The sequence below is a fragment of the Burkholderia stabilis genome, from assembly GCF_001742165.1.
GTDB lineage: Bacteria > Pseudomonadota > Gammaproteobacteria > Burkholderiales > Burkholderiaceae > Burkholderia > Burkholderia stabilis.
On record NZ_CP016444.1, the window covers coordinates 285,914 to 342,150 of the forward strand.

General features: G+C 66.7%; 54 protein-coding genes and 3 pseudogenes (2 of these 57 running past the window's edge). 14 read left to right on the forward strand and 43 right to left on the reverse strand.

Features of this window, described 5'->3' with window-relative positions:
• The 4 genes from BBJ41_RS33885 to BBJ41_RS33900 all read right to left on the reverse strand — a co-directional run.
• Positions 1-202: the 5' end (the start) of a sodium:solute symporter family protein gene (locus BBJ41_RS33885; RefSeq protein ID WP_069750704.1), read on the reverse strand. The gene continues 1,193 nt to the left of window position 1, outside the view; only the first 202 of its 1,395 coding nucleotides appear in the window; its start codon is at positions 200-202; the stop codon falls past the left edge of the window.
• A gap of 80 nt (positions 203-282) precedes the next feature.
• The gene (locus BBJ41_RS33890) at positions 283-480 is read right to left on the reverse strand and encodes a DUF3311 domain-containing protein (protein WP_069750705.1); all 198 of its coding nucleotides are present in this window, start codon (positions 478-480) and stop codon (positions 283-285) included.
• A 225-nt stretch (positions 481-705) separates the two neighbouring features.
• A complete protein-coding gene (locus BBJ41_RS33895) occupies positions 706-1,827 on the reverse strand; it encodes a Fic family protein (RefSeq protein WP_197680924.1) in 1,122 nt (373 codons plus the stop codon).
• Between the two features lie 94 nt (positions 1,828-1,921).
• Entirely contained in the window at positions 1,922-2,839 is a 918-nt protein-coding gene (locus tag BBJ41_RS33900) for a LysR family transcriptional regulator (RefSeq protein WP_069750706.1), read from the reverse strand.
• Between the two features lie 128 nt (positions 2,840-2,967).
• On the opposite strand from BBJ41_RS33900, the gene BBJ41_RS33905 reads away from it, so the two are divergent.
• Together BBJ41_RS33905 and wrbA are read left to right on the forward strand one after the other, a co-directional pair.
• Positions 2,968-3,693 (forward strand): pirin family protein, encoded by a 726-nt coding sequence (locus BBJ41_RS33905; protein ID WP_069750707.1) that lies wholly within the window; start codon positions 2,968-2,970, stop codon positions 3,691-3,693.
• A 60-nt stretch (positions 3,694-3,753) separates the two neighbouring features.
• On the forward strand, positions 3,754-4,356 hold the full coding sequence (wrbA, locus tag BBJ41_RS33910; RefSeq protein WP_069750708.1) for an NAD(P)H:quinone oxidoreductase: 603 nt from the start codon (positions 3,754-3,756) through the stop codon (positions 4,354-4,356).
• Positions 4,357-4,443: 87 nt separating this feature from the next.
• On the opposite strand, the gene BBJ41_RS33915 is transcribed toward wrbA, so the two are convergent.
• From BBJ41_RS33915 to BBJ41_RS34005, 19 genes and pseudogenes are all read right to left on the reverse strand, one after another.
• A complete protein-coding gene (locus BBJ41_RS33915; protein WP_060221499.1) occupies positions 4,444-4,749 on the reverse strand; it encodes a hypothetical protein in 306 nt (101 codons plus the stop codon).
• Positions 4,750-4,975: 226 nt separating this feature from the next.
• Complete coding sequence (locus BBJ41_RS33920) at positions 4,976-5,710, reverse strand: LrgB family protein (RefSeq protein WP_069750709.1); 735 nt, start codon at positions 5,708-5,710, stop codon at positions 4,976-4,978.
• Positions 5,707-6,074: pseudogene (locus BBJ41_RS33925) on the reverse strand (CidA/LrgA family protein). The gene BBJ41_RS33920 and the pseudogene BBJ41_RS33925 overlap by 4 nt, the downstream one beginning before the upstream one ends.
• 199 nt (positions 6,075-6,273) lie before the next feature.
• Positions 6,274-7,689 (reverse strand): amino acid permease, encoded by a 1,416-nt coding sequence (locus BBJ41_RS33930; RefSeq protein WP_069750710.1) that lies wholly within the window; start codon positions 7,687-7,689, stop codon positions 6,274-6,276.
• A 100-nt stretch (positions 7,690-7,789) separates the two neighbouring features.
• On the reverse strand, positions 7,790-9,019 hold the full coding sequence (gene kynU / locus BBJ41_RS33935; RefSeq protein ID WP_069750711.1) for a kynureninase: 1,230 nt from the start codon (positions 9,017-9,019) through the stop codon (positions 7,790-7,792).
• Positions 9,020-9,063: 44 nt separating this feature from the next.
• Positions 9,064-10,089 (reverse strand): amidohydrolase family protein, encoded by a 1,026-nt coding sequence (locus BBJ41_RS33940; protein ID WP_069751440.1) that lies wholly within the window; start codon positions 10,087-10,089, stop codon positions 9,064-9,066.
• 32 nt (positions 10,090-10,121) lie between these two features.
• A complete protein-coding gene (locus BBJ41_RS33945) occupies positions 10,122-10,646 on the reverse strand; it encodes a 3-hydroxyanthranilate 3,4-dioxygenase (RefSeq protein WP_069750712.1) in 525 nt (174 codons plus the stop codon).
• Between the two features lie 49 nt (positions 10,647-10,695).
• Complete coding sequence (locus tag BBJ41_RS33950; protein ID WP_069750713.1) at positions 10,696-11,127, reverse strand: RidA family protein; 432 nt, start codon at positions 11,125-11,127, stop codon at positions 10,696-10,698.
• Positions 11,124-11,897, reverse strand: a complete 774-nt coding sequence (locus BBJ41_RS33955) for a 2-keto-4-pentenoate hydratase (protein ID WP_069750714.1) — start codon at positions 11,895-11,897, stop codon at positions 11,124-11,126. Before BBJ41_RS33955 ends, BBJ41_RS33950 begins: the two co-directional genes overlap by 4 nt.
• A complete protein-coding gene (gene dmpG / locus BBJ41_RS33960; RefSeq protein WP_069750715.1) occupies positions 11,894-12,922 on the reverse strand; it encodes a 4-hydroxy-2-oxovalerate aldolase in 1,029 nt (342 codons plus the stop codon). Before dmpG (BBJ41_RS33960) ends, BBJ41_RS33955 begins: the two co-directional genes overlap by 4 nt.
• Before the next feature lie 13 nt (positions 12,923-12,935).
• Positions 12,936-13,879 (reverse strand): annotated as a pseudogene (locus tag BBJ41_RS33965) (acetaldehyde dehydrogenase (acetylating)).
• Complete coding sequence (locus tag BBJ41_RS33970; protein WP_069750716.1) at positions 13,876-14,694, reverse strand: 2-keto-4-pentenoate hydratase; 819 nt, start codon at positions 14,692-14,694, stop codon at positions 13,876-13,878. Before BBJ41_RS33970 ends, BBJ41_RS33965 begins: the two are co-directional and overlap by 4 nt.
• On the reverse strand, positions 14,691-16,181 hold the full coding sequence (locus BBJ41_RS33975) for a 2-hydroxymuconic semialdehyde dehydrogenase (protein WP_069750717.1): 1,491 nt from the start codon (positions 16,179-16,181) through the stop codon (positions 14,691-14,693). The genes BBJ41_RS33970 and BBJ41_RS33975 overlap by 4 nt, the downstream gene beginning before the upstream one ends.
• 138 nt (positions 16,182-16,319) lie before the next feature.
• Positions 16,320-17,285, reverse strand: a complete 966-nt coding sequence (locus BBJ41_RS33980) for a LysR substrate-binding domain-containing protein (RefSeq protein WP_069750718.1) — start codon at positions 17,283-17,285, stop codon at positions 16,320-16,322.
• Positions 17,286-17,393: 108 nt separating this feature from the next.
• Positions 17,394-18,248, reverse strand: a complete 855-nt coding sequence (locus BBJ41_RS33985) for an ABC transporter ATP-binding protein (protein ID WP_069750719.1) — start codon at positions 18,246-18,248, stop codon at positions 17,394-17,396.
• Positions 18,248-18,991 (reverse strand): ABC transporter permease, encoded by a 744-nt coding sequence (locus tag BBJ41_RS33990; protein ID WP_069750720.1) that lies wholly within the window; start codon positions 18,989-18,991, stop codon positions 18,248-18,250. Before BBJ41_RS33990 ends, BBJ41_RS33985 begins: the two co-directional genes overlap by 1 nt.
• On the reverse strand, positions 18,988-19,587 hold the full coding sequence (locus tag BBJ41_RS33995) for a VOC family protein (protein ID WP_069750721.1): 600 nt from the start codon (positions 19,585-19,587) through the stop codon (positions 18,988-18,990). The genes BBJ41_RS33990 and BBJ41_RS33995 overlap by 4 nt, the downstream gene beginning before the upstream one ends.
• An 85-nt stretch (positions 19,588-19,672) precedes the next feature.
• Positions 19,673-20,671 carry an ABC transporter substrate-binding protein gene (locus BBJ41_RS34000; RefSeq protein WP_069750722.1) on the reverse strand — a complete coding sequence of 333 codons (999 nt, stop codon included), beginning with the start codon at positions 20,669-20,671 and terminating at the stop codon, positions 19,673-19,675.
• 47 nt (positions 20,672-20,718) lie between these two features.
• The gene (locus tag BBJ41_RS34005) at positions 20,719-21,639 is read right to left on the reverse strand and encodes a fumarylacetoacetate hydrolase family protein (RefSeq protein WP_069750723.1); all 921 of its coding nucleotides are present in this window, start codon (positions 21,637-21,639) and stop codon (positions 20,719-20,721) included.
• Positions 21,640-21,917: 278 nt separating this feature from the next.
• On the opposite strand from BBJ41_RS34005, the gene BBJ41_RS34010 reads away from it, so the two are divergent.
• The gene (locus BBJ41_RS34010) at positions 21,918-22,577 is read left to right on the forward strand and encodes a GntR family transcriptional regulator (protein WP_069751441.1); all 660 of its coding nucleotides are present in this window, start codon (positions 21,918-21,920) and stop codon (positions 22,575-22,577) included.
• A 38-nt stretch (positions 22,578-22,615) separates the two neighbouring features.
• Here the strand turns inward: BBJ41_RS34010 and BBJ41_RS34015 are convergent, their stop codons facing one another.
• Both BBJ41_RS34015 and BBJ41_RS34020 read right to left on the reverse strand, forming a co-directional pair.
• Positions 22,616-23,539 carry a dihydrodipicolinate synthase family protein gene (locus BBJ41_RS34015; RefSeq protein ID WP_069750724.1) on the reverse strand — a complete coding sequence of 308 codons (924 nt, stop codon included), beginning with the start codon at positions 23,537-23,539 and terminating at the stop codon, positions 22,616-22,618.
• Positions 23,540-23,577: 38 nt separating this feature from the next.
• Positions 23,578-24,522, reverse strand: coding sequence for an alpha/beta hydrolase (locus BBJ41_RS34020; RefSeq protein WP_069750725.1), 945 nt, complete (start codon positions 24,520-24,522; stop codon positions 23,578-23,580).
• Positions 24,523-24,729: 207 nt separating this feature from the next.
• On the opposite strand from BBJ41_RS34020, the gene BBJ41_RS34025 reads away from it, so the two are divergent.
• The 6 genes from BBJ41_RS34025 (at position 24,730) to BBJ41_RS34050 (ending at position 30,802) form a co-directional block, all read left to right on the forward strand.
• Complete coding sequence (locus BBJ41_RS34025; protein ID WP_069750726.1) at positions 24,730-25,152, forward strand: VOC family protein; 423 nt, start codon at positions 24,730-24,732, stop codon at positions 25,150-25,152.
• Complete coding sequence (locus tag BBJ41_RS34030; RefSeq protein WP_083282097.1) at positions 25,149-26,087, forward strand: 2-hydroxyacid dehydrogenase; 939 nt, start codon at positions 25,149-25,151, stop codon at positions 26,085-26,087. The genes BBJ41_RS34025 and BBJ41_RS34030 overlap by 4 nt, the downstream gene beginning before the upstream one ends.
• 69 nt (positions 26,088-26,156) lie before the next feature.
• A complete protein-coding gene (locus tag BBJ41_RS34035) occupies positions 26,157-27,179 on the forward strand; it encodes a porin (protein WP_069750727.1) in 1,023 nt (340 codons plus the stop codon).
• Between the two features lie 195 nt (positions 27,180-27,374).
• On the forward strand, positions 27,375-28,415 hold the full coding sequence (locus BBJ41_RS34040) for a porin (protein WP_069750728.1): 1,041 nt from the start codon (positions 27,375-27,377) through the stop codon (positions 28,413-28,415).
• Positions 28,416-28,490: 75 nt separating this feature from the next.
• Positions 28,491-30,320, forward strand: a complete 1,830-nt coding sequence (locus tag BBJ41_RS34045; protein ID WP_069751443.1) for a hypothetical protein — start codon at positions 28,491-28,493, stop codon at positions 30,318-30,320.
• A 155-nt stretch (positions 30,321-30,475) separates the two neighbouring features.
• On the forward strand, positions 30,476-30,802 hold the full coding sequence (locus tag BBJ41_RS34050) for a c-type cytochrome (protein ID WP_069751444.1): 327 nt from the start codon (positions 30,476-30,478) through the stop codon (positions 30,800-30,802).
• Between the two features lie 146 nt (positions 30,803-30,948).
• Here BBJ41_RS34050 and BBJ41_RS34055 read toward each other — a convergent pair.
• The 9 genes and pseudogenes from BBJ41_RS34055 to BBJ41_RS34095 all read right to left on the reverse strand — a co-directional run.
• Positions 30,949-31,269: pseudogene (locus BBJ41_RS34055) on the reverse strand (alpha/beta hydrolase fold domain-containing protein); the annotation flags it as partial.
• 1 nt (position 31,270) lies between these two features.
• Positions 31,271-31,996, reverse strand: a complete 726-nt coding sequence (locus BBJ41_RS34060) for an OmpW/AlkL family protein (RefSeq protein ID WP_069750729.1) — start codon at positions 31,994-31,996, stop codon at positions 31,271-31,273.
• A gap of 183 nt (positions 31,997-32,179) precedes the next feature.
• On the reverse strand, positions 32,180-33,160 hold the full coding sequence (locus BBJ41_RS34065) for an amidohydrolase family protein (protein ID WP_197680919.1): 981 nt from the start codon (positions 33,158-33,160) through the stop codon (positions 32,180-32,182).
• Between the two features lie 92 nt (positions 33,161-33,252).
• Positions 33,253-34,296 carry a 4-hydroxy-2-oxovalerate aldolase gene (gene dmpG, locus BBJ41_RS34070; RefSeq protein WP_069750731.1) on the reverse strand — a complete coding sequence of 348 codons (1,044 nt, stop codon included), beginning with the start codon at positions 34,294-34,296 and terminating at the stop codon, positions 33,253-33,255.
• A gap of 11 nt (positions 34,297-34,307) precedes the next feature.
• Positions 34,308-35,255: an acetaldehyde dehydrogenase (acetylating) gene (locus BBJ41_RS34075; RefSeq protein WP_069750732.1), complete on the reverse strand. Its 948-nt coding sequence runs from the start codon at positions 35,253-35,255 to the stop codon at positions 34,308-34,310.
• 11 nt (positions 35,256-35,266) lie between these two features.
• On the reverse strand, positions 35,267-36,061 hold the full coding sequence (locus tag BBJ41_RS34080; RefSeq protein ID WP_069750733.1) for a 2-keto-4-pentenoate hydratase: 795 nt from the start codon (positions 36,059-36,061) through the stop codon (positions 35,267-35,269).
• Between the two features lie 22 nt (positions 36,062-36,083).
• On the reverse strand, positions 36,084-37,847 hold the full coding sequence (gene mhpA, locus BBJ41_RS34085; RefSeq protein ID WP_069750734.1) for a bifunctional 3-(3-hydroxy-phenyl)propionate/3-hydroxycinnamic acid hydroxylase MhpA: 1,764 nt from the start codon (positions 37,845-37,847) through the stop codon (positions 36,084-36,086).
• A complete protein-coding gene (locus tag BBJ41_RS34090; RefSeq protein ID WP_236872199.1) occupies positions 37,844-38,797 on the reverse strand; it encodes a VOC family protein in 954 nt (317 codons plus the stop codon). The genes mhpA and BBJ41_RS34090 overlap by 4 nt, the downstream gene beginning before the upstream one ends.
• A 71-nt stretch (positions 38,798-38,868) precedes the next feature.
• Positions 38,869-39,759, reverse strand: a complete 891-nt coding sequence (locus tag BBJ41_RS34095) for an alpha/beta fold hydrolase (protein WP_069750736.1) — start codon at positions 39,757-39,759, stop codon at positions 38,869-38,871.
• Positions 39,760-39,886: 127 nt separating this feature from the next.
• On the opposite strand from BBJ41_RS34095, the gene BBJ41_RS34100 reads away from it, so the two are divergent.
• Both BBJ41_RS34100 and BBJ41_RS34105 read left to right on the forward strand, forming a co-directional pair.
• Positions 39,887-40,591 (forward strand): TetR/AcrR family transcriptional regulator, encoded by a 705-nt coding sequence (locus BBJ41_RS34100; protein WP_069750737.1) that lies wholly within the window; start codon positions 39,887-39,889, stop codon positions 40,589-40,591.
• Between the two features lie 628 nt (positions 40,592-41,219).
• On the forward strand, positions 41,220-42,146 hold the full coding sequence (locus BBJ41_RS34105) for an amidohydrolase family protein (protein WP_069750738.1): 927 nt from the start codon (positions 41,220-41,222) through the stop codon (positions 42,144-42,146).
• Positions 42,147-42,243: 97 nt separating this feature from the next.
• Here the strand turns inward: BBJ41_RS34105 and BBJ41_RS34110 are convergent, their stop codons facing one another.
• From BBJ41_RS34110 to BBJ41_RS34145, 8 genes are all read right to left on the reverse strand, one after another.
• Positions 42,244-43,512 (reverse strand): MFS transporter, encoded by a 1,269-nt coding sequence (locus BBJ41_RS34110; RefSeq protein WP_069751445.1) that lies wholly within the window; start codon positions 43,510-43,512, stop codon positions 42,244-42,246.
• A gap of 359 nt (positions 43,513-43,871) precedes the next feature.
• Complete coding sequence (locus tag BBJ41_RS34115; RefSeq protein ID WP_069750739.1) at positions 43,872-44,738, reverse strand: alpha/beta fold hydrolase; 867 nt, start codon at positions 44,736-44,738, stop codon at positions 43,872-43,874.
• Positions 44,739-44,752: 14 nt separating this feature from the next.
• On the reverse strand, positions 44,753-46,009 hold the full coding sequence (gene mhpT, locus BBJ41_RS34120; protein ID WP_069750740.1) for a 3-(3-hydroxy-phenyl)propionate transporter MhpT: 1,257 nt from the start codon (positions 46,007-46,009) through the stop codon (positions 44,753-44,755).
• A gap of 54 nt (positions 46,010-46,063) precedes the next feature.
• Positions 46,064-47,086, reverse strand: a complete 1,023-nt coding sequence (dmpG, locus tag BBJ41_RS34125) for a 4-hydroxy-2-oxovalerate aldolase (RefSeq protein WP_335651226.1) — start codon at positions 47,084-47,086, stop codon at positions 46,064-46,066.
• A 15-nt stretch (positions 47,087-47,101) separates the two neighbouring features.
• On the reverse strand, positions 47,102-48,049 hold the full coding sequence (locus BBJ41_RS34130) for an acetaldehyde dehydrogenase (acetylating) (RefSeq protein WP_069750742.1): 948 nt from the start codon (positions 48,047-48,049) through the stop codon (positions 47,102-47,104).
• Between the two features lie 17 nt (positions 48,050-48,066).
• Positions 48,067-48,855, reverse strand: coding sequence for a 2-keto-4-pentenoate hydratase (mhpD, locus tag BBJ41_RS34135; protein WP_069750743.1), 789 nt, complete (start codon positions 48,853-48,855; stop codon positions 48,067-48,069).
• A gap of 4 nt (positions 48,856-48,859) precedes the next feature.
• On the reverse strand, positions 48,860-49,813 hold the full coding sequence (locus BBJ41_RS34140; protein ID WP_069750744.1) for a 3-carboxyethylcatechol 2,3-dioxygenase: 954 nt from the start codon (positions 49,811-49,813) through the stop codon (positions 48,860-48,862).
• Position 49,814: 1 nt separating this feature from the next.
• Positions 49,815-51,662 (reverse strand): bifunctional 3-(3-hydroxy-phenyl)propionate/3-hydroxycinnamic acid hydroxylase, encoded by a 1,848-nt coding sequence (locus tag BBJ41_RS34145; RefSeq protein WP_069750745.1) that lies wholly within the window; start codon positions 51,660-51,662, stop codon positions 49,815-49,817.
• 164 nt (positions 51,663-51,826) lie between these two features.
• On the opposite strand from BBJ41_RS34145, the gene BBJ41_RS34150 reads away from it, so the two are divergent.
• Positions 51,827-52,639 (forward strand): DNA-binding transcriptional regulator, encoded by an 813-nt coding sequence (locus BBJ41_RS34150; RefSeq protein ID WP_069750746.1) that lies wholly within the window; start codon positions 51,827-51,829, stop codon positions 52,637-52,639.
• 21 nt (positions 52,640-52,660) lie between these two features.
• On the opposite strand, the gene BBJ41_RS34155 is transcribed toward BBJ41_RS34150, so the two are convergent.
• Positions 52,661-53,257 (reverse strand): TetR/AcrR family transcriptional regulator, encoded by a 597-nt coding sequence (locus tag BBJ41_RS34155; protein ID WP_069750747.1) that lies wholly within the window; start codon positions 53,255-53,257, stop codon positions 52,661-52,663.
• Positions 53,258-53,409: 152 nt separating this feature from the next.
• Here BBJ41_RS34155 and BBJ41_RS34160 point away from each other — a divergent pair, with 152 nt between their 5' ends.
• Together BBJ41_RS34160 and BBJ41_RS34165 are read left to right on the forward strand one after the other, a co-directional pair.
• Positions 53,410-54,429, forward strand: a complete 1,020-nt coding sequence (locus BBJ41_RS34160) for an alpha/beta hydrolase family protein (protein ID WP_069750748.1) — start codon at positions 53,410-53,412, stop codon at positions 54,427-54,429.
• Positions 54,430-54,524: 95 nt separating this feature from the next.
• Positions 54,525-56,237, forward strand: partial view of an ABC transporter ATP-binding protein gene (locus tag BBJ41_RS34165; protein ID WP_069750749.1) — the 5' portion only. It continues 141 nt past the right edge of the window; 1,713 of the gene's 1,854 nt are visible here — the first part of the coding sequence; the start codon lies at positions 54,525-54,527; its stop codon lies beyond the right edge, outside the window.

Consider the following 56,237-nt stretch of genomic DNA (forward strand, 5'->3'; position numbering starts at 1 on the left):
TCGCGTAGATGCCGCCGGGAAAGCCGACCATCGTGCCGATGCTGTAGATCTCGCCCGCGGTCAGGAAGAACACGAGCGCCGTGCCGAACTGGCGCGACGCGACGAAGAAGTCATGCACGCTCTGCTGGCCGCGTCCGCGGCCGGACCGAATGGCGAGATAGAGCGACAGCGCGATCAGCGCGGCGAAGACGACCGTTGACATGCGCACCTCTGCGAAAGGACGAAAGCGAAGGGTTCGCCGGGCAAACGCGGGCGGCCGGCGGCCGCGGGCAAGCGAAGGCGCTACGCTGCGCCGCTCTCTCGGCGGTCGAACAGCATCCAGCACGCGAACAGGCAGCCGGACGTCAGCACGAACCACGCGAAGATCCACATGAAGATGAACGGCACGCCCAGCACGTACCGGTCCTGCGCGGCCACCCAGGGCAGCAGGCCCATCACGCCGAGATACGGAATACCGATGCCGATCAGATACCTGAGCATGCGCGTCTCCTCGAAAGCGGGGTTCGTGTGGATGCGGCAGGCGGCGCCTGCGCGACATCCAGCGTCGAATCCAGTATTCGAAGACAAAAAGGCGCGGGATAGTGCCAGACGCGGGCAATCGCTTGGGCCAGCAGCGGGCGCGCCCGGACGGAACGAGCGCGATCGAAGGAAAGCCGCGACGGGAATCCGTCGCGGTCGGCGCCAGCCGGTCATGTGCAGCGGGCGTCAGCCGCTGAACGGCACCAGTTCGTAACTCGTGCTCCGGCCGCCGGACGACGAGCGACGCAGTACACCGTGCTCGACCAGTTCCATGATGTCGCGCAGCGCCGTGTCTTGCGAGCACTTCGCGAGGGCCGCCCATTTGGTGGTCGTCAGCTTCCCTTCGAAGCCGTCGAGCAACCGATTCATGACCTTGACCTGACGTTCGTTCATGGCAAAGCCGGCACATCGCTGCCAGAAGCGCGCCTTGACAAGAACCGCATCGAGCGTCGTGTGTGCGTGGTCGATGGCCCTGCCCAGCGTATTCAGAAACCACGCGAGCCATTCCGTGACGTCGAGCGAGCCGCGCTGCGTACGCTCCAGCACGTCGTAATACGCGTTGCGCTCACGCTGGATTTGCGCCGACAGGCTGTAGAAGCGCTGCGGACTCTGATCGGCACGCGCCAGGACGAGATCCCCGAGCGCTCGCGCGATACGGCCGTTGCCGTCGTCGAACGGGTGGAGCGTGACAAACCAGAGGTGGGCCAGGCCCGCCCGGATCAGCAACGGTTCGACCGGCGCGGCATTGAACCATGCGAGAAAGCGCTCGATCTCGCGGGCCAGACGCGCAGCGGGCGGCGCTTCGAAATGCACGCGTTGCCGGCCGATCGGGCCGGATACGACCTGCATCGGCCCGCTCGCATCCGTACGCCATTCGCCGACCGTGATCCGCGACATCCCCGAGTAGCCGGTCGGAAAAAGGGCCGCATGCCACCCGAACAGACGGGCATCCGTCACCGGCGCCGCCGCGTTGGTCGTTGCATCCAGCACCATTTCGACCACACCCTCGACGTGACGATCGACCGGCGCCAGCGCGCCGATATCGACCCCGAGCCGGCGCGCAATCGACGATCGGACCGATGCGACATTCAGGCTTTCGCCCTCGATTGCGCTGGTCTTGACGACGTCCTCGGTCAACGCGGCCAGGCTGGCCTCATCGCGCAACGCGAGGCCGAGATCCGCCAATCGCCCGGCCAGCATGCCTTGCGCATGGCTGACGTCGGCGAGTGACGTGGCGAGTGCCGGGACGTCGAAGCGCCATGCGGGCCAGTCGGCCGACTCCCAGATGTAGGTGTAATCTCCGCTCATGATGCGGAGATTATCCCACCGATTCTCCGCACAGCCCATTATTCTCCGCAAATTCTGCGGAGAATAACGCCCCCATTCACCGCAAGCCGCCCGGCTACCGCCGCTTGCCCGCCCCGCCCTTCGCCGCCGGCGCCGCCTGCCCGAGCCGCTCCGCGAGAAACCCGATGAACGTGCGCAGCGTGACGAACCCTTCCCTATGCTGCGGAAACACCGCGTTGAGCGTGATCGGCGACGGCGCGTACGCGTCAAGCACCGGCACGAGCGCGCCGCTGTCGATCGCGTCGCCGACGATGAAATGCGGCAGCAGCGCAATGCCGAGCCCCGCGATCGCCGCGTCGCGCACCACTTCGCCATTGTTCGCGACGAGCGGCCCCTGCACGTCGAACGTGCGCGCCGCGCCGTCGACGCGGAATTCCCAGCCGACGCGCCGCTCGCGACCGTACAGCAGGCACGTGTGGCCGGCGAGATCGGCCGGCGTCGCCGGCGTGCCCTGCCGCTTCAGATAGGCGGGGCTCGCGCACGCGATCATCCGCCACGCGCCGAGCGGGCGCGCGATCAGCGTCGAATCCTCGAGCGAGCCGATCCGCAGCACGAGATCGAACCCCTCGCCGATCAGGTCGACGCGCCGGTCGGTCAGGTCGAGGTTCAGCCGCACGGCCGGATGCGCGGACAGGAATTCGGCGATCAGCGGCGACACGTGCGTGATCCCGAACGACAGCGGCGCGCTGATCTTCAGCGACCCGTGCAGCTCGGTGCTGCGCACCGACATCGCCTGCTCGGCGTCGGCGATCTCCGCGAGAATCCGCTGCGCCCGCACATAAAACTCCTGCCCCGATTCCGTCACCGCGAGACTGCGCGTGTTGCGGTGCAAAAGACGCACGCCGAGCGACGCCTCCAGCGCCATCGTGCGCCGGCTGACGAACTGCTTGGACAGCATCAGCTGGTCGGCCGCCGCCGTGAAGCTGCCCGCATCCACCGTCGCGACGAAGATCCTCAGATCGTTGAGTTCCATATTGTCCACTCCATAGCGACAGTCATTATCTCTACAGCCATTTATTTGTCAAATCGATTGACCTAAGATTCATCTCAACGAACGGCCGGTCCCACTTCCGAGGTCCGGCCACATCGAGGATAAAAATCATGTTCGACATCCGTGCAGCAAACCAGCGTGGCCGTGCGGAGCATGGCTGGCTCAGCTCCCGTCATACGTTTTCGTTCGCGAATTACTACGATCCGAAGCAAGTCGGCTTCTCCGACCTGCTCGTGATCAACGACGATCGCGTCGCACCGGCCCGCGGCTTCGGCACGCACCCGCACCGCGACATGGAGATCCTGTCGTACGTGCTCGACGGCGCGCTGGAACACAAGGATTCGATGGGCACCGGCTCGGTGATCGTGCCCGGCGACGTGCAGTTGATGAGCGCGGGCACGGGCGTGCGCCACAGCGAGTTCAACCACTCGCCGGACACGCCGGTGCACTTCCTGCAGATCTGGATCGGGCCGGCCGAAAAAGGCGCCGAGCCGCGTTATCAGCAGACGAATGTCGCGGCCGACGACAAGCGCGGCAAGCTCGCACTCGTCGTGTCGCCGAACGGCGATGCCGGTTCGCTGAAGATCCGGCAGGACACCCGGATTTACGCGGGCCTGTTCGACGGCGCTGAAAGCGCTACGCTGGAACTGCCGCCGAACCGCTTTGGCTACGTGCACGTTGCACGCGGCAGCGTGACGGTCAACGGCGTGACGCTCGGCGAAGGCGACGGCGTGCGCATCCGCGACGAGCAATCGCTGACGTTCACCGACGGGAAGGACGCCGAAGTGCTGGTGTTCGACCTGCGTCCGGTCGAAGTGACGGCCGAGTGGGCATGACGCCCGTTCGGGAAACCAGGCCCCGCTGAACGCGGGGCCTTTTATTCGGAGATTCGCAACATGGCCAAGGTACTCGTTCTTTACTACTCGTCCTACGGGCACGTCGAAACGATGGCGCAACACATCGCCGAGGGCGCGAAATCGGTGCCCGGCGTCGAGGTGACGCTCAAGCGCGTGCCGGAAACGATCCCCGTCGACCAGGCAAAAGCGATCGGCGTGAAGGTCGACCAGGCCGCACCGGTCGCCACGGTGGACGAACTCGCCGACTACGATGCGATCATCTTCGGCACGCCGACCCGCTTCGGCAACATGGCCGGCCAGATGCGCACGTTCCTCGACCAGACCGGCGGCCTGTGGATGAAGGGTTCACTCGTCGGCAAGATCGGCAGCGTATTCGCGTCGACGGGCACGCAGCACGGCGGCCAGGAAACGACGATCACGTCGTTCCACACGACGCTGCTGCACCACGGGATGGTGATCGTCGGCGTGCCGTACGCATGCAGCGGGCTCGTCAACATGAACGAAATCACCGGCGGCACGCCGTACGGCGCGACCACGCTCGCGGGCGCGGACGGCAGCCGCCAGCCGAGCGCGAACGAACTCGACATCGCCCGTTACCAGGGCAAGCACGTCGCGGAACTCGCGAACAAGCTCGCGTCGTAACGCCCGGGCAGGCCGCAAAGACCCGCGCACAGCGCAAACGGCGCCGGATCGACCGGCGCCGTTTGCGCTGTGCGCGGGTTCCGGCCGTTACTGCCCGGAAGCCGGCGCGGCAGGCGCCGCCTTCGTCGCGGGCGCCTTCTGCGCGGCGTTCTGCGGGTAGTTGCTCTGGTCGTTCGTCAACCGGTAACCGCTGCCGGTGCCGATCGCCTTCAGGTCCGACGCGTGACGCGCCCGGGCCGCCTTGCGGGCCGCCTTCTTCTGCGCCTTGTCGAGCTGCTTCTGCGTCGGCGCGGACGCCGGATCCTGCGCGTATGCCGCCGGCGCGGCGGTCAACAGCAGACCGAACGACGCCGTTACTGCCACTGCCACCGAAACCACGCGAGACTTCTTCATGGCCGGATCTCCTTGTCGATTGTTGGTTGTGGGTCGGACACCGGCGCGCATGCGACGGCCTGCGACAACGGCGCCGATGCAACGTTAGCCGATCGCCGGGCAAATGTCCGTGTGCGTTCCTGAATTCTCCCGATAACGGCAGCCATAGGTGCGCGCCGCGCGCACCGTGGCGCCGGCCCGTCGCCCGCGCCATCAGGGAAACCGATAGCCCCGGGCCGGCCGGCGTTCAGATCCAGCGCGACAGCACCGGCAGCAGGATCGGCACGACGAACGCGGTCAGCACGCCGTTCAGCCCCATCCCGAGCCCGGCGAACGCGCCGGCTTCCTCGCTGACCTGGAACGCGCGCGCGGTGCCGATCCCGTGCGACGCGACGCCGAGCGCGAAGCCGCGCACGGCCGGCTCCTCGACCCGCAGCAGGTTGAGAATCCCGCGCGCGCACACGGCGCCGAAGATCCCGGTCGAAATCACGAGCACGGCGGTGAGCGACGGGATGCCGCCGATCTCGTCGGCCACCGCCATCGCGATCGGCGTCGTCGCCGATTTCGGCGCGAGCGACGCGATCGTCTGGTGCGATGCGCCAAACAGCGCGGCGATGCCGACCGCCGACACGATCGCGGTCAGCGAGCCCGCGAGCAGGCCGGCCAGCAGCGGCAATGCGGTGCGCCGCAGCTTCGACCACTGGCGGTACAGCGGCAGCGCGAGCGCGACGGTCGCGGGGCCGAGCAGGAAATGGACGAATTGCGCGCCTTCGAAATACGTCGGGTACGGCGTATGCGTGATCGTCAGCACCACGACGATCAGCGCGACCGCGATCAGCACCGGGTTCGCGAGCGGGTTGAAGCGCGCCCGCGCATAAACGGCCTGCGCGAACAGATACGCGATCAACGTGATGGTCAGGCCCAGCAGCGGGCTCGCGGCGAGATAGACCCAGATCGCGCCGAGTTTCGGGAAGGCCGTCATTGCGCGCCCTCCGTGCCTTGCGCACGCCGCTGGCGGCGCAGCAGCGCGCGCGTGACGAGCGCCGTCACGGCGATCGCGAGCGTGGTGCTCACGGCCAGCGCGACGACGACCGCCACCGCGTCGCCGCGCACGCGGTCGGCCGACACCATGATGCCGACGCCGGCCGGCACGAACAGCAGCGACAGGTGGCGCAGCAGTTCGAGCGCGGTCGGCTCGATCGCATCGGCCACCTGCGGGCGCAGCATCACGAAGCCGAACAGCAGCAGCATGCCGATCACGGGGCCCGGCACCGGCAGGCCGAACAGATGGGACACGCCTTCCCGAGACACTGGAAGACCAGCAAGACCGCGAACGCCTGCAGCATGAGCCGCTTCTCCCGAACGTGGCCGCGGATGCCGTGCGGCCGCGCGGCCGGTTGGCCGGCGGCTTGCCGCGCGCCGGCGTGAACGATACGCGCGATCGTATCAACTTCGCGCGCAATCGGACATCGCCGCGTGCGGATGCGGCGGAGAGACGCCGCCGGATGTGCAGCGCACGGCCCCCCCGGCCGCGCGAGCGCACCGTCACTGCCCCGGCGCGTGAACGCCTTCGCGTTCGCCTGCCGGCGCTTCGCCACGGCCGCGATACCACACCGCATAGATCACCGACAGCACGATCATGAACGGCACGCCGCAGAACAGCGTCATCCGGAACTCGCGCGTGAAGTAGGTTGTGACCAGCGCCGCGAACATCAGCACCGCGCCGAGCAGCGACGTGACCGGAAAGCCCCACATCCGGAAGGTGAGCGTCTGGCCGCGATGCTGCCGGCGAAAGAACAGGTGCGTGACGAAGATCATCAGCCACGTGAACATCGCGCCGAACATCGACACCGACATCATCATCACGAACGACGTATCCGGATACAGCACGTTCAGCACCGTCGCGAGCGCGATCCCGATCGCGGACAAACCCAGCGCGGCCGCCGGCACGCCGTGGCCGGTCAGCCGGCCGAGCGCCTTCGGCGCATAACCGGCGCGCGACAGGCTGAACATCATCCGCGTCGTGATGTAGAGCTGGCTGTTCATCGCGGACAGCGCGGCCACCAGGATCACGAAGTTGATCACGCCGGCCGCGCCCGGCACGTGCGTCGCGGCCATCACCTTGACGAACGGGCTTTCGTCGGAGCCGGCGGCCGTCCACGGGACGATCGCGAGCATCAGCGCGAGCGTCAGCAGGTAGAAGAACACGAGGCGCAGCATCGTCGCGCGGAATGCGCGCGTGATCGCCTTGTGCGGGTCGCGCGCCTCGCCGGCCGCGACCGCGATCATCTCGATGCTCAGGTAGCTGAAGATCGACACGATCACCGCGACCCACATCCCCCACACGCCTTTCGGGAAGAACCCGCCGTGCGCCGTGTAGTTCGCGAAGCCGATGCCGGAACCGGCCGGCGCACCGAACACGACCACCGCGCCGAGCGCGATGAACGCGACGATCGCCGCGATCTTCAGCATCGAGAACACGTATTCGACCGCGCCGAACACCTTCACGCTGACCAGGTTGACGCCAATCAGCGCGGCCGAGAAGCCGATGATCCAGTACCAGCCCGGCACCGCCGGAAACCAGTACTTCATGTACACGGCGATCGCCGTCACCTCGGTGCCGACCGCGAACACGATCGACGCCCAGTACGCGTAGCGCACGAGGAAACCGGCCCACGGGCTCACGTAATGCTCGGCGTACGCGCCGAACGAGCCCGACGTCGGGTGCGCGACCGTCATCTCGGCGAGGCAGCCCATCAGCAGCAGCGCGATCAGCGCGCCGATCGCGTAGCTGACGAGCACGCTCGGCCCCGCGAAGCCGATCGCAAAGCCGCTGCCGAGGAACAGCCCCGTGCCGATCGCGCCGCCGATCGCAATCATCGACAACTGCGCGGTCGACAGCCCGCGGTGCAACCCCTTCTCACGTTCGACGATCGCGTCGAATCCCTGCCGCTGGTTCATGGTGTGTCTCCTTCGTCGAGCGCGGCCCGTGCGGGTGCGCGGGCCGTCATTCGATCTCGTTCTGTTTCGTCGTGTTGCGTACCGCGTGCCGCGCCGCGCGTCAGGTCACCGACTTGCGCGCGAGGAATGCGTCGGTGTTCCATGCGCCCGTCGCGACGACGTCCTTCAGCGCGGCGATCGTGTCCCACACGTCGACGTAGCGCACGTACAGCGGCGCGAAGCCGAAGCGCAGGATGTCCGGCGCGCGGAAGTCGCCGATCATGTTGCGCGCGATCAGCGCCTGCACGATCGCGTACCCTTGCGCGTGCGCGAGCGACACCTGGCTGCCGCGCTGCGCGGCATCGCGCGGCGACGCGAGCGTGAAGCCCAGACCGTCGAGCTCCTGGTCGACCAGCGCGATGAACAAATCGCCGAGCGCGACGCTCTTGTCGCGCAGCACGCCGAGATCGACGCCGTCGAACGCGTCGAGCGCGGCTTCGAGTGCGATCACGCCGAGCTGCGGCGCAGTGCCCGTCAGCATCCGGTCGATCGCCGGATGCGGCGCGTAGTCGTGCGTGAAGTCGAACGGTTTCGCATGGCCGTGCCAGCCCGTCAGCGGCTGCCGCACATCGGCGAGATGCCGCGACGCGACGAACACGTAGGCCGGCGCGCCGGGCCCGCCGTTCAGGTACTTGTAGCCGCAACCGACCGCGAAATCCGCATCGCATGCGTTCAGCCCGATCGGCATCGCGCCGGCGGAGTGACACAGATCCCATACGCTCAGCGCGCCGGCTTCGTGCGCCTGGCGCGTGACGGCCGCCATGTCGTAGCGCTTGCCGCTCTTGTAGTTCACGTGCGTGAGCGACACGACGGCCACGTCCTCATCGATCGCCGCGACGATCTCGTCGGGATCGACGCAACGCAGCTCGCAGCCGGTCAGCTCGGCGACGCTCGCCGCGATATACACGTCGGTCGGGAAATTGGTGCGCTCGGCCAGGATCACGCGGCGCCCCGGCCGCATCCGCGTGGCCGCGACGAGCACCTTGAACAGGTTCACCGACGTCGAATCGGCGACGATCACCTCGCCCTTGCCCGCGCCGATCAGCGCGGCGATCTTGTCGCCGGTGCGCTGCGGCGCCGGATACCAGTCGGCGTCGTTCCACGAGCGGATCAGCCCGTGCGCCCATTCGTGTTCGAGCGCGCGCTGCATGCGCGCGGGCACATTCGCGGGCATCGCGCCGAGCGAGTTGCCGTCGAGGTAAATCGTGTCCGCGGGCAGGTCGAAGCGCGCGCGGCAGTGAGCGAGCGGGTCGGCCGCATCGAGCGCGGCGCAGTGTTCGCGAGTGGTCATGAAATCAGGTTTCCTTCAGGAACGGTGTGCGTCGTAAAAAGGCGTCAGGCCGCGCGCGACGCCGCGGCCGGCGGCAGGTCGAAGAAGCGCAGTGCGTTGCCGCCGAGGATCTTGGCTTTGGCGATATCGGTGAGATCCGGATGCTGCTCGACGAGCGAGCCGATCCGCTGCTCGCCGAGCGGGAACGGATAGTCGGAGCCCAGCATCACGCGGTCCTCGCCCATCGTGTCGACCAGCAGGCGCAGCGCGCCGCGATCGAACACCGCGCTGTCCACGTGGAAGCGGTCGAGATAACTGACGGGCGGATGCGGGCAGTCCTCGCGCACGATGTCACGCTGCTCCCACGCGTTCTGCACGCGCCCGAGCAGGAATGCGAAGCTGCCGCCGCCATGCGCGAAGCACAGCTTCAGCGAGCGCGGAATCCGCTCGAATGCGCCGGACAAAATCAGCGACACCATGCTGAGTTGCGTCTCCGCCGGCATCGCAACGAGCCACGGCAGCATCCATTTCTTCATCCGCCCGTCGGTCATCATGTCCCACGGATGCACGAGCACCGGAATGCCGTCGTTCGCGCAATGCGCGAGGAACGTCACGAGGTGTTCGTCGTCGAGGTCGAGCGGCCCGAGATGGTTGCCGATCTGCACGCCGCGATGGCCGGCGCGATGCGCGCGCGTCGCTTCGCGGCACGCAAGCTCGACGTCCTGCAGCGGCACCTGCGCGAGCGCGAGCATCCGGTCGGGCGCATGCGCGCAAAGCTCGAGCGCGCGGTCGTTCATCCGCATCGCCCAGTCGTGCGCGTCGTGCGGCGCGTGGTCGTAGCCGAACATCACGGGCGTCGCGCACATCAGCTGGATGTCGATGCCGAGCGCATCCATTTCCGCGAGCCGCGCGGCCGGGTCCCACAGCGCGCGGTAAACCGGACGAAACGCGCGCTCGCCCGTCATGATCATCCCGTGTTCGCCGTCCGCGTCGATGCGCAGCCACGGCGCGCGCTGCGCGTCGAGGCGCGCGGCCTCTTCCCGCGAGATCGCCGGGAAAAAGTGCGAGTGCATGTCGATTCGAAGTGTCATCGTCGTTGTGTCGGTGTAGGGGCGCGGCAAGCTCAGGCCGCCTTGCCGGAATGCACGTGGCCGCAGTGCCCGCAGCGGCGCAGCGTGTCGGACGCGTAGAACGCGTCGAACAGCGGCGGGAGATCGGCGACGATGCTCTTGAGCTGCACCTCGACGCGATGGACGAGATGCCCGCACGCGTCGCAATACCACTCGAAGCCGTCGACGACGCCCGCCGGCCGCTGGCGCTCGATCACGAGGCACGCGCTGCCGGCTTCCGGGCGCTGCGGCGAGTGCCGCACATGCGGCGGCAGCAGGAACATGTCGCCTTCCTTCAGGTCGACCCGCTCGCGCTTGCCGTCGATCCACAGATGCAGGTACGCGTTGCCGCGCAACTGGTAAAAGAATTCCTCGAACGGATCGTCGTGATAGTCGGTGCGATGGTTCGGGCCGCCGACGACGGTCACGATGAAATCGCTGTCCTGCCACACCTGCTGGTTGCCGACCGGCGGCTTCAGCAGATGCGCATGCTCGTCGATCCAGCGCGAGAAATTGAACGGTGTGCCGTACTTCAACATGGTTGTCTCCTCCGGGCGGGGGGCGTGACACGCCAACCCGCCGCGCATGTCATTTCTTCGGGGCGTACGCGATCGCCTTCATCTCGATCAGCAGGTGCGGATGCGGCAGCTGATGCACCGCGACCGTCGTGCGCGTCGGGCCGGTTTCGTCGAAATACTCGCCGTACACGGCGTTGTAGCCGCCGAAGTCGTTCATGTTGACGAGGAACGACGAGATCTCGACGAGCGACGACAGATCGGCGCCTTCGCTGCGCAGGATGTCGCGGATGTTCTCGATCACCGTGCGCGTCTGCTCGCGGATATCGAGCTGAACGGTGCCGAGCGCGTCCGCCGAGGCGCCCGCGATCGTGTTGTCGGACCGCCGCGAGCTCGTGCCCGATACGAACAGGAAGTCGCCCGCGCGCGTGATGTGCGGAAAGCGGCCGCGCGGCGTGGCCTTGCCGGGCACGACGCGGCCCTGGATCGAAGTGTCTTGGTTCATGATGGTCGGTAGGTGGTGAATTCGGTGCTGCCGAGCCCGTGCACCGTGCAGTGCACGTGCGCATCGGCAGGCAGTGCTTCGGCGGCCGTCGCGGCGCCGGCCATGATCAGCGAGCCGGCCGGCAGCACCAGCCCGCTCGTCGCGATCAGCCGCGACGCCTGCACGACCGAGCGCAGCGGATCGCCGAGGATCGCGGCGGTCGAGCCGGTCTGGATCACGCGCCCGTTCAGCCGCATCACGACGCCCGCGTTGCGCAACCCGTCGAAGCGGGTGGTCCATGGGCCGATCGTGAGGCCGGCCGACGAGCAGTTGTCGGCCACCACATCTTCCAGCGTGAAGCGGAAGTCGCGATAGCGCGAATCGATGATCTCCATCGCGGGCGCCACCGCTTCCAGATAGCGTGCGGCTTCCAGCAGCGTGAGCGGGCGGTCGATGTCGCGGCGCGTGAGAAAGCACACTTCCGGCTCGACGCGCGGATGGATGAACCGGTCGAGCGCGACGCGTCCACCGTCCTCGTCGAGCATCGTGTCGGTGAGCCAGCCCCAGATCAGGCTGTCGACGCCCATCTGGACCATCTTCGCGCGGCTCGTGAAGCCGAGCTTCACGCCGACCATCGTCTCGCCGCGATGGATGCGCCGCTCGATCGACGCGCGCTGGATCACGTACGCCTCGTCGAGCGAGAACGCGGCGCCGGCCGTCAGTTGCGCGATCGCTTCCGCGTGGCGCGCGGCATCGTCGACGCGGGCGGCCAACGTATCGAGATTCGTCATGCGGCCTCCCGTGCCTTCAGCATGTCGAGCGCGACGTCGACGATCATGTCCTCCTGCCCGCCGACCATCCGCCGCCGGCCGAGCTCGACCATGATGTCGAACGCCGACAGCCCGTACTTCGCGGCGGCCGCTTCCGTGTGCCGCAGGAAGCTCGAATACACGCCCGCATACCCGAGCGCGAGCGTTTCGCGGTCGACGCGCACCGGGCGCTCCTGCAGCGGGCGCACGATGTCTTCGGCCGCGTCGATCAGTTGCTTCACGTCGCAGCCGTGGTGCAGCCCGAGGCGATCGACGGCCGCGACGAACACTTCGAGCGGCGCGTTGCCGGCACCCGCGCCCATGCCCGTCAGCGATGCATCGATGCGGTCGCAACCATGTTCGAGCGCGACGATCGAGTTCGCGACGCCGAGCGACAGGTTGTGGTGTGCGTGCATGCCCGTCTGCGTGGCCGGGTCGAGCACCGCCTTCAGCGCGTCGAAGCGCGCGGCGACGTCGCGCATGCCGAGCGCGCCGCCCGAATCGACCACGTACACGCACTGCGCGCCGTAGCTTTCCATCAGCTTCGCCTGGTGCGCGAGCGCATCGGGCGTCGTCATGTGCGACATCATCAGGAAACCGACGGTGTCCATCCCGAGTTCGCGCGCATACGCGATGTGCTGCTTCGAGATGTCGGCTTCCGTGCAGTGCGTCGCGATCCGCACGATGCGCGCGCCGGCGTCGTACGCGGCGCGCAGGTCGTGCACGGTGCCGATGCCCGGCAGCAGCAGCGTCGCGACACGTGCGCGCTTCACCGCGCCGGCCACCGCCTCGATCCACTGCAGGTCGGTGTGCGCGCCGAACCCGTAGTTGAAGCTCGAACCGGACAGGCCGTCGCCGTGCGCGACCTCGATGCTGTCGACGCCCGCGTCGTCGAGCGCGCGGGCGATCGCGACGGCCTGTTCGATCGAATACTGATGACGGATCGCATGCATGCCGTCACGCAGCGTCACATCGGACAGATAGATTTTTTTCGTCTGGTCGGTCATTGCCGCTCTCCCGTCACGCTGCAACGCGGCTGGCCGCGATCTGTTCCGCGGCCGCGAGCGCGGCCGACGTCATGATGTCCAGGTTCCCCGCATACGACGGCAGGTAATGCGCGGCGCCCTCCACTTCGAGGAACACGCTGACCTTCAGCCCCGCGCGGCGCTCGCCCGCGTCGAACGCGAGCGGCTGCGCAGCCGTGTAGCGGTCGAACTGGACGGCCTGCTTGAGGCGGTAGCCCGGCACGTAGCTCGCGACCGCATCGACCATCGTGCGGATCGAATGTTCGATCGCCTCGGTGTCGGCGCCCTCGTCGGTCAGGCAGTACACGGTGTCGCGCATCATCAGCGGCGGCTCGGCCGGATTCAGCACGATGATCGCCTTGCCACGCGCGGCGCCGCCGACCGTCTCGATCGCCTTCGACGTCGTTTCGGTGAACTCGTCGATGTTCGCGCGCGTGCCGGGCCGGCCGAGCGGCTCGAGATCGACGCGACGATCTCCGCGTAATGCACGGGCGCGACCCGCGACACCGCATGCACGACCGGAATCGTCGCCTGGCCGCCGCAGGTGACCATGTTCAGGTTCGGCGCGTCGAGATGTTCGAACAGGTTGACGACGGGCACGACGAACGGCCCGATCGCGGCCGGCGTCAGGTCGATCACCTGCACGCCGTGACGGCCGAGTACCTCGGCATGGCGCGCATGCGCGCCGGCCGACGTCGCGTCGAACGCGATCCGCACGTTCGCGAATTCCGGCATCGCGACGAGGCCGTCGATCCCGCCGGCGGTGGTCGCCACGCCGAGGCGCGCGGCGCGCGCGAGCCCGTCGGACGCCGGATCGATGCCGACCATCGCGGCCATCTCCAGATGCTTCGCATTGCGCAGCACCTTGATCATCAGATCGGTGCCGATGTTGCCGGAGCCGATGATGGCCACGGCGAGCTTGTCGAGGTCTTTCATCATTCACGCTCCGGTTGGGTGGAGAAATACGCGCTGACGCTACCGAGCCCTTCGATCCGCGCGGTGAACACGTCGCCGGGCTGCACGCCGACCATCGGGCCGAGCGCGCCGGTCAGCACGATGTCGCCCGCGCGCAGCGGCGCGCCGACGCGCGCCATCGTGTTCGCGAGCCACAGCGCCGCATGCAGCGGGTTGCCGAGGCACGCGGCGCCCGCGCCGACGCTCACCGGCTCGCCGCGCCGCTCCATCGTCATCCCGCACTGGATCGCGTCGAACGCGCCGAGCGTCACCGGGCGGTTGCCGAGCACGAACAGACCGCTCGACGCGTTGTCCGCGACCGTGTCGGTCAGCCGGATGTCCCAGTTCGCGATGCGGCTGCCGACGATCTCGATCGCGGGCAGCGCATACGCGGTCGCGCCAATCAGGTCGGCCATCGTGTGCCGTTCGTGCGGCAGGTCGCGTTCGAGCACGAGCGCGATCTCGGCCTCGACTTTCGGCTGCTGCGTGCGCGCCATCGCGATTTCCTCGCCGTCGGCGATCGACATGTCGTCGAACAGCATCCCGAAGTCGGGCTGGCCGACGCCGAGCTGCTGCTGCACGGCCGCCGAGGTCAGGCCGATCTTGCGGCCGACCAGCCGGCGGCCGGCCGCCCGCTTGCGCGCCGTGTTCGCGCGCTGCACCGCGTACGCGGCGTCGAGCGCGTCGCCGCCGAGCGCCGCGATCGCGTCGCGCACCGGCGCGCACGGCACGCCATCGCGCTCGGCCGCCCACAACGTGTCGGCGATGGCCTGCACGGCATTCCGGTCGAATTCGCTCATGCGACCCTCACGCAGACGTTGGTGGTTTCGGAGTAGAAGTCGAGCGAATGGCGGCCGCCCTCGCGGCCGATGCCCGACAGCTTGGTGCCGCCGAACGGCGTGCGCAGGTCGCGCACGAACCACGCGTTCAGCCACACGATGCCCGTCTCGATCCGCTTCGCGACGCGATGGCCGCGCGCGAGATGCGTCGTCCACACGCTCGCCGCGAGGCCGTAAGCACTGTCGTTCACGCGGCGGATCACTTCGTCCTCGCTGTCGAACGGTGCGACGTGGCACACGGGCCCGAAAATCTCCTCGGTCACGCAGCGCGCGGTGTCGGGCAGCCCGGTCCAGATGGTCGGCTGCACGAACGCGCCGTCGTCGCGCGCATCGCCGAACGCCGGCACGCCGCCGCCCGTCACGACCGTCGCGCCTTCTTCGACGGCGAGACGGAAATACGACAGCACCTTGTCGCGATGGCCGCGCGAGATCAGCGGCCCCATCGTCGTGGCCGGATCGTCGGGCGCGCCGACGCGCAGCGCCTCGGTGCGCGTCTTCAGCGCGGCGACGAAGCGCTCGAAGATCGGCCGCTCGACGTACACGCGCTCGCTGCACAGGCAGACCTGCCCGGCATTGGTGAAGCTCGACTTGACGATGCCGTCCACCGCCGCGTCGAAATCCGCGTCGGCGAACACGACGGCCGCGTTCTTGCCGCCGAGTTCGAACGAGATGTCCTTCACGCCGTCGGCGACGGCCTTCATGATCGCGCTGCCCGTGCGCGATTCGCCGGTGAACGTGATCGCGTCGATGCCGGGATGGCGCGTGAGGAATTCGCCGGCCGCGGCCGGCCCGTGACCGTGCACGAGATTGAACACGCCGCGCGGCAGGCCCACGGCGTCGATCACTTCGGCGAGCAGCGTCGCGGAGCCGGGCGTCTCTTCCGACGGCTTCGCGACCACGCAATTGCCCATCGCAAGTGCCGGCGCGACCTTCCACGTGAACAGCAGCAGCGGCAGGTTCCACGGCGAGATGATGCCGACCACGCCGAGCGGCTTGCGCGTCACGTAGTTGAGGAATTGCCCGCCGTCGGCCGACTGCGATTCGAAGCAGTCGTCGCCGGCGGTGCGCACGAGATCGGCGAAGGTGCGGAAATTCGCGATGCCGCGCGCGATGTCGAGCGTCCGGGCCTGTGTGACGGGGCGGCCGGTATCCGCCACTTCGGCCGCGACGAAATCGTCGAAGCGGGCCTGGATGCCGTCGGCGATCCGGTGCAGCCAGTCGGCCCGCTGCGCGGGCGTCGTGTCGCGCCAGCCGGCCGCCTGCGCGGCGCGGGCCGCGCGCACCGCGGCGTCGACGCTCGCTTCGTCGGCCTCGCAGACGCGGGCGATTTCGGTGCCGTCGACGGGGCTCGTATCCGCGAAGGTTCGCACGGTCTCGACGAACGCGCCGTCGATGTAGTGTCGCAAGAGCCGCGGCGTACGCGCGGCGTCGGTCGTTTCTCGGGTCACAACGTCTCCTGCTTGTCTGGACTGTTTGCAGGAGTCTAGGGAAGCCGCGCGAGAAGCGACAATCAAACATTCGGCGCTGGCTATGCTAAACGGGAATACCCGCGCAAGCCTTGTTCCACAAGGGTTTCAGGCCGACGCTCAGCTTCCCGGCGGGCGCTCCTGCACCGCTTCCTTCAGACATTCGATGAACGCGCGGCACGCGGCGCTCTGCTCCTTGTTCGAGCGCACCGAGAACCCGACCGTGCCGAACGCGCCCGTTTCGGGCAGGTCGAGAATGCGCAGCAGCCCGGCCTGCGCGAACTGCCGCGCGGCGACGCGCGGCATCAGCGCGATGCGCGGCGTGTCGAGCAGCAGGCCGATGTTGGTGAGCAGCGACAGCGATTCGACGATGTCGGTCGGCAGCGGCAACCCGGCCGCGCGAAACAGGTGCTCGGCCGCGAGCCGCGCGGGCGAATCGGGCGTCGGCAATATCCACGGCGCGCCGACCAGCTCGCGCAGCGGCGGCGCCGGGTCGGGCACGGGGCCGTAGCCGTTGCCGACCACCGCGCACATCGATTCGTCGAACAGCGCCTCGTGCGTGAGCGGGAACGCGCTCGCGATCGGCAGCTCGCGCTCCGGCAGCCGGCCGACGACGATGTCGAGATCGCCGGTGGCCAGCGCCGGGAACAGGTGCGCGGTCGTGCCTTCGCGCACGGTGACGAGCACCTGCGGCGTGCGCGCCTTGAGCATCGCGATCGCGCGCGGCAACAGCCGCGCGGACGCCGAGATCAGCGTGCCGACGATCACGTGCCCGCTCGTGCCGAGCCGGAAATCGTTCAGCTCGTCGGTCATGTAGCGCAGCTCGGCCATCAGCGACTTCACGCGCCGCCCGAGCATCAGGCCGAGATCGGTCGGCACCACGCCGCGGTTCGAGCGCGAGAACAGCGCGCCGTCGAAACACGATTCGAGTTCGTGGATCACCTTCGTCACGGCCGGCTGCGTGAGCCGCATCTCGTTGGCCGCGCGCACGACCGAGCGCGTTTCCAGCACGCGCTCGAAAATCATCAACTGGTTCAGCTTGAGCCGGCGGATCAGGGAGATCTCGCTGAGCGGATTCGCGTCCATGTCTGCTTCGTCATCAAAGAGGGGATGCCGGACCTTAGCAACTTTAAAGCCGGCGCGCATCGGGAGATGCGCGACCCGGGCGGCATCCATCCGGGTGCCCGCATTGAATCAATAAACGCCCATCATCGCGGACAACGCCGACACATACTCGCCATAACGCGGGTCGCGCTTGATCTCGTCCGGCTGGCGCGGCCGTGGCAGGTCGATCTTCACGTCGTGCAGCACGCGCCCGGGGCGCGCCGACATCACCAGCACGCGATCCGACAGGAACACGGCCTCGTGGATGCTGTGCGTAACGAGCAGCACCGTCAGCGTGCTCTGCTGCCAGATGCGCAGCAGCTCGACGTTGAGCTTGTCGCGCGTGAGCGCGTCGAGCGCGCCGAACGGCTCGTCCATCAGCATCACGCGCGGCTCCAGCAGCAGGATCTGGCCGATCGCCGCGCGCTGCCGCATCCCGCCCGACAGCTCGTGCGGATAACGATCGACGAACTGCGCGAGGCCGAGCGTGTCGAGCAGCGCGGGCAGCCGCGCGTCGACGTGCGCGCGCGGCAGCTTGCGCAGCTTCGCGCCGAGCCGGATGTTCGCGCCGACCGTGAGCCACGGCAGCATGTTGCTGGTCTGGAACACGACGCCGATGTCGGGATGCGGGCCGGCCACCGGCGTGCCGGCGACGCGGATCGATCCCGCATCGCACGGCACGAGCCCCGCGACCATCCGCAGCAGCGTGCTCTTGCCGCAGCCGCTCGGCCCGAGGATCGACACGAATTCGCGCGGCTGCACGTGCATCGACACCTGTTCGAGCGCGCTGAACGCATCCGCATCGCCGCGCGCCGCGAAGCGCTTGCCGGCCTGCTCGACGGCGATAAGCGCATCCGCGCGGGCATCGTGCTGAACGGGCGCCGACGTCGCGGCACCGGAAACGGAAGCGCGCCGCACCGGGCGCGCGAGATTGACGATCGTCATCAGGCCGTGACTCCTCTCCACCAGACTGCACGCGAAACCAGCTCGACCGCGCCGTAGAACAGCATCGCGAGCGCGGTCACCATCAGGATCGCCGCGAAGCACAGCGGCGTTTGCGCGTTCGACGTCGCGAACACGATCAGATGCCCGAGCCCCGCTTCCGCGCCGATGAACTCGCCGACGATCGCGCCGATCACCGCGAGCGGCATCGCGATCTTCAGCCCGTCGATCAGCGCCGGCAGCGCGGCGGGCAGGCGCAGATGCCAGAACGTGTGCGACGGCGACGCGCCGAGCGCGCGGAAATGCTCGTCGAGATGGCGCGGCACGCCGGCCAGGCCGCCCATCGTCGCGACCACGACCGCGAAGAACGCGAACAGCACAGCCGCCGCGAGCTTCGACGCGAAGCCGTAGCCGAACCAGACGATCAGGAGCGGCGCGAGCGCGATCTTCGGCATGCTCTGCAACGCGGTCACGAACGGCAGCAGCGTGCGCCGCACGAGGTTCGACGCGCTGGCGAGCAGGCCGATCGCGAGGCCGCCGGCCACCGCCAGCGCGAAGCCGGCGAACACTTCCCATGCGGTGGTCAGCGTGTCGGCGAACAGTTGCGCGCGCATCTCCCAGCCAGCCGCGAGCACCGACGACAGTGACGGCAGCACGTACTCGCGCGTGCCGGTCCAGCGCACGCCGAACTCCCACGCGAGGCCGACGATCGCCCAGAACGCGGCCGTTTCGATCAGCCGCTTCATGCCGGGCCTCCTTGCGCCGCATCGGGTTGCGCAGCCGCATCGCCGTCGGCCGGCGCGCTGCCGCGCGACTTCTCCGCGACGAGATGCGGCGGCGGCGGCACGACGAAGCGCGCGAAACGGTACTGGTCGAACGATTCGATCGTGCGCTCCCACACCTGCGGCTCGCGCGGGTCGCGTTCGCCGATCTGTTCCATCTCGCAGTACACCTCGACGTTGTTGCCGTCCGGGTCCTTGAACACCAGGAACAGGTTGTTGCCGGGCCCGTGCCGCCCGATCCCGCGCACGATCTCGACGCCATGCGACTGCAGCACCTTCACCGAACGCTCCATTTCCTCGACGCTGTCGACCAGGTATGAAAAGTGTTCGAGGCCCGGGCGCGAATAGCGCGGCAGGTCGTTGAAATCGGGCGAATCCTTCGGCAGTTGCGCGAGCGCGAGATCGTGGTGATCGGTGCCCGCGCGCAGGAACACCATCTGGTCGCCGATCCAGTCGGAAACCTTGAGGCCCATCACTTCCGTATAGAACTTCGCAGACCGATGGATGTCCCGCACCATCAGCACCATGTGTCCGAGCCGCCTGGGACGCAAGCTGTTCATTGCCGTTCTCCTGTGTGCCCGCGCGCCGCGCGGGCCGGGGTTGGATCGCCGGCGGCGGCCGGCCGCCGCCGCGATCCCGATCGGGTTACTCGACGAAGCGATTGGTATAGAGGCTGGCGGCCTTGACCTTCGCACCGAGCGCGAACGCGCGCGACACGAAGCCGAGCGTCGCGTCGAGACGTTCCGGCCGCAGCCAGCCGAGCCGGTGGCCGGCCGCGTCGTCGGTGATCAATGCGTTGGTCTCGTCGATCTGCTCGCGCAGGATCGTGCGGTCGAGCAGCGGATTGCGCGCGACGATCGCATCGACGGCGTCCTGCGGCCGGTCGCGCATCAGCGCGTAGCCGCGATACGTCGCGTCGACGAAACGCTTCACGATGTCCGGATGCTGCGCGACGTAGGCATCCGTCGTCACGATCCCGCTGCCGGTCATGTCGAGCCCGAGATCGCGATAGGTGATCTTGCCGAGCCGCTGCCCCGCGCGCCGCGCGAACGCGGCCTGCACGGGCAGGCTCGCGCCCTCCCAGCATTCGGACAGGTCGATGCGCTTTTGCAGCAGCGCGGTATTGATCACCGCCGGATCGAGCCGCACGAGGCGGATCGCGTCGGGCGCCATGCCGTTCTGCTTCAGCCACGCGGGCACGATGTTCTGTACCGCCGACGCGTTGCCGCCGCCGAGCGACAGGCCGGCGAGATCCTTCAGCGACGCCGGCCGGAAGCCGGGCCGTTCGAGATAGCACATCGCGCCCGGCCAGCGCGTGTTGATCGCGCCGACCAGCACCGTATGGCCGCCGTGCGCGCGATTCAGGATCACGCTGACGGGGTCGCCGTAGCCGAACTCGAACAGCCCTTGGTCGACTTCGTTGACGGTCCGCTGGCCGCCGTAGCCGCGCTGGACCGTCACGTCGAGGCCGGCGGCCTGGTAAAAGCCCTTCGCCTGCGCGAGCAGGATGCCGCCGGTGCTGCCCTGCGGCAACCACGCGAGATTGACCCGCACCGCGTCGGCCGCGTGGGCGGCCGAAGCCGCGGCCCACAGGCCCGCGGCCAGCACCGCGCCGCGCGCCAGCGCTTGCATGCGCTCAAACATGTCCTCCTCCTGTCGTTGTGAGTTCGGGCCGGCGCGGCACGATCGGCTTACCCGCGCACCAGCGGGTTCTCGATCGAGCCGATGCCGTCGATCGACGCGACCATCACGTCGCCCGGCTGCAGATAAATACCGCGCCCCATGCCGACGCCCGTCGGCGTGCCGGTCGCGATCAGGTCGCCGGGCTGCAGCGTCAGGATCGACGACAGGTAATGGATCTGCTCCGCGATGCTGAAAATCATCTCGCCGGTATTGCCGTCCTGCATCGTCTCGCCGTTCACGGCCAGCCGCATCCGCAGGTTCTGCGGTTCGGCGATGCACGCGCGCGGCACGAGCCAGGGCCCGAGCGGACCGAAGGTATCGAAACTCTTGCCGCGAAACCAGTCGTGCTTGAACGGATAGTCGGTGCGCCGATTGAGGTCGCGCGCGCTCACGTCGTTCAGGATCGTGTAGCCGGCGACGTAGTCGAACGCGTCGGCCACCGCGATGTGGCGGCCCGGCCGGCCGATCACGACGGCCAGCTCCACTTCCCAGTCGACGCGCTCGGCCTGCGGCGGCATCACGACTTCCGCAAGCGTCGGCACCACGCTCGTCTCGGCCTTCATGAACATGTAGGGCGAGCTTTCCTCGCGCGGCGCGAGTTCCGTGCCCATCTCGCGCGCATGCTCGTGATAATTCGACGCCGCCGCGAAAATCCGCCGCGGCGCATACGGCACGCACAGCCGGTAGCCCGCGAGCGGCGTCGCGTCGAGCCGGCCGGCGGCGATCTCGCGCGCCGCCGCTTCGAGGCGCGCGACGGTGTGCGCGCCGCGCAGCGGCCAGTCGGCTACGAGCGCGTCGACGTCGAGCGGCGCATCGTCGCCGCCCGCCCGTTTCAGCACGGCCTGCGCGTCGTACAGCGCGCCGTCCATCGCCAGCCCCGCCGCGACGCGGCCATTCAGTTCATACGTTGCGATACCGAACCAGATCACGGTTGTCCTCTTGTGTCGTCGTAGGGAGGGGACGAGTGACGCGTATACAATAAATCACTCGTGTATTCATTTGATATTTCTCGTATACTCCTATCGGGTCGGAAACGAATTCCGCGTACCCTGCGCGGCGGGTCCGGTCCGGCGCCGCGGGCGGCAAATTGAGCCGGTTCGGCGGCGGGCGCATAATGGGCCGGCCCGGCAGCCGCCGCGGCCCGTGCGGTTCCCGGCCGAAAGGCCTGGCCCGCGCCGCCGGCGGTACTCACACCACACACGACACGATGACCACGCTCTCTTCCAAGATCTATCGCCTGCTGTTCGACGAGATCATCGACGGCACGCTCGAACCGGGTCAGAAACTCGAGGAAATCGCGCTCGCCGAGCGGTTCAACGCGTCGCGCACGCCGATCCGCGAAGCGCTGCGCGAGCTGGCCGCGCGCGGGATGGTCGAGCTGACGCCGCGCAAGGGCGTGGTGGTCGCGCAGTTCAGCCTCGACGAGCTCGCCGACATGCTCGAGGCGATGTGCGAGCTCGAGGCGCTGTGCTGCCGGCTCAGCGCGCAGCGGATGAGCGTCGTCGAGAAGAAGCAGCTCGAGGAGCTGCAGATCGAGATGAACGAAGCGATCGCGCGCGGCGACGAAGCCGGCTACTTCCAGCTCAACCGCGAATTCCACGAACTGATCTGCAAGGGCGCGCAAAGCAAGTCGCTCGCGTCGATCATCGCGGTGCAGCGCCAGCGCCTCGCGGGTTTTCGCGCGGCGCAGCCCGCATCGCCGAAACGCTTCGAGGCGGCCACCGACGAGCACCGCGAGATCGTCGATGCGATCCTCGCCGCCGAGCCCGAGCGCGCGTACAACGCGATGCGCGATCACACGGCACGCCTGTCGATCGTCGTGCTCGGCCGGATCAAGCGCCAGCGCAACGAGCGCGAAGCGATCTGACGGCGGGCCGGCGCGGCCGCGCCGCGCATCGAGGCGCGTCATGCACGCGCCTCGTCGATCGACGGCATCGCGAACCCGAGCGCGTCGAGCTGCGCGAGCAACGCCCGCACGTCGGCCGGTGCATGACGCGTGAGCGGCGCGCGCACGCGCGCCCAGTCGTCGTGCCGCGTGAAATGCGCGACCACCGCCTTCAATGCGGGAATCATCGAAGCCGATTGCAGCGCGGTGCGCACGGTCGACACGCGCCCTTCCCACGTCGCACGCTCGACGGCCGTCGGCGCCGCGAGCAGTTGCGCGATCGCGTGCGGCTGCAGGTTCGCGGTCGCCGAGATACAGCCAGCCGCGCCGAGCGGCAACGCGCGGCCGAGCAGCGCCTCCGATGCCGGAAACACCGCGAAGCCGGGAAACCGCTCGAGCATCGTCACGGTGTTCGCCCAGTCGCCCGAGCTGTCCTTGATGCCGACCACCGTGCGCGGATAGGCGGCGACCAGCCGCTCGATCAGCGCATGCGTGATCGGCACGCCCGTCAGTTGCGGGATGTGATACAGCAGCACGCGCAGCCGCTCCGAGCCCACCGCGTCGATCACGCCCGCGTAATACGCGAACAACCCTTCGTCGCTCACGCCCTGGTAGAAGAACGGCGGCAGCATCAGCACGCCTGCGCAGCCGGTCGCCACCGCGTGGCGCGTCAACTCGATCGCATCCGGCAGCGCGCACGCGCCGGTGCCGGGCAGCACCTGCGCGGGATCGATGTCGGCGGCTGCGATCCGGTCGAGCAGCATGCACCGCTCCGCGACGCTCAGCGAGTTGGCCTCGCTGTTGGTGCCGAACGGCGCGAGGCCCGCGCCCTGCCCGACGAGCCAGCGGCAGAACGCGACGAAGCGCGGCGCGTCGATCGTCAGGTCGGCGCGAAACGGCGTGAGGACGGGCGCGAACACGCGCGGCGTGGCGAAAGTGGACATGCGGGAGTCTCCGGTTGGGTGAACGGATCGGCGGGCGGTCATGCGTTGAAGAAATCCAGCATCGCGTCGCCGAGCAGCGTTTCGCCCGAATCGAAATGGGCGACCACCGACGTGTGGTTGTGGCGCGGCATCTGCATGAAACGCGGCGCACGCCCCGGGCGGCGCTCGCACTGCCGCGCGCGGGCGACGCGCTCGAAGAACGCGGCGCCGTACGCATCGAGATAAGGGTTCTCGTATTCGGCGACGACGATCATCAGCGGCACGTCGATGCGCTCCGCGTACGCGAGCGGCGAACGCGCGGCGTAGCGAGACGCGTCGCTGCCGAAGTACGCGCGCACGCCGGCCGCGTTCGGGTTGTCGGGCAGCGTGTCGGCTACCAGCCGCGCGCTGATCAGCGCGGCGCCCGCGACGCGTTCGCCGCGCCGCGCGTCGAGCAGCGGATCGCCGAGATACGTGGCGACATGCGCGCCGCCCGCCGAATGCCCGACGATGAAGATCCGGCCCGGGTGGCCGCCGTATGACGCGATGTGCGCGCGCGTCCAGTCGAGCGCCGCCGCGACGTCCTGCGCGCCGGCCGGATACGGCGCGTCGGGCGCCAGCCGGTATTCGACGTTGACCGCGACATAACCGTGGCGCGCGAACCAGCGCGGCACGTTGTCGTAAATCATCCCGTTGATGCTCTTGCGGCCGCGCACGAACGCGCCGCCGTGCACGAACAGCACGACGTCGGCCGGCGCGCCGGTGCGCGTCGCGCGCTGCACGAACACGTCGAGACGCTGGCGCGCATCGGGCCCGTACGGCACGTCGCGCTCGATCTCGCAGCCGAGGTCGGCCGCCGCGCGCGCCGCGACGAGCGGCGTATACGTGTCGATCACCCAGTCGCGATGCGCATCGATGTCCTGCCCCCAGACGGCGCCGATCTGCGCGAAGCGCGCCCTGAGCGGCTCGGACAGATTCCCCAGCGGTTCCTGCCAAGCGTGCATCCCCTGCCTCCCTGCATGACGGCCAGCGGCCGGCGCGAGCCGGTGTTGCGCCGTTCGAACGGCGATGGGGACCATTCTGGTATATAAATCTCGTTTTATGTATACACAATGTCTACGTAGTATACCCAATGAGATTCCAGGCATTTTTGCGCGACAGTCACGCCAACGCTCCCATTCGTCGCACGCCGACACTCTTCAAGGACACCCATGGACAAGCTTCGCCATATCGCGCTTTCGGTCGACGATCCGGAAGCGGCCGCGCAATTCTTCGAGCGCGCCTTCGGCATGCGCCGCGCGGGCAACGCGATGCGCGGGATCTATATGACGGACGGCACGATCAACGTCGCGCTGCTGAACTTCAAGGACGAAACGGTGCCCGGCTACGCGGGCCTGAAGGACGTGCGCGGCGTGATCCACTTCGGGATGTGGGTGGACGACGTCGACGCGACGGCCGAACGCGTCGTCGCGGCCGGCGGCACCTACCTGACCGGGCGGCACGAGCAGGACCCGAACGTGTTCTACGAAGTGAAATACCGGATGCCCGACGGCACCGTGTTCGACATCACGTCGAACGGCTGGAAGGGCGCGGTGAAGGAAGTCGTGCCGGCCGCAGCGGGCGCGCAGCCGTGACCGCGCGAATGGCGGTGCTCGCGCTCGTGCCGCTGCCCGACACGACGCTCGACGCGCTGCGGCGCGACTACGCGCTCCACTACCACCCGGACGGGATGCCGGCCGATCTGACGGAAGCCGGCGCGATCCGCGCGGTCGTGACGAACGGCACGTGCGGGCTCGACGACGCGCGCATCGCGCGCCTGCCCGCGCTCGAAATCGTCTGCGCATTCGGCGCGGGCTACGAGAACGTCGACCTCGCCGCCGCCGCGCGGCGCGGCATCGTCGTCACGCACGCGCCGGGCACCAATGCACCGACCGTCGCCGACCACGCGATCGGCATGCTGCTCGCGCTCGCGCGCGGCTACGCGCCGCTCACCGGCGCGGTGCGGGCCGGCCGCTGGCACGCATCGCGCGGCGCGCGGCCGACGCTCACGGGCGCCACGCTCGGCGTGATCGGCATGGGCCGCATCGGCCGGCTGATCGTCGCGCGCGCGCAGGGTTTCGCGATGACGATCGGCTATCACGCGCGCGGCCCGCACGACGACGCGCCGGGCCGCTACTACGCCGATCCCGTGCAACTCGCGGCCGACAGCGACTTTCTCGTGATCGCGTGCCACGGCGGCCCGTCCACCCGGCATCTCGTCGACCGCGCGGTGCTGCGCGCACTCGGGCCGCACGGCCATGTCGTCAACGTCGCGCGCGGCTCGGTGCTCGATACCGCCGCGCTGCTCGACGCGCTCGACGCGGGCGACATCGCCGGCGCGGGCCTCGACGTACTCGAGCACGAACCCGACGTGCCGGCCGCGCTGTTCGACCATCCCGACGTGCTCGTCACGCCGCACGTCGCGGGCCGCTCGCCCGCCGCCTGGCTCGCGCAGCGCGACGCGCTGCTCGCGAGCCTCGCCCAGCACTTCTCCCGCCTGCCCGTCGAATTAGCGGTGCGCACCGCGTAGATACGGACGGCGCACGAACGCGCCGTTTCGCGATCCACGCCGCCGCGCACCGCTCCGGAGATCGCCGCCATGAAGGTCCGATCGTTGTGCACCGCCGCGCTCGTCTGCGCGGCCGCCGGCCTGCTGGCCGGCCGTTCCGCCCACTCGCAATCGTCCGCGACGCTGTACGGCCTGATCGGGCTCGACGTCGCGAGCACCAAGCGCAGCGGCGGCCCGCCCGCCGCGTTCGCGATGCAGAGCCCCGGGCTCACCGCACCGTACTGGGGGCTGCGCGTGACCGAGGATCTCGGCGGCGGCTATCGCGCGCTCGCCGTGCTCGAAAGCTTCTTCCAGCCAGTCAACGGCGGCATCGGCCGCACGTCGGCCGACCCGTACTGGGGGCGCAACGCGTATGCGGGCCTCGAAGGCCCGTTCGGCACCGTGACGCTCGGGCGGCAGACGAACCTGCTCTATCTCGCCGAACAGGCCGTCAATCCGTTTCGCGCGTCGATCCTGTTCTCGCCGCTCGTGATGCAGACCTTCGTCGCGTCGTACGGCGGCACGATCGCCGGCGACACGGTCTGGAACAACGCGATCCAGTACACGAGCCCGACCGTCGGCGGCCTGGTCGCGAGCGCCGTCTACGCACCCGGCGGCCTCGCGGGCGCGAACGGCGCGGCCAACGCGGGCGTGTCGCTGCGCTACGCGAGCGGCCCGCTCACGGCGGTGGCGACCGTGCAGCGCACGCGGATCGTCGCGGGCGCCGCCGCACCGACCCAAAACGCGTACCTCGCCGGCTTCGCCTACGCGTTCCCGCGCGTGACGCTGTACGGCGCGGTGCAGGGCACGCGCACGTCCGCGACCGATACCGGCTCGCACACGTTCGAGGCCGGCGTGTCGGTGCCGCTCACGTCGCGGCTGTCGGCGCTCGGCGAATGGGCGTATACGCGCCGCACCGCGGCACGCACGACCGTGACGCGCAACACGGGCGCGGCCGGGCTCGACTACACGCTGTCGCGACGCACCGACGTCTACGCGCTCGCGGTGACCGACCGGCTCGGCGGCAGCGGCCTCGCGGCAACCTGGGCGCTCGGCATCCGGCACCTGTTTTGACGCGAACCGCCGCGCATATCCGGGTCAACCCGCTATAACCAAACCGCCGCTTTGTATAAAAAAGAAGTGCTTCGAATTCATCAACGTCCGTGCGTATAATTTTTCTCAGTTCATGTATACACAAACGCGGTTCATGAACCGGCACGGCCCGCGCCGCCTCGCCCCGGAAAACAACGACGACTATTTGGAGACCGAATGAAAAAGAAGCTGATCGCATCGGGGGTCATGCTGCTCGCATGCGCCGGCGCACACGCCCAGTCGCGCATCTGGCTGTCGGGTTACATGGACCTGAACATCGAGCACCTGATTTCGTCGGGCCCGGGCGGCAACATCACGCGGATGTCGAGCGGCGGTCTGAACAATTCGCGCTTCAACCTGAGCGGCGTCGAGGAGCTGGGCGGCGGCAACAAGGCCGTGTTCACGATCGAGCCGATGTTCGCCGCGAACACGGGCGTACAGTCGACGCAGTTCCGGCAGTCGTTCGTCGGGCTCAAGGGCGACTGGGGCGAAGTGACGATGGGCCGCCAGTTCACGCCGTCGTACTGGCTCGCCGGTTATGCGGACCCGACGTGGGCGGCCGATTTCAGCATGGTCAACGACATGCAGTTCTTCTACGCGACCTATCGCGTCGACAACGCGCTGCAGTACAAGACGCCGACCTTCCACGGCTTCACCGGGCGCGTGATGATCACGACCGGCCTCGGCGATGGCACGCGCGCCGGGCGCTTCTTCAGCACCGGCATCGAATACCGCAACGGGCCGCTGTTCCTCGGCGCGGTCAGCGAACTGCAGTACACGCGCGACATCTTCCGTTCGTCGCAGATCCATTCGTCGCGCGACAACTACTTCTCGGCCGTGTACCGCTTCGGCGGCTTCGAGCCGACCGTGATCTATCACACGTACAACGGCTATTACGCGTATCCGCCTTACGTCGCGTTCAACTCGCAGGGCTGGGACGCGCAGATCGGCGCGCGCTGGAACATCGACGGCATCAACCGCGTGTACCTGAGCGTCGTTCACCGTCACGACGACAACAACACGAGCATTTCCAGCGCGACCGGCGGCGTGATCGGCTACATCTACGGGCTGTCGAAGCGGACCGACCTGTATGTGAGCGCCGCACACGTGAAGAGCCAGCACCGCGTGCCCGTCGCCTATCCGGTGACCTTCCAGGTGTATCCGGACGGCGGGCAGAACCCGTCCGGTTTCCAGATCGGCATCCGCCACGCGTTCTGATTTTCCGAACCCGCGCCGCGCCCGGCGATGCCCGCCGCCCGCGACGCCACGACCCGTCATGACAAGGAGACATTCATGCTTCGACCACGCAACAGACGCACGCCCCGCACCGGAATCGCCCGCCCGGCCGCCGCATCGATCCTGATCGCGGCGTCGGCGCTGGCCGCCGCCGCGCAGCCGGCGGCCGACGCACCGGCCAACGCGAGCGCGCCCGTCACCGCATCCGCATCCGCAGCCGGCACGCCCGGCACGCCCGGCACGCCGACCGTCGCCGATCCGTATCTCGCCGGCTGGCTGCGCCTCACGCCCGATCGCCGGCCCGTGCCGCTGAAGCCGGGCGTCGACTACGGGATGGACCCGGCCACCGGCCAGTTCGTGTGGCCGAAGGCGACGCCCGAAACCCACCAGGGGCAGCGCTTCCCCGGCGAGCTGACGACGTGGGACAACAAGAGCTACGCGAAGAACGTCAAGGTGCTCGCGTTCTACCCGGGCGTCGATTCGCCCTTCCATGCATGGAACAACATCGTCGACTTCGACGGCCGGCGCTACCTGTACATCCACGATCGCGACTACCTGCGCATCATGGACGTCACCGATCCCGCGCACGGCAAGGTCGTGTTCTCGAAAGGCGGGGTCTGGGGGCCGAAGGGATCGAGCGAGGCATTCGATGCGAACAACGTGCACGACTACCTCGGCGGCGCGACGGTCGCGTGGAGCCGCAAGCTCGGCAAGCCGGTGCTCGTCGCATCGTTCGAGATCGGCCGCTACGGGCTGATGACCGAGAAGATCGACCAGCCCGACAAGGTCGCCGCGCAGCGCCACTACAACTCGCTGAAGGGCTTCCGCGTGTACGAGATGGACGGCCCGCTGCCGAACCAGTGGAAGCTGATCGCGACGCGCACGACCGACTACCGGCACCCCGACGCGCCGATCGGCCAGCAGCAGGGCTCCGGCTCGCTCGACGCGCCCGAATACTACGGCGGCAAGTACATGATCGTGTCCGCCGCGCCGGACGACAGCTACGCACTGACCGAATACCCGAACTACCTGTACTCGCCGGGTTACCAGGTATGGGACATGTCGGACCCGGCGAACCCGGTGTTCGTGTCGCAGGTCGCGGTGCCCGGCCAGATCCTCGGCAACGCGGAACACGAACAGGCGTACCTGATGAATCCGCGCGCCGGCAACCGGACGTCGTGGATGGGCTCGCGCAACCCGATCTTCCTGCCGAAACCGCTGGAGAACGGCGGCAAGATCGGCTTCGGCGCGATGGGCGGCCTCGGCTTCTATGCGTTCGACCTGAGCGACCCGGCGAAGCCGAAGATCCTCGGCAACGTGAACACGCCGCCGAGTTTCGCGGGCACCGAATTCGACAACGCGGACGTGAGCCAGTACGCGCGCACCGGTTACGTGCTCACGAACGGCTACCCGATGAACCGCGACTGCTACGAGCCGTACAAGGACATCTTCGTCGTCGATGCGCGCGATCCGGCGCACCTGAAGGTCGCGGCCAAGCTGCCGGTGCCCGACGTGCCGGCCGGCGCGCCGTTCACGAGCTTCTGCCAGCGCGGTGGCAACTTCGGGCCGAAGCGCGCGAACGCGATCGGCCAGCCGGGCGTGTGGCGTCAGGGGATCGTTCCGTATTCGTTCTACAACGCGGGCGTGCAGATCTACGACGTGAAGAATCCCGCGAAGCCGACGATCGCCGGCTATTTCGTGCCGGCGCTCGCGGACGAGAAGGAACTGCCGTCCTATACGCTCGGCAAGGGCGTGTTCGCGATCTACACCGAGTACGACCGCAACATCATCTGGGCCTTCACCGAGAACGGCGCGTATGCGTTGTCGACGCCGCTGCTCGGCGAGCCCGTGCTCGGCAAGCCGACGAAGCCCTGGCCGCCCCGCTGATCCGCGCAGCATCGGACGGCGCCGCCGTCCGGTTCGGGTCGCGCGCCGCGGCCGCCGTTGCAGGCGGCTCGGCGCGCGCGTTGCGTTTCATTTCATCGCATCTCATCGACGCCAGCCGGGCGACCGGCGCGTTCCAGCGCAAGGATTTTTCTCCGATGACGTTCAAGCCATTTGCCGCGCCGCTGCTGTGCGCGCTCGTGCTCGCGACGGTTGCGGCGCCGGGTCGCGCCGCGACGTCGGCGAGCGAGCAGACCTGCCGCGCATGCCACACGCTCGATACGACGAAGGTCGGGCCGCCGTTCCGCGCGATCGCCGCGCATTACCGTGACGATCGCGATGCGGTCGCGAAGCTCGAGAAGAGCATGCTCGAAGGCAGCACCGGGAAATGGGGCAGCGCGACGATGCCGCCCAACGCGATCTCGGCCGACGATGCGGCGCGGTTCGCGAAGTGGATCATGTCGTTGAATCGGGACGGGAAGTAGCGGACGAAGCGCAAGCATGCGACGCGCGGGTCGAACCGCTCGATCCCGCGTACCGGCTGCATGTGAAAAAAGGCGACCGTGCGCCTGCCTCCGCATCGTTCACACGCGCACCGCAACGCTTGCGGCACGCATGCGAACCCGTCGCGTTACTTCAACCGCGTCTCGATTTCATTCGCCATCGCCTTCGTCGCGGCCTTCGTCGGCGCATCGTCGGCCGGCACGTTCAGCAAGCCGAAATCGTGAATCGTGCCGTCGTAGCGCGTGGTCGTCGCGTCCACGCCGGCCGCGTCGAGCTTGCGGCCGTACGCTTCGCCTTCGTCACGCAGCACGTCGAACTGCGCGCTGCTCGCGCGCAGCGGCGACGCGTAGATCTCGTTGCGTTGCGCTTCGTTCTTCGTATAGACGTCCCAGAACCACTTCATCATCGGCCGCGTCAGGAAGTGGCCCTGCTGGTACGCGTTGTACGAATCAGAAGCGATAGCCCAGCGACACGAAGGTCATGATCGGATTGATCTTTAGCCGTGTCGTGCTCGTGACGGTCCCGACCGGCGCGCGCGTCGTGAGGGTCGCCTTTGTGGACAACCACGCGTATGCAAACGAAGCGCCAATGGACCAGTGAGTATCCATATTGTAGGTGAGGCCTGCATTGAGAATCGGGGCAAAGGACTTGCTCAGCGAGACCGATGTAGGCCCTTCGAGGCGCGCGCCAACGGACGGCGAGTAGAGGAACTTGCCGGACGCAACCGGATTGCTCAGGTCAATGCTGTTGAACCAGACATACGAGATCCCCGCACCGACATACGGCCGCAAACGTGCCGACGGCGCGCCGAAATGGTACTGCGCGATGATCGCGGGGCTCCAGGCTCGCGCCGTTCCCAACTCCCCGAGTCCCGCTAGCGTTCCCGTGCCGGTGAGATGGAGTTTCGGCGGAACGCCCGCGATCGTCTCCACGGCAATATGGTCGGTCACGAAGTAGGTCGCCGTGAGCGCAACCGTATCGGCATCCGAGATGGTCGCTCCGCTTCCGGCCATCGTGTTCGACCGGCCGAGCGCATTGACCGTCAGCGGCTCGCTGGAATCCTGAGGCGCCATGTGCAACCAACCTGCATTGATCATGAGCTGTCCTGCAGATTGCGCGTGCACGGAAGAAGTGACGAATAGGGACAACAGAACTGCCGCGCTCGTATGCTTCATATGGCCTCCAGAGGTTGTTATAAAGGTATTTCCAGTGGTGCAGGATTCGTCATTCGGGAACCGGCGGGGAGCCCGCCAGTTCCCGAATATTCCGCCGCGAAACAAATCGGAATATCGGTCAACGATTTCTGAGTTTGTTGATCACGCGCACACTCGTGACAGCAGCAGCCCGCTTCAGGGCCGTCAGCGGATCAGCACGATTCGAGGGCGCGCCTTTGGGTAAGCCCCCAGGCGGGGAAACAACCGCTGAGCATTACCTGTTTCGATCATCGCGCGCGCGTTGGCATCCCAAACATTCGAATGCTCCAGCGTGTTGCATTGCATCGCTGTCGCCGGTGCAGGCGCGAACGGGAAATCGCTGCCGAACAGCACCTGGGACGGATCGACCAATTCGCGTAACGCCGCTTGTGGGAAGTCGGCCGGAGAGAGCGCCGTGTCGAAGTGGAATCTGCGGATATAGGTCAGCATGCCTGCCGGCATGCTGGATACGAACTCCGGGAGAAGATTGGCGAGCGACAGACGCCACGCGACATACGGAACGAAGCCGCCCGCATGGGCCAGAATCCAGCGGATATTGGGGTAGCGCTCCATCGTGCCGGTCAGGATGAGGTTCAGCGCGGCGCGCGTCGTGTCGCACAGGAACTCGATCAAAAAGCCCGGCGCGATCAACCCGAGCTGTTCGCTTGACCGATGCAGGTTCGGATGCACGAATACAACCGCCTGGCGCCTGTCCAGCTCGGCCATCAGTTCGTCGAATTCCGGCGAGCCCAGAAAGCGCCCCTCGGTACTTCCCAACAGGACGATACCGTCTGCGCCAAGCACATCCAGTGCATGAATCGCCTCCTTGCACGCATGATCGGTAAATGGCATGGGCAATACCGCAAACGATCCGAAACGATCGGGGTATTGCTGACGCAGTTCAGCGGCATACTCATTGCACCCTCGCGCCAGCGCACATGCTTCATCGAGATTGCCGAAATACACGCCTGGCGCCGAGATCGACAGCAACGCGACTCGTATGGCATGAGCGTCCATCACCGCGAGCGATTCCTTTTCGGTCCAGGCGGGAAGATCGGCGCCCGCAACCTTTGTCAGGCCTCGCCGGGACATGGCGGCTCGATATACGGGTGGAACAAAGTGATGATGAACGTCGATACGGCTCACCCTATTCTCCAGTTTGAATTGAAAATGATATACAGTCCGAATTAAATTTCAGCATCCCGTTCGCTTCGTCAGGCCGAATGAACACCGGGCTCCTAGATCGAGGCGGATGACGCGTCGTGTGCCGTCCCAGGTGCGCGCAGGAGGTCCAGGGCGACGTCGACGATCATGTCCTCCTGTCCGCCCACCATGCCGCGCCGGCCCAGCTCCACGAGAATGTCCATGGTCTTGAGCCCATATTTCGCTGCAGCCCGTTCCGCGTGACGCAGGAAACTCGAATACACGCCGGCGTAACCCAACGCGAGTGTCTCGCGGTCGACCCGCACCGGGCGATCCTGGAGCGGGCGCACGATGTCGTCGGCGGCGTCCATCAGACGGTAGAGATCGGTGCCATGCCGCCAGCCGAGTCGATCGGCCGCCGCGACGAACACCTCGAGCGGCGCATTGCCGGCGCCTGCTCCCATGCCGGCAAGACTCGCGTCGATCCGGTCGCAGCCCTCTTCAACCGCGACGATCGAATTCGCGACACCCAGGCTCAGGTTGTGATGCGCATGGATCCCCGTCTGTGTTTCGGGCTTCAGCGTGTCCTTGAATGCCCGCATCCGGTCGCGGACGTCGTTCATGTTCATCGCGCCGCCCGAATCCACCACGTAGCAGCAGGTGGCGCCGTAACGCTCCATCAACCTTGCCTGCTCCGCCAATCCGCGAGGCGTCTGCATGTGGCTCATCATCAGGAAACCCACTGCGTCCATCCCGAGCGCCCGTGCGTACTCGATATGCTGGCGGGCAATATCGGCTTCGCTACAGTGGGTCGCGACGCGTACGATCCGCGCACCCGCGTCGTATGCGGCCCTCAGATCATGGATGGTGCCGATTCCGGGCAGCAACAGCGTCGCGACCTTCGCGTGCGTGACGACACTCGCCACGGCCTCGATCCACTCGACGTCCGTATGCGCGCCGAATCCGTAGTTGAAGCTGCTGCCTTGCAGTCCGTCGCCATGCGCGACTTCGATCGAATCGACCCCGGCTGCGTCGAGTGCGGCGGCGATCTCCGTCACTTGCGCGAGGCTGTACTGATGACGGATGGCATGACTGCCGTCGCGCAACGTCACGTCGGAGATATAGAGCTTCTTGTCCATCGGGTAGGCACTCATCGTTGATTGGCCCCGAGACGGGCCGCGACCCGTTCTGCCGCGGCCTTGGCTGCACTCGTCATGATGTCGAGGTTGCCCGCATAGGACGGCAGGTAGTGCGCGGCCCCTTCGACTTCGAGCAGGATCGAGGTCTTGAGGCCGGTCATCCGCTCGCCGACGCCAGGGATCCGGATCGGCCGCTCGGCCTCGATACGATCGAACTGGACACGTTGTTTCAGTCGATACCCGGGCACATACGACTGGACGGCTTCGACCATCCCGGCGACCGATGCCTCGATCTCGCGTTCATCGGCGAAGTCGCTCAGCGTGTACACCGTATCGCGCATCATCAGCGGCGGCTCCGCGGGATTGAGCACAATGATCGCCTTCCCCTTCACGGCACCGCCGACCGCTTCGATCGCCCGCGATGTCGTCTCGGTGAATTCGTCGATGCTGGCGCGCGTGCCGGGCCCGGCGCTCCTGCTGGCGATGGACGCGACGATCTCGCCGTAGTGCACTTTCGCGACCCGCGATACCGCCGCGATCATCGGAATCGTGGCCTGGCCGCCGCACGTCACCATGTTGACATTCAACGCGTCGAGATGACGCTCCCCGTTCACAACCGGAATGCAATACGGTCCGATCGCGGCCGGCGTCAGGTCCACGACGCGAATGCCGGGCTTGACGGTGCGCAGGAACGCATCGTTCTGCGTATGCGCCGCGGCAGACGTCGCATCGAACACGATGTCGATCTCGTCGAACACGGGCATGCGGGCCAGCCCCTCGACACCTTCATGCGTCGTCGCGACGCCCAGGCGTGCCGCGCGCTGCAACCCGTCCGACGCCGCATCGATTCCCACCATGGCGCCCATCTCGAGATGTTCGCCGTGGCGCAGGATCTTGATCATCAGATCGGTACCGATATTCCCGCTGCCGATAATGGCGACTTTCCGTTTGATGCTCATCGATCTCGCCCTCATCCGATACGGCAACTGACGCTGCCGAGCGCACCGATCTGCGCGTGAATCGTGTCTCCGGCGCCGACCGGCACCATCGGACCCAGCGCACCCGACAGGATCACGTCGCCCTCACGCAACATCTGCCCGCGCCGCGCCATCATGCGGGCCAGCCAGTACACGGCCCGCAACGGATGGCCGAGGCATGCGGCACCCGTTCCGGTCGATACGGTCTTTCCGTCGAGCGTCATCGACATGCCCAGCTCCCCGAGGGAAATTCCACCGAGCGACACCGGTTGATTGCCGAGCACGTAGAGACCGCAGGATGCGTTGTCGGCCACCGTATCCTCGAGCGCGATGCGCCAGTCCGAGATGGCGCTGTCGACGATCTCGAGCGCCGGCAGCGCACAGGCCAGCGCCGACAGGACCTGCCCGTAGCTCGGCGCTTCATCGGCCATGTCGCGTCCGACGACGAACGCCACCTCCGCCTCGATCTTCGGCTGCATCAGGCGGCTCAGGGGCACCTCGTCGCCATCGAGATACTCCATGTCGTCGAACAGCACGCCGAAATCGGGCTGGTTGACGCGCAACTGCTGCTGAACAGCGATCGACGTCAGGCCGATCTTCTTGCCGACGATGCGTCGGCCGTCCGCGATCCGGGCCGCGGTGTTGAGTTCCGAGACGGCATACGCCGCGTCGAGACCTGTAATGCCGAACCGCGTGGCAATCGGGTCGATCGGCGTGCGTGATTCACGTGCATCGCGTAATGCTTGCGCAGCCGCCTGAACGGCTGCCGGGTCGAATGAATGAGACATGGCGGAAATATGAAATCGTGGGTCAGGCCGCTTGCGCGGCAGCCGGTGCGGTCTTTGACATGCGGGCGAATCCATCGCCTGCGCCGGCCCCGAACCCGAGACGCTCCCGCAGTTGGCGAATGGTCCTGTCAAGCTCGCCGACGGGAACGACGGCGAAGGCGAAGCGGTCGGGTCTCAGTACCGCAACGGCCTGCGTCTTGAACCCCGCCTTGTTGAACCACGCGATCATCTCGCCACCGATATCCTCGACTTCGGCGACGTCGATCAGGTTGTCCCGATTGACGCCTTCGAGCCCTTGCGGGCGCCCGCCATACGCGTACATCGTCACGCTGCGTACCGACAGTGCGCCGAGCGTTGCCCGCGACACATCGTCCATGCAGCGGGAGGGATCGACGTTCAATCCGATCAGCGAAAAGCCGTGACCGAGCAGGTCGTCCAGTTTCTTCCGGTCACCGTTGAAAAGGCGCACCTCGGGTTGCGGAATCAACGCGCCCTCCGGGCCACGTCGGCGACGGCGCGGCAACCCCAGGTATGCGTTCTTTCGATAGACGGGCATCGGCTTGAAGCCGCCCCCCTCGAGCCAGCGCCTGAGCGGCGGTATGGCCCGGATGATGCCGAGGGACGTGTCCCGCACCAGCGTGGCGGACAGACTGCGTGCCGATACGACGTTCTTGAGCAGGACGGACGTGTCGATCATCGCCTTCGCATGCGCATGCCGTTCCGACTGGTACGTGTCCAGCAGCGTGTCGGCCGCGAGGCCGCGCAAGACGAGATCGAGCTTCCAGCCGAGGTTGTACGCGTCGCGTACGCCGGAGCTCGCACCCTGCCCCATGAACTGCGGCGTCATGTGAGCGGCATCGCCGCCGAGCAGCACGCGTCCGACCCGCCACTTCGACGCAATCAGCGCGTTGAACGTATAGACGAGCTTGCGCTTGATCACGAACTGATCGGGATCGACGAACAGCGACAGATACTTCCGGACCGTCTCCGGCCGCTCCATGTTTTCCTTCGTTTCGCCCGGCATCAACATGAATTCGAACCGGTGGAATTTTCCGGGCTGAACGCAGCTCACGACCGGCAGTTTCGGGTCGACGACGAAATTGAAGTACGGCAGATGACGCAACGCGTCCGTTCCGGGCTTGCGTTCGAGGTCCACGACGAGCCATGGCTCGGGGAAGCTCTTGCCGGACATCTCGATCCCGAGCTTCGTGCGAACGATGCTCCGGCCGCCGTCGGCGCCGACCAGATAGCGCGCCCGCAGGGTTCTGGTACAGGGATCGCCTTCCACGCGCGTGCGCGCATCGTGACTGTCGCTGAACCGCGCTTCGCGCGTCGCCTGATGCGTCACGCTCACGCCGTCGGCGTCCTGAGCGAAGTCAATGACTTCGCGGCCCCGTTGCACGTCGATGTTGGGATAACGTGCGAGCGTCTCGGCCAGCGTCGTTTCCAGGTACGGCTGGTAAAAGAAGTTGATCACGGGCCAGCCGAACGGACGCTTGCGCGGCATATATTGCGTGATCGGCGTGCCGTCGCGCCGCACGAGCTGGACGGGCGTCTCCATCATCATCCGCGACTGGATCTCGTCGGCCACGTCGAGATGCTGGAAAATCCGCATGCACTCGTCGTCGGTGTATACCGCTCGCGCGTTACCGTAGAACACGGGTTCGCGCTCCAGCACGACGACCTGGTGGCCGGCCTGGCCGAGCATGTGCGCGAGAACGAGGCCGGTCGGCCCCAATCCGACAATCGCGACATCGCACGCATCATTCGGATGCGCTCCGTTCATGACCGTTCTCCTTGTACAGAAAATTCCGGACGCGTCAGCGATGCAAGCGCGTGACGCACGCGCCCCAGCCGCACGCCAAGGCTCAGGTTTTCCGGACGATGGCCCCATAGACTGATGCCTCGATAAATCGCCGGACGCCACGTTTGTTCATCGACCACGATCGGGTTCCAGCCGAGCTCGATCTCGAAGCCCGATGGCGTCTGAACGTAGAACGAGAGTTCACGGTCATTGGGATGCTGGCCGATTGCATTCGCGATCGGATAGCCCATCGCACGACACCTGAGGTAGGCTTGCGTCACATCGTCGAGGGATGCGCATTGAAGATTCATGTGGTGAATCTGCGTGCGCAGCGGATTCAGGCGGATCCCGCGTGTCGATGCAGTCGCGAACGAATGATGTCGTTCGTTGAATCGGAGGAACGCGAAGTCAAGATTCAGACCTTGCATCCTGTCTTCGATTTCGTCGGAAAGACGCGCATCGAACACGTCTTTCCAGAACTGCTGCATCACCTCCGGTTGTCGGGTCGTGACAGCGACATGCCCCATTCCCGACGCGCCCGTCACAAAACCCGTCGCACGCATGCGCAGGGGGAGATCGCTGATGACCGGTTCCGTGAACAATTCCGTGCGCAGTTTCTTCGGCCCGGCGAAGAACCAGAATCGCTTCACGCCGCGCAGGGCCGCTTCTTCCTTGCTCCCTTCCTCTACACGCACCCCGCGAGCGGAGATTCGTGCGACGGCAAGCTCGAGCGCCTCGCGGTCGTCGAGCTGCCATCCGATGGCAATGACATCTTCGGCCGTGCCGGCACGGATGATCAGACGCCGGTCGTGCGAGTCGATGCGGCATGCGACCACGCGTGGATCGGGGGTATCGACGTGAAGCCCCAGGCCTTCTGACGCGAATTTCGTCCATTCGCGAAGCCGGGCCGATTCGGCCAGCAGATAGCCCATCCGAACACGACCGAACAAGCTGCTTGTGGGTGACCGCGCACTAACGATAGTCGGCATGACGTCTCCCTCGATCAGCGGGCAGCGACGACGCGTGCTTTCGCATCGCCCTGCGCAAGGAATGCCAGCACGGCAGCGTTGAATTCGTTCGACCGCTCCCACTGCACCCAGTGTCCGGTATTGCTGAACAGGTAGACATCACAGTTCGGCATGCGCTTCTGGAGCGCGTACGCGCCGCTGGCCCGGTTGACCTTGTCATCCACGCCCCACAAAACCAGCGTCGGATTGCGCACGGATGCCAGTCGCGCATCCCGCGTGAAGTCGAGATTGCTGAACTTCGGGATGCCCTTGGGGCCCAGCAAAGGCGGGCTCGCGACGACTGCCGGGTCGATGCTGGCCCGAAAGCGTTCCTCGATCATCGACTGCGGCACGAGACTGCCGTCGAACACGAGATCGCCGCGAATGAACGTCGTGAGCTTCTCGAGGCTCGGGCCATCGTCCTTGTAATAGTTCAGCAAACGCTTGAGGCCGGGCGTGGGAACCTGGCGCGTCGTATTGACGCCGCCGGGGCCCATCAACACGAGCCGGCCCACCGCTTGAGGGCGCTCCAGCGCCATGCGAAGTGCACAGGCTCCGCCGAGCGAATTCCCGATTGCGTGCGCATTCGGAATACCGAGCGCGTCCAGCATGCCGAGCATGCCTTCCGCGAGATCGCCGAATGGATCGTTGCGGTCGACGCCTTTCGTGGACTGACCGAACCCCGGCATGTCGGGCACCAGCACCCGAAAATGGCGCGCGAGCGCGTCGATGTTCCGCGCGTAGTTCGACAGGCCCGATGCGCCCGGCCCACCGCCATGCAGCATCAATACGGCGGGCCCTTCGCCTGCTTCCGATAGAAAAACGTGCCGCGTGCCGACCTTGACGGTGCGTTGGCGCATTGCATGCGTGATGGAGGGGGTGTCCATGGCGTCGACTGCTCCTGATTTCGCTAGGTTTGATTCATTGTAATGAGATTACTGTCATTATGACAATATACTCGTTTTTACCTAGCCGCCGGTCGGGCATCCGTAAGCCGCACCGTATAATCGGCACATGAGTGAATCCACGACCATTGATCATCGGACCCGCGTTGCTGCGCAGCGCCGCGAACGGATGCGCGCGCGGCTGATCGAAAGCGCGATGCTCGTTTTTGCCGAGAAAGGGATTGGCGCCAGCGTCATCCAGGACGTCATCGCGGCAGCCGATGTGTCGCAAGGCACCTTCTACAACTACTTCCGTACCAACGAGGAACTGCTCGAAGCGGTGACGCAGGAGCTCAACGACGAGCTGCTCCGCCTGATCGAAACGGTCGTGGGCGCCTACGAAGATCCGGCCCGAAGAATTGCGTGCGGCGTCCGGATGTTTCTGTATGCCGCACGTGCCTATCCGCTGCTTGCACGCTTCATTTCGGCAGCTGGCGTCCATGCCGTCGGCCCGAGCAGCCTGATCTACGTGTACCTGCCGGTCCACATCCAGCAAGGCCTGGCGACCGGCCGATTTCAGGGCGTGACGGTCGAGCTGGCGCTCGACATGATTGCCGGAACCGCGCTCACGACGATTCATCGATTCACCGAAAACGGTAAGGTGGCCGAATCGCCCGAACAGATCGTTGCCGCAATTCTGCGCGGCCTGGGTGTCGATGGAGCGGAAGCGCAGCGACTCGTGCTCGACGAACTGACGCTGGTCATGCCGCCTGAAACGTCCCTGCTGGAGCGAGGGCGTGTGCGTGCGGCGAAGCAACCCGACGCCCGGTCGTGATCAACCGCCTCGCGGCACGCCATCAGGCGGAGCAGCCGATCGGCGGCGACGCAAGCCGCGTGAGAATGAACGCGTTGCCCGAATTCAACGCGATCGTTTCGTGCAGACGGATTGTTCGCATCAAATAGCGTCACCAACCCTGACATCCATGTGCCGCCACGCGCGGGCGCCCATTGCTTCGCGCATCCGTGGCGTTCCCCATTCGTCCGGACGGATCCACCAGCCCGTCGTACGCAGCCTGAATCGAACCGGGAACAGTTGGACCTGACGCAAACGACGACAGGCAACCCGGATGAGCTGCCGCAATCATCCATCGCAGCGCGGCCCGCGAACCGGAACGGCCTGCCATCGCGTGACACCGGCGAAACCTCGGTCAGCAAGAACGGGCAAGCGATCAGCATCGCTCCACCGCGCCCATGCCGTCATCACGTCGATTTTCCCCGCCGCGGTACCCCCATCGTCACCCTCCGTCGCGATCGATGATCGACACCGAAAGCGGTTTGTCGGTGCACTCCTTGCACACGCCGGAGAATAATTTGACGGTCCTGATGGCGTCCTTAGACTGGTGTGGAGGATCCACCGAGCGCGCGAAGACCTCGCGCCGCGCCACACAAACAGGAGATGCGAAATGCTCACGAAAATCGATACACACCATCACATCGTGCCGCCATCCTACGCAGCATGGCTGGAAAGTCGCGGCATCACGGCGGGAGGCCTTCCGATCCCGCACTGGAGCGAAGCAGGGGCGCTCGATCTGATGGAAGCGGAAGGTACGGCAACGGGCATTTTCTCCGTATCGACGCCGGGGGTTCATCTTGGCGATGACATCGAGGCGCGCGAGAAAGCACGTGAGGTCAACGAATTCACTGCCGCCGTTGTCTCGCGACACCCCGGCCGCTTCGGGTTCTTCGCGACCCTGACGCTCCCGGATGTCGAAGGCGCGATCGCGGAGGCGGCCTATGCGATGGATACGCTCCGTGCGGACGGCGTGGTGCTGATCAGTAGCGTACGAGGCACGTACCTGGGTGATGAATCCTGGGCGCCGCTGTTCGACGAGCTGAACCGACGTCAGGCAGTCGTCTTCATCCACCCTGGCGACCTGCCCTGCGAGCCGGTGCCCGGGATTCCCCCGTATGCGGCAGACTTTCTTCTCGACACGACTCGGGCGGCGATCAACATTGCGAAAGCCGGTTGGCTCGAGCGCTTTCCTGACGTGAAATTCATACTGTCGCACGCAGGCGGGTTCATCCCCTACGCAGCACAGCGAATTGCGCGTGTCGTGTCGCCCGACAGCAGCACCGAGGGCGGCCTGGCGCGACTCAGGCGCTATTACTTCGACACGGCGCTCTCGAGTAGCCCCTACGCGCTACCGGCGTTGCTTGCATTCGCCGACCCGTCCCGGATTACGTTCGGGAGCGACTGGCCGTATGCCAACAAGGACCGGTCGGTCGATTTCACCCGAATGCTCGAAGCGTTTCCGCTGACGGAAGCGCAGCGACACGCGATTTATCGCGGCAACGCGGAACATCTGTTCCCGCGACTGGCGGCGGGGTAAGAAAAAGTTGGGGGCGCCGGATGCCGGTGCCCCCGCTTTCTCGTGTGCGTCGCCTCCGGGTCAGCAACGGATGCTTGTCCGCGGCCGCCCCTTCCATTCAGGTGTCGGCGCTCGCGAACCTGCCCTTCGGTCGACCTGATCGCAACGTGCGATATTTGCCGAGCGAGATGAGCAGCGCGCTTGCGATGACCAGCACGATCGGGGCGAGCCGGAGCGGTAACGCGTAGTTGCGATACAGGTCGAAGTAGCGGCCAGCCACGAGCGGGCCTGCGACTGCGCCGAAACCGTAGCCCGCGAACGCGATGCCATAGTGAAGGCCGAAACGTCTCAGCCCCAGATAGGCGCGGACCAGATAGGACAGCAAGTCCCCCTCCGCTCCTATCGCGAGGCCGATGCAGGCGCACGCGAGCAGCACGGATGGCAGGGACGCTGCGTTCATGAGCAGCAGGTACCCCGACGCGCCGGCGAGCAGGAAACCCGCGCCGACCAGCGGCGCATGAAGGTAATCGATCAGCGCACCGGAAATCAGGCGCCCGATGAGTATTCCGACGCCGATCAGCGACGCGCAGTTCGCTGCCGCCCCGGGCGACAACCCGCGATCCGCCAACAGCACCGGCAAATGCGGATTGAGCGAGAGTGTCGCACTCGAAGCGAGAAAAGCGACCACGACGATCGTGCCGAGCTTGACCGCCGAGAATGACGGCTCTGCGCCGGCGATGTCGGCAGGGCGATCGTCCCTTCGTGGCCGCGGCGCCACCTTCCGTTCCCTGATCAGCGCATACGCAAGGAGCGAGCCCGCGAGCGACACGCACGCGCTGATCTGGTAGGCGTGGCGCCAGTGGAACGCCGCGATGAGGTGCTGGGTGACCGTTGGCGCGGCTGCCGTGCCCACACCGAGTCCGACCATCGCGCACCCCGTCGCGAGCCCGAGGCGCCGGTCGAACCACTGCGGCAGGATCGCAAGGTAGCCGAGCACCGACGTTGCGGCACCCGACACACCGATCACCAGCGATAGCGCAATCCAGGCGCCGATGGCGCCGCTCTGCAGCCCCATGCATGCCACCGCAAGACTGAACGCGATTGCCGAGACGAGAATCACCCGGCGCACGCCAAAACGATCCATCAGCATGCCGATGAACGGGCTAGCCACAGCGAGCCCGCCCATTGACGCCGCGTAGGACATGGCCGCCTGTTCCCGCGTCCAATGAAATTCACGCAGCACGACGGGCGCGAATACGCCGGCTGTCGCGTTGAATATCGGGGCATAACCCAAAGCCATGCCGATTGCCGCCCCTGCGACGATGGTGGCGAGTTGCAGCTTGCTGGGTCCACTGGCACCTGCGCCCTCTCCGGGTGCTGCGCTCATGTCCGACTCCTTGTGATGCTCGATGGGGTGGCCGGCGCGCAGCCATCTGACCGGATGCGCCGGATAACAGGCGAATGCGAAAGCAAACAGGGGGGCGTTCGATCGTGCAAACGATCGCGGCAACACCATGAGCACTCGTCGGTAACAAGACCGTGCAATCTCTCGACGTGGGCTCATACGCATCGGACTGGATGTCCGTGCCCTGCCGGCTCCATTGAGTGAAAGCCTTCAGAGTCCGAACGGAACGTACGCATTCCGCGGGCAACTCGACGAACCCGGCTTCCCTGAACGTGCCGCCGCCATCACCTGCTTGCAAGAAAGAGGCGCGGCACCCGCGACAACCGCGAGTGCCGGCCCGCCTAGTTTTGCAGAAAGTCGAGCACCATGCGATTGAACGCGTCCGCATGCTCCCACTGCGCCCAGTGCCCGCATCGCCCGAATACATGCAGTTGAGCATTCGGCATGCCCCACACGAGCCGCAAGCCCACATCCATCGGCACGAAACGATCATCGCGCCCCCAGATCACGAGCGCGGGTGACTTGATCTCGTTCAACCGGTGACCATAGTCCGGAAACTGCTTCGGATTGGCCGCCAGACTTTTCACGAAGTTCTCGAGATGATCGCGCCGCGCAAGCATGTTCTCGAGCCGCGTCTGCATCAACTCTTCCGTCATCGTGCTCGCGTCGTAGACGAAGACGTTGAGCATCTTCTCCAGATTCTCGAGCGTCGGGTCGCGATACAGTCCCTGCAGCAGCTTGATCCCTTCGGTCGGCATCGGCACGAACTGGCTCGGCCCGCCCGTGCCGCCGCCCATCAGCACCAGCTTGCCGACGCGCTCCGGATACGACAGCGCGAATGCCACCGCGCTATGCCCGCCCATCGAGTTGCCGACGAGATGCGCGCGTTCGATGCCGAGCGTATCCAGCACGCCCTTCAGCACACGCGCGTTGAGGTCGGAGCGCGAGCCGGTGCAGACGATCGAATCGCTCTTGCCCCAGCCGGGACAGTCGACGAGGATCACACGGTAGCCCGCGCGAGCGAATACGTCGACGTTGCGATAAAAGTTGGCCCAGCCGCTCGCACCCGGGCCGGAACCGTGCAGCAGCACCAGCGTTTCCGACCCTGCGCCGGTGTCGTTGTAGTGCACGCGCAGTTCCGTGCCGCCCTCCATCACGTTCACGAACTTGCTGGTCGCGGCCTCTGTATGAATCACGGTGTCAGTCATGTCGATGTCCTTCGTCAGATCGATTCGGTTCCAAGTGTGTGCGAGCCGTTGGCCGACTCGCGCGGAGATTTCGCGACCACGGCGAGCGCGCCGAGCGCCGCGATCACGATGAGCGGAATGCTCGAGATCACGAGCATCGACGCGCTCTGGCCCAACGCCAGCAGTTGCCCCGCGATCAGCGGGCCGACCATCGAGCCCACACGGCCGACGGCCACCGCTGCGCCGACGCCCGTACCGCGCACCCGCGTCGGATACGTTGCACCGGCAAGCGCATACAGCACCGACTGCGTGCCAACGAGAAACAACCCCGCCAGCAGGCCACCCCATGCCATCGACACGCTGCCCGTCGCGCCGGCGAGCGCCAGCAATGCAATCGCGATGCCCGCATACATGCCGACCACGACCGGCCGCTTGCCCATGCGATCCATCAGCCCTGCGATCACGATCGCGCCGACGCCGCCGCCGATGTTGAACATCATCTGCACGATGCTTGCCTGTACCGGTGTGAGGCCGCGCGAGAGCACCATTGACGGCAACCAGTTCATCAGGAAATACAGCACGATCAGCGTTCCCAGGTAGCTGATCCACAGCGCGATGGTCGTCACCGCGCGCCCGTCACTGAAGAGCGCGCGCACGATGCCGCCCTTCGACTCGCGGGTCGCACCCTGGCTCGCCGCGACGAAGTGCGTCGACTCCTTCAAGAAGAGCGCCAGCAGCGGCAAGGTCAGCAGCGGCCCGATCCCGCCGACATAGAAAATGTGCCGCCAGCCCTCGGCGCCCGGGCTGACGATGCCGATCACGGCCGCGAGCGCCGCGCCGAACGGCATGCCGCAGTACATCGCGCCGACTGCCGTGCTGCGTTGTCCGGGCGCCGCCGCTTCCGCGCACAGCGCGATCAGGTTCGGCATCGCAGCACCGAGACCGAGGCCCGTGAGAAAGCGCGCGACGAGCAGGCTCTGCAGATCCCACACCTGGGTCGTTGCAATCGAAAATATCCCGAACAGCGCGACCGACATCATCAGCACGCGCTTTCGGCCGATGCGATCTGCGAGCCTGCCGCCAATCGCCGCGCCCGGCAGCAGGCCGAGCGCGCCGATGCCGAATGCCCAGCCGAGCTGCGCGAGCGCGAGATGAAATTCGCGCGCCATGCGCGGCGCGGCGATGCCGGTGGATTGCAGGTCGAGCCCTTCGAGAAGCGCGACCGCGAGGCACAGGCCGATGGTGATGGCACCGCCGGCGCGCGGGGGGAAGCCGTTGACGTTTTCATTGATGTCTCCAGGTTGAACGATGCAGCGCTCTTCATGGCGCGTGGCATGACGGATGGTTCAGGCGCGTGCTTCGCGCTTCTTCAGATCGAGCGCGACGTCGACGATCATGTCTTCCTGACCGCCCACCATGCGCCGCTTGCCCAACTCGACGAGAATGTCGACGGCTTTCAGGCCGTACTTCTGCGCCGCGACTTCGGAATGCCGCAGGAAGCTCGAATACACGCCCGCATAGCCAAGCGCGAGCGTTTCGCGGTCCACGCGCACCGGCCGGTCCTGCAACGGGCGCACGATATCGTCGGCCGCATCGAGCAGGCGATGGAGATCGGTGCCGAGATGCCAGCCAAGGCGCTCGGCCGCCGCGATGAACACTTCGAGCGGGGCATTGCCCGCTCCCGCCCCCATGCCCGCCAGACTCGCATCGATGCGGTCGCACCCCTCCTCGACCGCAACGATCGAGTTGGCGACGCCGAGGCTCAGGTTGTGATGGGCATGCATGCCCGTCCGGGTCTCCGGACGAAGCACCGCCTTGAGCGCCCTGAAGCGCGCCCGGATGTCGTTCATGTTCATCGCACCGCCGGAATCGACCACGTAGACGCAGGTCGCGCCGTAGCTTTCCATCTTCTTCGCCTCGGTCGCGAGGTTGTCGGGCGTGGTCATGTGGCTCATCATCAGAAAGCCGACAGTGTCCATGCCGAGGCCGCGCGCATACTCGATGTGCTGCTTCGAAATGTCCGCTTCCGTGCAATGGGTCGCGACACGGACGACACGCGCGCCCGCGTCGTACGCGGCCTTCAGATCGTGAATCGTGCCGATGCCGGGCAGCAGCAGCGTCGCGATTGTCGCGTGCTTCACCACGTCGGCGACCGCCTCGATCCACTCCAGATCGCTGTGCGCGCCGAAGCCATAGTTGAAGCTCGAACCCTGCAGGCCATCGCCATGTGCGACCTCGATGCTGTCGACCTTCGCCTCGTCCAGCGCGCGGGCGATGTCCTGCACGTTCTGAATCGAGTACTGATGACGGATCGCGTGCATGCCGTCGCGCAGCGTCACGTCGGAGATATAGAGTTTCTTGTCCATGATCGAGTGCTCCTTGCTTCAGGCGTTCACAAGCGACGCGGCCATGCGCTCGGCCGTTGCCAGCGCGGCGGAAGTCATGATGTCGAGATTGCCCGCGTAGGCCGGCAGATAATGGGCCGCACCTTCCACTTCGATGAAGATCGAGGTCTTGAGTCCGCTGAAATGGCCGAGTCCGGGGATATGCAACGGCGCATCGGCGGGGATGTCGTCGAACTGCACGGATTGCTTCAGGCGATAGCCGGGCACATAGGCCTGGACCGCAGCGGCCATCCGGCTGACCGACGTTTCGATCAGCGCCCGGTCTGCCGCTTCCGACAACACATAGACCGTATCGCGCATCATGAGCGGCGGCTCGGCCGGATTGAGCACGATGATCGCCTTGCCCTTGCCCGCGCCGCCGACCGCTTCGATCGCCTTCGACGTCGTCTCCGTGAACTCATCGATGTTGGCGCGCGTGCCGGGCCCCGCCGACTTGCTGCTGATCGACGCAACGATCTCCGCGTAATGCACCTTGGCGACCCGCGACACGGCGGCGACCATCGGGATCGTCGCCTGTCCGCCGCACGTGACCATGTTCACGTTCGGCGCATCGAGATGCGCGTCGAGGTTCACCACCGGCACGCAGTACGGGCCGATGGCGGCGGGCGTGAGGTCGATCACGCGAATGCCGGGCTTGAGTGTGCGCAGGAACGCGTCGTTCTTCACATGCGCGCCGGCGGACGTCGCATCGAACACGAAGTCGATCTCGTCGAACACGGGCAGGCGCGCCAGCCCTTCCACGCCTTCATGCGTCGTCGCCACGCCAAGTCTCGCGGCGCGCGCGAGGCCATCCGAGGCCGGATCGATGCCGACCATCGCCGCAACGTCGAGATGCTTGCCGCGACGCATGATCTTGATCATCAGGTCGGTGCCGATGTTGCCGGATCCGATGATCGCCGCTTTGCACCGGGTGTTGTCTGTTGCCATGGGAATGTCTCCGTCCGTCATTCGCTGAAACTGGCGCGCACACTGCCGAGCCCTTCGATATGCGCCGTATAGGTGCCGGCCGCCTTCACCGCGACCATCGGGCCGAGCGCGCCCGTCAGCACGATGTCGCCCGCACGCAGCGGCGTGCCGAGCCGAACCATCCGGTCCGCGAGCCATGCCGCCGCATTGAGCGGATTGCCGAGGCACGCGCCGCCATTGCCTCGTGAAAAGACTTCACCGTCCTGCGTGAGCGTCATCGCGCACGCGGTCAGCTCGATATCGCGCAGCAGGACCGGCCGGCTGCCGAGCACGAACAGCGCGCTCGACGCGTTGTCCGCCACGGTGTCGAAAAACCGGATGTCCCAGTCGCGGATGCGACTGTCGACGACCTCGATCGCGGCCACCGCATACGCGGTCGCGGAGATCAGATCCGCGAACGTGTGTTTTTCGGCGGTCAGGTCGCGTTCGAGCACGAGCGCGATCTCCGCTTCGACCTTCGGCTGGATCAACGAGGCAAGCGGCATCGGCTGGCTGTCGCCGTAAGCCATCGACGCGAACAACGCGCCGAAGTCCGGCTGATCGACGCCGAGTTGCTTCTGCACCGCGGGCGAAGTCAGGCCGATCTTCCTGCCGACGACCCGCTCGCCATTCGTCACGCGCAAGTCGTTGTTGATCTGCTGGATCGCGTAGGCGCGTGTCGCGTCGCCTTCGTCACACGTATCGCGCAACGGCGCGATCGGCCGGCGCGAGGCCTGCGCTTCACGCAGGCGCGCGGCCATCGAAACAATGCTGTTGTCATCCGACATGGCTCTATCTCCTGGAAAGGGCCCGTTCTCGCGCATGCATCGCGCCAAAGCCCGCGATCCATTCTGGAATCGCGCGGTAGTAATCGATCGATGCCGCGTATGGGCCGCTCGCCGCCAGCGCACCGAACGCGGCGACCCACGTGCGGATCTCGTGCGCGGACTTGCCCGCATCACGCGTGATCGCTTCGTTCGTGAGGCCGTCGGCGGCGGTGAGTTCACCGCGTTCGAGCAGTTCGAGAAACATGCGGTCCCAGGCTGGATTGAGCGGATGCAGGCGGCTGTCACCCGCCGCGAATGCCTTGGCCGCCGCGACGGTGCGCGATTGCCGCGCATCGCGCGACTCCGGCGACGGGTTGCGCCCCGCGATCAACCGTTCCGCGACGATGTCGTCCGCACCCGCGATTTCAGGCACCGGCGGTTCGTGCGAGATACCGCCCGAGCCGATCAGCAACACGCGCCGGTTCATGCGCGCGACGGCACGGCCGATCGCATCGCCAAGCAAACGGGCGCGGCGGCACGACGCCATCGGCGGCGCAACCGAGTTGATGAAGACGGGCACCACCGGATAGCGGTCGATGCCGCCCGTGAGTACCTCGAGCGCCTGCGCGCAGCCGTGATCGACCTGCATGCGATACGACACGGCTACGTCGATATCGCTTGCGAGCGTGGCATCGGCGAGCGCGAGCGCCACATCGCGCGCGACGGGCAACGGGCCGGCCGCGCTGCCGAAATCGCCGACAGCCGTCGCCGCTACGCCGATGCAGAACTGCGGCATCACGTCGTAGAAAAATCCGTTGTAGTGATCCGGCGCGAACACGATCACCCACTCCGGATCGAACGCGTCGACCCGTTCGCGCGCCGCGCGCTGCACCCGCTCGACTTCCGCGACGACTGCCGGCGCAGGATCGAAATAACCGTGCAGCGGCGTGTGCGACATGCATTCGAGATGGATCGGCATCTCAGGCTCCTACCGGGTCGGCGGCATGCGCGAACGTCGCGTCGCTGGCCGTCGCGCTCGTTGCCATCGCAAGCGCCAGCCTTTGTGCGAGCTGCAACACGCAATCCGATACGCATTGCGGCGAGCACATGCCTGCCACGAAGCGGTCCGGCCGCAACAGCACGACCGATTCCGGCACGCCCGCGAACCAGTCGCGCAGGCGCGAGTCGACATCGCCTAGGGCGATCACGCCGTCGGGCACGTCATCGTGGAAGGCGAGCTGCGGGTCGGGCTTCGCGAGCACGAAGCATCCCCCAAGCGCGCGCCAGATGCGGCGCGCCTCGGGCGTCAGGCCGAAGGTCGGGTCCGTGCCCCAACCCACGATCGCGAAGCGATTGCCGATCGCATCGTCGAGCCGGACGATGCCGCCATCGGCGAGACGCACGCGCGGCTGGATGAACATGCGGCCGACGGGGGTGCCTGCCTGCGCATCACGGCCATGCACCATCCGCCCGATCAGCGATTCGCGCTTCTCGCTCATCAGGCCGACCAGCCGCCCGAACGCGCCGTGCCCCCGCTTCGCGATCAGGCGCGCGAGCAGGCCTTCGGACCGCTCGCGTCGCGCCAGAAGCACGACGCCCTCTTCATAGCGCGGCATCGGCTTGAAGCGCATTTCGACGAAGTAGCGCTTCATGGAAGGCAGCATGTCGAAACAGCGCACGAACGCGTCGCGCACTTTCGACCCGAAAAAGCTCGTCGGCGCGAAGATATCGCCCGCGACTTCCGAGAGGTGGATCATCGAGCGCGCGTGGGCACGCCGTTCCGTCGTGTAGGTATCGAGCAGCGCGTCGTGCGCCGTGCCTTTCACGACCATCGCGAGCTTCCAGCCGAGATTGCTCGCGTCGCGAATGCCGCTGTTGTAACCCTGTCCCTGCCACACCGGCATGATGTGCGCCGCGTCCCCCGCGAGCAGGATGCGCTTCACGCGGAACGTGCTCGCGAGCCGCGCGTTGTGCGTATAGACCCGCTGACGAATGTAGTCGACCTTGTCAGGATCGTCGACAACCCCGCGCACCATCGCCGCCATGTTCTCCGGCTTCGACAGCTCCGCCTCCGTCTCCCCGGGCATCACCATGAATTCGAAGCGCCGGATGCCGTGCGGCAGCGCCGCCGACACGTAGGGACGCCGCGCGTCGCAATGCAGATAGACATGCGGAGAGCCGATCGGATCATTGCGCACGTCGATCACGATCCATTGATTCGGCTTCGTGCGGCCTTCGAACGGCACGTCGAGCGTGCGGCGCACCAGGCTGTTGCCACCGTCCGCGCCGACCATGTACGCGGCGCGGATCGTTGTCTTCACGCCGTGCGCGTCGGTCGCGTCGATGGTCACCCCGCGCGCGTCCTGCGCGAAGCTGTCGACGCTGTGACCAAGCAGCGTCGACACAGTGTCGAAACGCTCGAGGCCACGATACAGAATCTGATCGGCGAGCGGCTGGATGAAGGCATTGCGGCGCGGCCAGCCGAACTCGTCGGTGCGCGGTTCGATCGACGCGAAGCACTTCCCTTTCAGCGTGAAGCGCATCCAGTGATTCGGCGTGGTGTGCGGAAGCAGCGCGTCGACCAGGCCGGCCGACTGGAATACACGCAATGCTTCGTCGTCGAGGCCGATGGCGCGCGGATAGTCGATGATCTGCGCGAGCTTCTCGATCACGACGACGCGCACGCCCTGCAGGCCGAGAATGTTCGCGATCATCAGGCCGACCGGGCCTGCGCCGATGATGGCGACATCGGCGTCGATCGAACGGTGTGTCGTTTCGCGAGGATGAGCGCGGCCGTTGCCGGCCGCCGGTTCAAAGGCGGGGCGCATGCTTGTCTCCTGACTGGGCTTGTCCGATGTGCTGAACCGGCGAAGCGCCTGGCTCCCGGTCGTTCAGCTTATGAATGCAGTTTATGGACCGCCGAACACGCTCTCAACAAAATCTCCAGAATGTGCATAGAATGCACACGATTGATTTCAATGGAATTTTTGACGTGACGACCTACACGAACGTGCGCGGGCTGGCGCGCGGCCTTCAGGTGCTGCGCGCGCTGAACGCGATGGAAGACGGACGCGCAACGAGTCAACAGATCGCCGATCTGACCGGCCTGCATCGCACCACGGTGCGCCGTCTGCTCGAAACGTTGATGGAGGAAGGGTTCGTGCGCCGCAGCACATCGGACGACAGCTTTCGCCTGACGCTCGCCGTGCGTTCGTTGAGCGAGGGTTTCACCGATACCGAGCGCATCGCGACCGTGGCGCCGCCGATCATGGGGCAGCTACTGCAGCGCGTTGCGTGGCCATCCGATCTGACCACGCCCGATGGCGACGCGATGATCATCCGCGAGACGACGCATCGCTTCAGCCGGCTGTCGTTTCATCGCGCGATGGTCGGGCGGCGTTTGCCGATCTTGCTGACGGCGGCGGGCCGCGCCTACTTCGCGATGTGCCCCGACGAGGAGCGCGAGGACATTCTGGAACTGTTGCGCTCCGGCGCGGGCGGCGAAGAGCAACAGGCGTTCGCGAGAAACGATGCGCTCGTGCGCAAGCTGATCCGGCGCGTGCGCGAGGATGGTTTCGGATCGAATCACGGCGACTGGGCCGCACAGGCGAAAATCGGTGCGGTGGCTGTCGCGATCAGTGCAGACGAACGCGTGATCGCGAGTCTCAATATCGTCTTCCTGTCACGCGCGGTCAGTCTCGCAGACGCCACGCGCCGCTATGTGCCCGAGTTGCAGAAAACGGCGATGGAAATTGCTTCGGCGTTGAAGCAGGAACCAGGGACTCAACCCCATCCGTCGGCGTAAGCGAATCCCCGGCAGCCCTCCTCACTGGGGCCGCATCATCCGCTGGATGATCGTGCGCAGCATCGCGCGATGCGCGCGCGGCTTGAATCCCGGTTCGAACACGACCCGGCAGACCGCGCCTTCCGCCAGCGCCAGCAGCCAGGTGGCAACCAGATCGGGCTTCAGGCTCCCGTCGATCCGCCCCTGCGCGGCGCCGCGCTTGATCAGCGCGACCATCCGCCCTTTCACCTGCGCCTCGTTCGCCGCGAACAGTGCGGCGACATCCGGATTGCGCGTGGCTTCCGCCGCAATCTCGATGCTGATGCGCGCGTAGACGGGATCGCTCGACCACTCCATCAACCCCAGCGCGATCTCCTCGATCGCGGCCAGTGCATCGTCGGCGTCCGCATGCCGGGCGAACAGCTCGGCCATCTCGCGCTGGTCGTCCTGCGCGATCGCCTCGATGATCGCCGCCTTCGTCGGGAAATAGTGAAACAGGTTGCCGGGGCTCATGCCGGCCGCCTTGCATATCGCGGCCGTGGACGTCGCGTGGAAGCCGTCGCGCGCAAAACAGTCGATCGCGGCATCCAGGATCTGGCGCCGCTTTGCTTCCACTCTTTCAGGATCGATCTTTCTCAACGGGAACTCCGTGCTCGACGAGGACTAAAATATTTATTAGACTGATTAGTCGATCTATTATCATCGGGACGTCTCGCCAGCGTCAAGGCGCGATTCACACGCGCCGCCGCCAGGTTGGCGGCCCCGTCCCACACCACCGGCCGGAGGGCCCCTTGAAACGCGTCGTCATTGCCGGCATCGCATTCGTCCTGCTCGTGCTCGCCGCGCTCACCGCGTTTGTACTGCGCGGCCTGTCCGATTTCGAGCTGAAGGGCGCGGACGTATCGACGCTCACGTTCCATGCCGGCGGCGCCGATCTCGTCGGCACGCTCGCGCTGCCGGCCCATGCGCCCGACGCGCCGATCGTGCTGCTCGTCCACGGCGACGGGCCGCGCACGCGCTTCGCGGACGACGCGATGCTGCCGCTCGTCAACAGCCTGCTCGACGCCGGCATCGGCGTATTTGCATGGGACAAGCAGGGCACCGGCAGGAGCGGCGGCGACTGGCTCGCGCAATCGATGCAGGACCGCGCGAACGAAACGATCGCGGCCATGGCGCGCGTGCGCGCCGCCGCCGGCCCCGCGCACAAGGTCGGCCTGCTCGGCTTCTCGCAAGGCGGCTGGGTCGTGCCGCGCGTGGCCAACGCCGTACGGCCCGCGTTCTCGGTGATCGTCGGCGGCGCCGTCAGCTGGCGCCGGCAAGGCACCTACCTGACGCGGCAGCAGCTCCAGGCAACCGGCCTGCAGCCGGATCGAATCGATGCGACACTGGCCGCCGAGCGACGCGACAACGACGAAATCTTCGGTCGGGCAGACGCGCCGGCCGATCCGCGCCGGCGCCCCGACATCGAGCCGCGCCGGTTCGGTTTCATCGCGCGCAACTACCTGGAGGATTCATCGCAGGCGCTCGCGACGATGCAAGGGCCCGTGCTGGCCGTGTGGGGCGCGCAGGACCGCAATGTCGATCCGGTCGACGAGGCGAATACCTATGTGCATGCGTTCGCGAACCGGCCGGACCGGCGCGTCGCGGTCGTGCCCGGCGCAACGCATGCGTTGCTGCGCGCCGGCTGGTTCGACTACCAGCTCGAATCCGACTGGCCGAAGTGGAAGACGTGGCTGTACATGGCGCTCGGGCGGCATGCGTACGCGCCCGGCACGCTCGGCGCGATCGAAGCGTGGGTCCGCGCGCAATGAACACGTGTGCAACACGGCGGCGCACCGGGCGCCGCGCATGAAACCGGCAATACGGGCCACGCCGATCGGCGCGGCCACATCAAGGAGAGGTTCCCATGTTTTCGTGGTTTGAACGGCGCCTGCCGACTTTCCCGCTCGAAGATCCCGTCACGCCGCCGAAGGGATTCTTCTCGTTCGTGTGGGCGTGCACGAAAGGCGCGCGCAGCTGGATCCTGCTGATCGCGCTGACGTCCGCCGCGCTGGCCGCCTACGAAGCCGCGCTGTTCGCGATGATGGGGCGCGTGGTCGACTGGCTGTCGTCGGCGACGCCGGCCGAATTCGGCGGCCGTCATTTCGGCACGCTCGCCGGTTTCGCGGCGATTCTCGCCGGCAGCGCATTGCTGATCGTGCTGCATACGATGGTCAAGCACCAGGTGCTCGCGATCAACTTCCCGATGCGGCTGCGCTGGGTGTTTCACCGGTTGATGCTCGACCAGAGCCTGTCGTTCTACGCGAACGAATTCGCGGGCCGCGTGACGACCAAGATCATGCAGACCGCGCTCGCCGTGCGCGACGCGCTGTTCATGTCGGTCGACGTCGTGATCGGCGTCGCCGCGTACCTGATCGGCATCCTCGCGCTCGCGGCCAGCTTCGACTGGCGGCTGACGGTTCCGCTCGCGCTGTGGGCGCTCGGCTACGGCGCGGCGTGCGCATTCTTCGTGCCGCGCCTGGGCGCAGTCGGCAGCCGGCAGGCCGACGCGCGCGCGCTGATGACGGGCCGCATCACCGATGCGTATTCGAACATCACGACCGTGAAGCTGTTCTCGCACACGCGGCGCGAAGCCGACCACGCCCGCCGCGCGATGGAAGCGTTCAAGGCGACCGGCGACGCGCAGATGCGGCTCGTCAGCGCGTTCGAGGTCGTCAATCACCTGCTGTCGACGCTGCTGCTGCTCGGCTCGACCGGCCTCGCGCTGTATCTGTGGATGCACGGCGAAGTGAGTGCGGGCGTCGTCGCGGCCGTGATCGCGATGGCGCTGCGCCTGTCGAGCTATTCGCACTGGATCATGTGGGAGATGACCGAGCTGTTCGAGAACGTCGGCACGATCCAGGACGGCATCAACACGCTGACGAAGAAGCGCAGCGTGGTCGACGCGCCCGATGCGAAGCCGCTCGTCGTGCAACGCGGCGGGATCGTGTTCGACAACGTGCAGTTCGCGCACGAAGACAACGACCGCGCCGTGTTCGACGGGCTGAACCTGACGATCCGGCCGGGCGAGCGGATCGGCCTGATCGGCCGCTCGGGCGCCGGCAAGTCGACCCTCGTGAACCTGTTGCTGCGCTTCTACGACGTGGGCGGCGGCACGATCCGGATCGACGGGCAGGACATCGCGCACGTGACCCAGGACAGCCTGCGCAGCGCAATCGGCATGGTCACGCAGGATACGTCACTGCTGCACCGGACGATGCGCGAGAACCTGCTGTACGGGCGCCCCGACGCGACCGAGCGCGAGATGCACGACGCGGCGGTGCGCGCGGAAGCGTCCGAGTTCATCGACCGGCTGCGCGACCGCCACGGGCGCAGCGGCTACGACGTCGAGGTTGGTGAGCGCGGCGTGAAGCTGTCGGGCGGCCAGCGGCAGCGCGTCGCGATCGCGCGCGTGATGCTCAAGGATGCGCCGATCCTCGTGCTCGACGAAGCGACCAGCGCGCTCGATTCCGAGGTCGAAGTCGCGATCCAGCGCAGTCTCGACGGCCTGATGAGCGGCAAGACCGTGATCGCGATCGCGCACCGGCTGTCGACGATCGCGGCGATGGACCGGCTGATC

What these genes read in the sequence shown, in the direction of transcription:
- BBJ41_RS34015 (WP_069750724.1), bottom strand. Translation starts at nt 23,539, where the DNA reads ATGTCCACTTTCGCCACGCCGCGCGTGTTCGCGCCCGTCCTCACGCCG.
- BBJ41_RS34040 (WP_069750728.1), top strand. Translation starts at nt 27,375, where the DNA reads ATGAAAAAGAAGCTGATCGCATCGGGGGTCATGCTGCTCGCATGCGCC.
- dmpG (WP_069750715.1), bottom strand. Translation starts at nt 12,922, where the DNA reads ATGACCGACCAGACGAAAAAAATCTATCTGTCCGATGTGACGCTGCGT.
- BBJ41_RS34145 (WP_069750745.1), bottom strand. Translation starts at nt 51,662, where the DNA reads ATGCGCCCCGCCTTTGAACCGGCGGCCGGCAACGGCCGCGCTCATCCT.
- BBJ41_RS34010 (WP_069751441.1), top strand. Translation starts at nt 21,918, where the DNA reads ATGACCACGCTCTCTTCCAAGATCTATCGCCTGCTGTTCGACGAGATC.
- BBJ41_RS34020 (WP_069750725.1), bottom strand. Translation starts at nt 24,522, where the DNA reads ATGCACGCTTGGCAGGAACCGCTGGGGAATCTGTCCGAGCCGCTCAGG.
- BBJ41_RS34000 (WP_069750722.1), bottom strand. Translation starts at nt 20,671, where the DNA reads ATGTTTGAGCGCATGCAAGCGCTGGCGCGCGGCGCGGTGCTGGCCGCG.
- dmpG (WP_069750731.1), bottom strand. Translation starts at nt 34,296, where the DNA reads ATGGACAAGAAGCTCTATATCTCCGACGTGACGTTGCGCGACGGCAGT.
- BBJ41_RS33955 (WP_069750714.1), bottom strand. Translation starts at nt 11,897, where the DNA reads ATGACGAATCTCGATACGTTGGCCGCCCGCGTCGACGATGCCGCGCGC.
- BBJ41_RS34110 (WP_069751445.1), bottom strand. Translation starts at nt 43,512, where the DNA reads ATGAGCGCAGCACCCGGAGAGGGCGCAGGTGCCAGTGGACCCAGCAAG.
- BBJ41_RS34140 (WP_069750744.1), bottom strand. Translation starts at nt 49,813, where the DNA reads ATGCCGATCCATCTCGAATGCATGTCGCACACGCCGCTGCACGGTTAT.
- mhpD (WP_069750743.1), bottom strand. Translation starts at nt 48,855, where the DNA reads ATGTCGGATGACAACAGCATTGTTTCGATGGCCGCGCGCCTGCGTGAA.
- BBJ41_RS34080 (WP_069750733.1), bottom strand. Translation starts at nt 36,061, where the DNA reads ATGTCTCATTCATTCGACCCGGCAGCCGTTCAGGCGGCTGCGCAAGCA.
- BBJ41_RS34115 (WP_069750739.1), bottom strand. Translation starts at nt 44,738, where the DNA reads ATGACTGACACCGTGATTCATACAGAGGCCGCGACCAGCAAGTTCGTG.
- mhpA (WP_069750734.1), bottom strand. Translation starts at nt 37,847, where the DNA reads ATGAACGGAGCGCATCCGAATGATGCGTGCGATGTCGCGATTGTCGGA.
- kynU (WP_069750711.1), bottom strand. Translation starts at nt 9,019, where the DNA reads ATGACCACTCGCGAACACTGCGCCGCGCTCGATGCGGCCGACCCGCTC.
- BBJ41_RS33900 (WP_069750706.1), bottom strand. Translation starts at nt 2,839, where the DNA reads ATGGAACTCAACGATCTGAGGATCTTCGTCGCGACGGTGGATGCGGGC.
- BBJ41_RS33945 (WP_069750712.1), bottom strand. Translation starts at nt 10,646, where the DNA reads ATGTTGAAGTACGGCACACCGTTCAATTTCTCGCGCTGGATCGACGAG.
- BBJ41_RS33930 (WP_069750710.1), bottom strand. Translation starts at nt 7,689, where the DNA reads ATGAACCAGCGGCAGGGATTCGACGCGATCGTCGAACGTGAGAAGGGG.
- BBJ41_RS33985 (WP_069750719.1), bottom strand. Translation starts at nt 18,248, where the DNA reads ATGACGATCGTCAATCTCGCGCGCCCGGTGCGGCGCGCTTCCGTTTCC.
- BBJ41_RS34025 (WP_069750726.1), top strand. Translation starts at nt 24,730, where the DNA reads ATGGACAAGCTTCGCCATATCGCGCTTTCGGTCGACGATCCGGAAGCG.
- BBJ41_RS33890 (WP_069750705.1), bottom strand. Translation starts at nt 480, where the DNA reads ATGCTCAGGTATCTGATCGGCATCGGTATTCCGTATCTCGGCGTGATG.
- wrbA (WP_069750708.1), top strand. Translation starts at nt 3,754, where the DNA reads ATGGCCAAGGTACTCGTTCTTTACTACTCGTCCTACGGGCACGTCGAA.
- BBJ41_RS34050 (WP_069751444.1), top strand. Translation starts at nt 30,476, where the DNA reads ATGACGTTCAAGCCATTTGCCGCGCCGCTGCTGTGCGCGCTCGTGCTC.
- BBJ41_RS33995 (WP_069750721.1), bottom strand. Translation starts at nt 19,587, where the DNA reads ATGAACAGCTTGCGTCCCAGGCGGCTCGGACACATGGTGCTGATGGTG.
- BBJ41_RS34100 (WP_069750737.1), top strand. Translation starts at nt 39,887, where the DNA reads ATGAGTGAATCCACGACCATTGATCATCGGACCCGCGTTGCTGCGCAG.
- BBJ41_RS33915 (WP_060221499.1), bottom strand. Translation starts at nt 4,749, where the DNA reads ATGAAGAAGTCTCGCGTGGTTTCGGTGGCAGTGGCAGTAACGGCGTCG.
- BBJ41_RS34035 (WP_069750727.1), top strand. Translation starts at nt 26,157, where the DNA reads ATGAAGGTCCGATCGTTGTGCACCGCCGCGCTCGTCTGCGCGGCCGCC.
- BBJ41_RS34075 (WP_069750732.1), bottom strand. Translation starts at nt 35,255, where the DNA reads ATGAGCATCAAACGGAAAGTCGCCATTATCGGCAGCGGGAATATCGGT.
- BBJ41_RS33905 (WP_069750707.1), top strand. Translation starts at nt 2,968, where the DNA reads ATGTTCGACATCCGTGCAGCAAACCAGCGTGGCCGTGCGGAGCATGGC.
- BBJ41_RS34090 (WP_236872199.1), bottom strand. Translation starts at nt 38,797, where the DNA reads ATGGGCTATCTGCTGGCCGAATCGGCCCGGCTTCGCGAATGGACGAAA.
- BBJ41_RS34105 (WP_069750738.1), top strand. Translation starts at nt 41,220, where the DNA reads ATGCTCACGAAAATCGATACACACCATCACATCGTGCCGCCATCCTAC.
- BBJ41_RS33950 (WP_069750713.1), bottom strand. Translation starts at nt 11,127, where the DNA reads ATGAACCAAGACACTTCGATCCAGGGCCGCGTCGTGCCCGGCAAGGCC.
- BBJ41_RS33920 (WP_069750709.1), bottom strand. Translation starts at nt 5,710, where the DNA reads ATGACGGCCTTCCCGAAACTCGGCGCGATCTGGGTCTATCTCGCCGCG.
- BBJ41_RS34045 (WP_069751443.1), top strand. Translation starts at nt 28,491, where the DNA reads ATGCTTCGACCACGCAACAGACGCACGCCCCGCACCGGAATCGCCCGC.
- BBJ41_RS34060 (WP_069750729.1), bottom strand. Translation starts at nt 31,996, where the DNA reads ATGAAGCATACGAGCGCGGCAGTTCTGTTGTCCCTATTCGTCACTTCT.
- BBJ41_RS34130 (WP_069750742.1), bottom strand. Translation starts at nt 48,049, where the DNA reads ATGGCAACAGACAACACCCGGTGCAAAGCGGCGATCATCGGATCCGGC.
- BBJ41_RS33895 (WP_197680924.1), bottom strand. Translation starts at nt 1,827, where the DNA reads ATGAGCGGAGATTACACCTACATCTGGGAGTCGGCCGACTGGCCCGCA.
- BBJ41_RS33940 (WP_069751440.1), bottom strand. Translation starts at nt 10,089, where the DNA reads ATGACACTTCGAATCGACATGCACTCGCACTTTTTCCCGGCGATCTCG.
- BBJ41_RS34095 (WP_069750736.1), bottom strand. Translation starts at nt 39,759, where the DNA reads ATGGACACCCCCTCCATCACGCATGCAATGCGCCAACGCACCGTCAAG.
- BBJ41_RS33990 (WP_069750720.1), bottom strand. Translation starts at nt 18,991, where the DNA reads ATGAAGCGGCTGATCGAAACGGCCGCGTTCTGGGCGATCGTCGGCCTC.
- BBJ41_RS33970 (WP_069750716.1), bottom strand. Translation starts at nt 14,694, where the DNA reads ATGAGCGAATTCGACCGGAATGCCGTGCAGGCCATCGCCGACACGTTG.
- BBJ41_RS33980 (WP_069750718.1), bottom strand. Translation starts at nt 17,285, where the DNA reads ATGGACGCGAATCCGCTCAGCGAGATCTCCCTGATCCGCCGGCTCAAG.